Origin of the sequence: Bacillus sp. AP8, from assembly GCF_000321185.1 — a bacterium.
In the GTDB taxonomy this organism is placed as follows: domain Bacteria; phylum Bacillota; class Bacilli; order Bacillales; family DSM-1321; genus Bacillus_AD; species Bacillus_AD massilioanorexius.
Genome location: NZ_CAPG01000006.1, coordinates 1 through 45,169 on the forward strand (window position 1 = coordinate 1; position 45,169 = coordinate 45,169).

Annotated in this window: 36 protein-coding genes; 24 read left to right on the top strand and 12 right to left on the bottom strand. The window is 33.6% G+C overall.

Features of this window, described 5'->3' with window-relative positions; all coding sequences use genetic code 11:
* On the top strand, window positions 1-261 hold a 261-nt coding region (locus BN349_RS00955), incomplete at its 5' end, for an IS3 family transposase (RefSeq protein ID WP_019240393.1).
* Between the two features lie 230 nt (window positions 262-491).
* Here the strand turns inward: BN349_RS00955 and BN349_RS00960 are convergent.
* Window positions 492-1,883, bottom strand: a complete 1,392-nt coding sequence (locus BN349_RS00960) for a hypothetical protein (protein ID WP_019240394.1) — start codon at window positions 1,881-1,883, stop codon at window positions 492-494.
* A 264-nt stretch (window positions 1,884-2,147) separates the two neighbouring features.
* Window positions 2,148-2,663: an antibiotic biosynthesis monooxygenase family protein gene (locus tag BN349_RS00965; RefSeq protein ID WP_019240395.1), complete on the bottom strand. Its 516-nt coding sequence runs from the start codon at window positions 2,661-2,663 to the stop codon at window positions 2,148-2,150.
* Window positions 2,664-3,080: 417 nt separating this feature from the next.
* Between BN349_RS00965 and hemE the strand changes: the two genes are divergently transcribed.
* The 6 genes from hemE (at window position 3,081) to BN349_RS00995 (ending at window position 11,020) form a co-directional block, all read left to right on the top strand.
* Window positions 3,081-4,124: a uroporphyrinogen decarboxylase gene (gene hemE, locus BN349_RS00970; RefSeq protein ID WP_019240396.1), complete on the top strand. Its 1,044-nt coding sequence runs from the start codon at window positions 3,081-3,083 to the stop codon at window positions 4,122-4,124.
* A gap of 68 nt (window positions 4,125-4,192) precedes the next feature.
* Window positions 4,193-5,122 (top strand): ferrochelatase, encoded by a 930-nt coding sequence (gene hemH / locus BN349_RS00975; protein ID WP_019240397.1) that lies wholly within the window; start codon window positions 4,193-4,195, stop codon window positions 5,120-5,122.
* Window positions 5,123-5,298: 176 nt separating this feature from the next.
* The gene (gene hemY / locus BN349_RS00980) at window positions 5,299-6,759 is read left to right on the top strand and encodes a protoporphyrinogen oxidase (RefSeq protein ID WP_019240398.1); all 1,461 of its coding nucleotides are present in this window, start codon (window positions 5,299-5,301) and stop codon (window positions 6,757-6,759) included.
* 573 nt (window positions 6,760-7,332) lie between these two features.
* Window positions 7,333-7,908: a TetR/AcrR family transcriptional regulator gene (locus BN349_RS00985; protein WP_019240399.1), complete on the top strand. Its 576-nt coding sequence runs from the start codon at window positions 7,333-7,335 to the stop codon at window positions 7,906-7,908.
* 69 nt (window positions 7,909-7,977) lie between these two features.
* Entirely contained in the window at window positions 7,978-10,233 is a 2,256-nt protein-coding gene (locus BN349_RS00990; RefSeq protein ID WP_019240400.1) for a YhgE/Pip domain-containing protein, read from the top strand.
* 160 nt (window positions 10,234-10,393) lie between these two features.
* Entirely contained in the window at window positions 10,394-11,020 is a 627-nt protein-coding gene (locus tag BN349_RS00995; RefSeq protein ID WP_019240401.1) for an FMN-dependent NADH-azoreductase, read from the top strand.
* Window positions 11,021-11,334: 314 nt separating this feature from the next.
* Here the strand turns inward: BN349_RS00995 and yhfH are convergent, their stop codons facing one another.
* Window positions 11,335-11,460 carry a protein YhfH gene (gene yhfH / locus BN349_RS25180; RefSeq protein ID WP_019240402.1) on the bottom strand — a complete coding sequence of 42 codons (126 nt, stop codon included), beginning with the start codon at window positions 11,458-11,460 and terminating at the stop codon, window positions 11,335-11,337.
* 562 nt (window positions 11,461-12,022) lie between these two features.
* Here yhfH and BN349_RS01005 point away from each other — a divergent pair.
* From BN349_RS01005 to BN349_RS01030, 5 genes are all read left to right on the top strand, one after another.
* Window positions 12,023-13,012 carry a lipoate--protein ligase gene (locus BN349_RS01005; protein ID WP_019240403.1) on the top strand — a complete coding sequence of 330 codons (990 nt, stop codon included), beginning with the start codon at window positions 12,023-12,025 and terminating at the stop codon, window positions 13,010-13,012.
* A 325-nt stretch (window positions 13,013-13,337) separates the two neighbouring features.
* Window positions 13,338-14,888, top strand: a complete 1,551-nt coding sequence (locus tag BN349_RS01015) for a fatty acid--CoA ligase family protein (protein WP_019240405.1) — start codon at window positions 13,338-13,340, stop codon at window positions 14,886-14,888.
* A 219-nt stretch (window positions 14,889-15,107) separates the two neighbouring features.
* A complete protein-coding gene (locus tag BN349_RS01020; RefSeq protein WP_019240406.1) occupies window positions 15,108-16,109 on the top strand; it encodes an ABC transporter substrate-binding protein in 1,002 nt (333 codons plus the stop codon).
* A 573-nt stretch (window positions 16,110-16,682) separates the two neighbouring features.
* On the top strand, window positions 16,683-17,714 hold the full coding sequence (locus tag BN349_RS01025; protein WP_019240407.1) for an ABC transporter permease: 1,032 nt from the start codon (window positions 16,683-16,685) through the stop codon (window positions 17,712-17,714).
* Window positions 17,689-18,483 (top strand): ABC transporter ATP-binding protein, encoded by a 795-nt coding sequence (locus tag BN349_RS01030; RefSeq protein WP_019240408.1) that lies wholly within the window; start codon window positions 17,689-17,691, stop codon window positions 18,481-18,483. Before BN349_RS01025 ends, BN349_RS01030 begins: the two co-directional genes overlap by 26 nt.
* Window positions 18,484-18,612: 129 nt before the next feature.
* Here BN349_RS01030 and BN349_RS01035 read toward each other — a convergent pair whose 3' ends face one another.
* Window positions 18,613-19,197: an SCO family protein gene (locus tag BN349_RS01035; protein WP_019240409.1), complete on the bottom strand. Its 585-nt coding sequence runs from the start codon at window positions 19,195-19,197 to the stop codon at window positions 18,613-18,615.
* Between the two features lie 223 nt (window positions 19,198-19,420).
* Here BN349_RS01035 and BN349_RS01040 point away from each other — a divergent pair, with 223 nt between their 5' ends.
* Window positions 19,421-20,695 (top strand): M48 family metallopeptidase, encoded by a 1,275-nt coding sequence (locus BN349_RS01040; RefSeq protein WP_019240410.1) that lies wholly within the window; start codon window positions 19,421-19,423, stop codon window positions 20,693-20,695.
* A gap of 84 nt (window positions 20,696-20,779) precedes the next feature.
* Here BN349_RS01040 and BN349_RS01045 read toward each other — a convergent pair whose 3' ends face one another.
* Window positions 20,780-21,019: an IDEAL domain-containing protein gene (locus BN349_RS01045; protein ID WP_019240411.1), complete on the bottom strand. Its 240-nt coding sequence runs from the start codon at window positions 21,017-21,019 to the stop codon at window positions 20,780-20,782.
* A 291-nt stretch (window positions 21,020-21,310) separates the two neighbouring features.
* Between BN349_RS01045 and BN349_RS23015 the strand changes: the two genes are divergently transcribed.
* From BN349_RS23015 to addA, 5 genes are all read left to right on the top strand, one after another.
* A complete protein-coding gene (locus tag BN349_RS23015; RefSeq protein WP_019240412.1) occupies window positions 21,311-21,883 on the top strand; it encodes a competence protein ComK in 573 nt (190 codons plus the stop codon).
* 939 nt (window positions 21,884-22,822) lie between these two features.
* The gene (locus BN349_RS01055) at window positions 22,823-23,467 is read left to right on the top strand and encodes a TVP38/TMEM64 family protein (protein ID WP_019240413.1); all 645 of its coding nucleotides are present in this window, start codon (window positions 22,823-22,825) and stop codon (window positions 23,465-23,467) included.
* A gap of 1 nt (window position 23,468) precedes the next feature.
* A complete protein-coding gene (lepB, locus tag BN349_RS01060; protein ID WP_019240414.1) occupies window positions 23,469-24,023 on the top strand; it encodes a signal peptidase I in 555 nt (184 codons plus the stop codon).
* 419 nt (window positions 24,024-24,442) lie between these two features.
* Window positions 24,443-27,946 (top strand): helicase-exonuclease AddAB subunit AddB, encoded by a 3,504-nt coding sequence (gene addB / locus BN349_RS01065; protein WP_019240415.1) that lies wholly within the window; start codon window positions 24,443-24,445, stop codon window positions 27,944-27,946.
* Window positions 27,939-31,673, top strand: coding sequence for a helicase-exonuclease AddAB subunit AddA (gene addA / locus BN349_RS01070; protein ID WP_019240416.1), 3,735 nt, complete (start codon window positions 27,939-27,941; stop codon window positions 31,671-31,673). Before addB ends, addA begins: the two co-directional genes overlap by 8 nt.
* Before the next feature lie 236 nt (window positions 31,674-31,909).
* Here the strand turns inward: addA and BN349_RS01075 are convergent, their stop codons facing one another.
* The 6 genes from BN349_RS01075 to BN349_RS01100 all read right to left on the bottom strand — a co-directional run bounded on the left by BN349_RS01075 (window position 31,910) and on the right by BN349_RS01100 (window position 33,895).
* On the bottom strand, window positions 31,910-32,128 hold the full coding sequence (locus BN349_RS01075) for a spore germination protein (protein WP_019240417.1): 219 nt from the start codon (window positions 32,126-32,128) through the stop codon (window positions 31,910-31,912).
* 57 nt (window positions 32,129-32,185) lie between these two features.
* A complete protein-coding gene (locus BN349_RS01080; protein ID WP_019240418.1) occupies window positions 32,186-32,581 on the bottom strand; it encodes a spore germination protein GerPE in 396 nt (131 codons plus the stop codon).
* Between the two features lie 6 nt (window positions 32,582-32,587).
* A complete protein-coding gene (locus tag BN349_RS01085) occupies window positions 32,588-32,767 on the bottom strand; it encodes a hypothetical protein (RefSeq protein WP_019240419.1) in 180 nt (59 codons plus the stop codon).
* A gap of 2 nt (window positions 32,768-32,769) precedes the next feature.
* Entirely contained in the window at window positions 32,770-33,375 is a 606-nt protein-coding gene (gene gerPC, locus BN349_RS01090; RefSeq protein WP_019240420.1) for a spore germination protein GerPC, read from the bottom strand.
* A 79-nt stretch (window positions 33,376-33,454) separates the two neighbouring features.
* The gene (locus BN349_RS01095) at window positions 33,455-33,649 is read right to left on the bottom strand and encodes a spore germination protein GerPB (protein ID WP_019240421.1); all 195 of its coding nucleotides are present in this window, start codon (window positions 33,647-33,649) and stop codon (window positions 33,455-33,457) included.
* A gap of 24 nt (window positions 33,650-33,673) precedes the next feature.
* The gene (locus BN349_RS01100; RefSeq protein WP_019240422.1) at window positions 33,674-33,895 is read right to left on the bottom strand and encodes a spore germination protein; all 222 of its coding nucleotides are present in this window, start codon (window positions 33,893-33,895) and stop codon (window positions 33,674-33,676) included.
* A gap of 197 nt (window positions 33,896-34,092) precedes the next feature.
* On the opposite strand from BN349_RS01100, the gene BN349_RS01105 reads away from it, so the two are divergent.
* The 5 genes from BN349_RS01105 to BN349_RS01125 all read left to right on the top strand — a co-directional run bounded on the left by BN349_RS01105 (window position 34,093) and on the right by BN349_RS01125 (window position 41,785).
* Window positions 34,093-35,685, top strand: a complete 1,593-nt coding sequence (locus BN349_RS01105) for a long-chain-fatty-acid--CoA ligase (protein ID WP_019240423.1) — start codon at window positions 34,093-34,095, stop codon at window positions 35,683-35,685.
* Between the two features lie 148 nt (window positions 35,686-35,833).
* Window positions 35,834-37,021 (top strand): DUF418 domain-containing protein, encoded by a 1,188-nt coding sequence (locus BN349_RS01110; RefSeq protein ID WP_019240424.1) that lies wholly within the window; start codon window positions 35,834-35,836, stop codon window positions 37,019-37,021.
* Window positions 37,022-37,269: 248 nt separating this feature from the next.
* A complete protein-coding gene (locus tag BN349_RS01115; protein WP_019240425.1) occupies window positions 37,270-38,178 on the top strand; it encodes a fumarylacetoacetate hydrolase family protein in 909 nt (302 codons plus the stop codon).
* Window positions 38,179-38,276: 98 nt separating this feature from the next.
* Window positions 38,277-38,633: a YisL family protein gene (locus tag BN349_RS01120; protein WP_019240426.1), complete on the top strand. Its 357-nt coding sequence runs from the start codon at window positions 38,277-38,279 to the stop codon at window positions 38,631-38,633.
* Window positions 38,634-38,866: 233 nt separating this feature from the next.
* Complete coding sequence (locus tag BN349_RS01125) at window positions 38,867-41,785, top strand: EAL domain-containing protein (protein ID WP_019240427.1); 2,919 nt, start codon at window positions 38,867-38,869, stop codon at window positions 41,783-41,785.
* 395 nt (window positions 41,786-42,180) lie between these two features.
* Here the strand turns inward: BN349_RS01125 and BN349_RS01130 are convergent, their stop codons facing one another.
* Window positions 42,181-42,750, bottom strand: a complete 570-nt coding sequence (locus tag BN349_RS01130) for a DUF2777 domain-containing protein (RefSeq protein WP_019240428.1) — start codon at window positions 42,748-42,750, stop codon at window positions 42,181-42,183.
* Between the two features lie 322 nt (window positions 42,751-43,072).
* Between BN349_RS01130 and asnB the strand changes: the two genes are divergently transcribed.
* Window positions 43,073-44,920, top strand: coding sequence for an asparagine synthase (glutamine-hydrolyzing) (asnB, locus tag BN349_RS01135; protein ID WP_019240429.1), 1,848 nt, complete (start codon window positions 43,073-43,075; stop codon window positions 44,918-44,920).
* The last annotated feature ends 249 nt before the right edge of the window (window positions 44,921-45,169 follow it).

The window sequence follows — 45,169 nt, forward strand, 5'->3', positions numbered from 1 at the left end:
TGGATTCAAACATTAAAGCAGAATCATATTTTTCAGAGTATGTATAGAAAAGCAACCTGTGCAGATAATGCGACAATGGAAAATTTCTTTGGGATTTTAAAACAAGAAATGTATTATGGAGAAGAATTAGTATCGTACGATGAGTTAAAACGAAAAATCGAAGCGTATATCGATTACTATAACGACAAACGCATTAAGCAGAAATTGGCTGGTTTAAGTCCCGTACAATACCGAACTCAAACCAGCCAATCAGCTGCGTAATAAAAACTCTAACTTTAAGGGGTCACTACCAACCGTTTGGTTTGTCACCTCTTTTTTCTTTGAATAACAGACAATTAGTAGTAAATATAGTCGGAGTTTAATTCTCCACCAGGATGCTTGCTTTCCACCGGAAGGGACAGGTGACCCTCCTCGGCACATTGTGCCTTTGGGATCTCACACCTTGCACTCTCATTGATCTATTAATAAATAACGATTTTCTAGATAATAGCTTAAATTAAAAACATCGCAACAATAGTTGTGACAATTAATCCAATTAGTACAGGTAATAGATTTCTTCGAGCTAACTCAAATGGACTTACATTACAAATCGCTGCGACAGGTATTAATGCCCAAGGAATAATTGTGCCTCCACCAACCCATATGGCCGAAATTTGACCCAGTGCTGTCAATGTATCCGTACCTGTTGAAAGTGAATTAGAAAATAAATTGGCAATTGAACCAGTCAGTGATATACCAGAAAATCCTGATCCATCTAGACCTGTAATGGCACCTACAATCGTTAATGTAATGGCAGCAATCTCTTTTGTTAATGGAACAGTAGCAGCTAAAGCTACACCTAAATCATTAACAATACCATGAGATGATTTAGGAAGAAATTCTCCAATCATTTTAATGAAACCTGAGTCACCTAAATAGAAAAAGGCTGCGATAGGGATAACAGGACCAAATACTTTAAAACCAAATTGGAATCCATCAATTAAATAATTAGTTGTTTTTTCTAGACCTTTATTTTTATAAGAGAACATGGTTAATAGTATGAGGATGAAAATGGCTGTTCCGCCAACTAGAGCAGTGGCATCTCCTCCTTGCAGCTTTAGGAAATACATAGCCACAATGTCTAAAGCGAAGAGGATTGGAATGAAAAGAGCAAGCCATTTTTTTTGATTGTTAGACAGTAGATTTCGAATTGGGGAGGCTATTTTTTCATACGAATGACTGTGATCAACTATTAGTTTTTTATTTTTTATATCACGTTTTAAAAACCAAAAAGCAGTTAGGGTTGTTACTGCACCCATGGCAATAACAAGAGGAATACTAGCAGAAATAACGGCATTGGTAGAAATTCCAGCTGCGTCACCTGTTAGCTTGGGAGCAGCTTGAATGACGAAGTCCCCTGATAAGGCAATGCCATGACCGAATAAATTCATGGCTATTGCAACTCCAAGTGCGGGTAATCCAATACGAATAGCAGCTGGAAGTAAAACAGCACCTAATAATGCAACTGCTGGAGAAGGCCAAAAAAACCAAGAAGTAATCATCATAACGATCCCTATCGTCCAAAAGGCCAGGGTAGGGGTTTTCATCAACTTCGTAAAGGGAGAAATCATGACGTCATTTATCCCTGTATCAGTTAAAACCTTACTCATTGAAACGATGATAGAAATAATGAGTATCGTAGGGAGTAATTCGGTAATAGCAAAAGTAAAACTATTGAAAACGCCACTTATGGAGCTTGGAAGACTTTTTGTTGCGACTAGAGCTATGGTGAAAATCCCAACGATACATATCAAGGAAGTATCTCTTTTCATAATCATTAGTGTTATTATACCGACAATAAAAGCTACGTAAATCCAGTGAATGAGTGTAAGTTCTACTCCCATATATAAACCTCCTTCTTCATATGAATAGGCATATGCCTGAATACTTATTACAGAATATGAAGGAGAAGGTTTTTGGTGAGATATGAAATCTTTTAAATGATTTGCTCTTTTGTTATTAATTATGATTTACAACCATAAACGAAAATAGCGAGACTCTTTTGTGGGAAGTAGGAGTCTCGCCAATTTCTGCAACATTCTTAATAAGAGTGAATGTTGTTTATTATTGGTTTTAAGAAATAATAAAAAGAATGATAAGGGGTGTTCTTATTCTTCATCGAAGGTTGGAACGTAATATTTTGAAACAAATGATTCACCAGTAAATAGTTTTTGTGGGTTAGCTATAATGGACTGATTCTCTTGTTTACTATGTGCGTCAAAAAAAGATGAAGATTTTTTCCAATTATTGAATGAATTCTCACTATCCCATTGCGTTAGGATAATATACGTTTCAGATTTAATGGGTCTTAATACACGGAATGCGATAAAGCCAGGCTGTTTTTCAATTTCACCTACACGATTTTTAAACATATGTTCAAATGTAGGGCGACCTTCTTCTGTAACAGGTACGTTATTCATAACAATAAAGCCTTCTTGTATTAAATTTCCAACTGTAATGACAATATCAAATTTTCTCGGCTCTTTAAAAAGAGTCTTTTTTTCTGCTTCTTGGATTAGTTTTGTTGAACTACCATTATGTAATAATATTAGATGCTGATCTTTATGTTTTAACTTCATATTTTTTAAAAAGTCAAAAGTACCAGATGTCATAAACAGCTTCATAAAATAATCACTCCTAGAAAAAATTTTAAATTTTCATAATGCTTGAATGAAACGCAAAAGGAAAAATGCTGAAATGTTTGAAAAACGTCAATTTTTCAACAAATGTTGTCGAAATCTATACAAGTATATTTTAAAAAGATATAGTGAATTTATATGTCAATCATTATGGAATTTTGATATTAAGTGGAAAGAAAACGTTAACATATTAGAATATTTTATCCTTGTTTCATTAGCTCTAACCTATATTTTATTGGAAATCTCTCCTTATATTTTATAATACTGAATAATCCATTTAGAGCCAACAATTTAGATATTCAGAAACTCTATGATAAAATGGCATCAATCGACTGATTTCTTAATATTGAATAATAACAATTTATGATGAACAGCACTACTCATTTGAAAGGTGGATATTAGATGTCAAAGCTTTTTAATGATACTTTTTTAAAGGCAGCAAGAGGGGAGCAAACAGATTATGTACCAGTATGGTATATGAGGCAAGCTGGAAGATCACAACCAGAGTATCGAAAAATTAAAGAAAAATACTCTTTATTTGAAATTACTCATCAGCCAGAGTTATGTGCTTATGTTACTAGACTTCCTGTAGAACAATATGGTGTAGATGCAGCTATTTTATATAAAGATATCATGTCACCACTACCAGCAATTGGTGTTGATGTAGAAATTAAATCAGGAATCGGTCCAGTTATATCAAATCCAATTAAGTCGTTGGCTGACGTTGAAAAATTAGGAACGATTACACCTGAAGAGGATGTTCCTTATGTACTTGAAACAATTAAGCTTTTAACTCAAGAACAATTATCCGTTCCGTTAATCGGGTTTGCAGGTGCTCCATTTACATTAGCCTCATACATGATCGAAGGTGGCCCTTCAAAGAATTATAACAAAACAAAGGCATTTATGTATTCAGAACCAAAGGCTTGGTTTGCTTTAATGGACAAGTTAGCAGATATGACTGTTATTTATCTTAAAGCTCAAATAAAGGCAGGAGCTAAAGCAATTCAAATTTTTGATTCATGGGTAGGTGCTTTAAATAGAGCGGATTACCAAGTGTTTATAAAACCAGTTATGCATCGTATCTTATCTAGTTTAAAGGAAGAGAATGTTCCGTTAATTATGTTTGGGGTTGGCGCAAGTCATCTAGCATTAGAGTGGCATGACCTTCCACTAGATGTTGTTGGACTTGACTGGAGATTACCAATTAGCGAAGCTCGAGAAATGGGGATAACTAAGACCGTTCAAGGAAACCTAGATCCAGCAATTTTATTGTCTTCATGGGATGTTATCGAGGAGAGAGCAAAAGCAATAATTGATCAAGGTATGGAACAACCAGGGTACATTTTTAACCTTGGACATGGAGTGTTCCCTGAAGTAAATCCAGATACACTTAAAAGATTAACAGATTTTATTCATAATTATTCAGCATCAAAGAATTCTTGATGTTTTGATATTCTTATATTTTCATTATTTGATAATGGTAAAGTAATAAACAAAGGTGGACTTATTATATGAAAAAGAAAATGGGATTATTAGTTATGGCTTACGGTACGCCATATAAAGAAGAAGATATAGAAAGATATTACACTCATATTCGACATGGAAGAAAGCCTTCACCTGAAATGCTTCAAGATTTAAAAGAGCGTTATGTTGCAATAGGGGGTATTTCACCACTTGCTGCTATAACAGAGCAACAAGCAAAATCATTGGAAAATCAATTGAATTCACTTCAAGATGAAATTGAATTCAAATCATATATCGGTTTAAAGCATATTGAACCATTTATTGAAGATGCTGTAACGCAAATGAAGGAAGATGGAATTGAAGAAGCGGTAAGTATTGTTCTTGCACCTCATTTTTCTACTTTTAGTGTGAAATCATATAATGGACGAGCAATTGAACAATCTGAAAAAATTGGTGGACCAGCTATAACCTGTGTAGAAAGCTGGTATGATGAACCGAAGTTTATCCAATATTGGGTAGATCGTATGCGCGAAACAGTTGCGAAGATGCCAGAAGAAGAAAAGAATCATTATGTATTAATTGTTTCGGCTCATAGCTTACCAGAGAAAATCGTTCAAATGAATGATCCATACCCTGAGCAAATACGAGAAACAGCTGAGCTAATCGCTAAGGCAGCTGAAGTCAAAAACCTAGCGCTTGGATGGCAAAGTGCTGGTAATACACCTGAACCTTGGTTAGGACCAGATGTTCAAGATTTAACGAAAGATTTATTTGAAAATCATGGATATAAAGCATTCGTCTATATTCCTGTTGGTTTTGTAGCAGAACATTTAGAAGTGCTTTACGATAATGATTATGAATGTAAGGTAATTACGGATGAATTAAATGTTTCATACTATCGTCCAGCAATGCCTAACTCTCATCCAGATTTTATTGATGCGATGGCGACAGTTGTATTAAACAAATTAAATAATTGATCTATTAATCGGTAAGGTATAACTATACCAAGCACTGATTTTCGTTCAATAATCGAGTTCTTACTGGCGCTTGATCTTCCTTTGATTATGTTTTAAGTTGGTTATACTTTGACAGGGGAGTGATAGCGCCAGTTTTTATTACTAGAAATAGACTACTGTTAAAAGAAGGAGATCCAATGGCTAATACAAACAAGCAAAAAGTAGTAATTATTGGGGGAGGAATTACCGGATTAACAGCGGCTTACTATTTACAAAAAGAGGCACGGGATGAGGATTTGCCTCTTGAAGTAACTTTAATAGAAGCTGCACCATGTCTAGGGGGAAAAGTACAAACTGTTTTAAAAGATGGTTTTGTTATTGAAAAGGGGCCAGATTCATTTCTAGAAAGAAAAACAAGTGCAGCTAGATTAGCTAAAGAGGTAGGCATGGAGGACCAATTGGTTAATAATACAGCTGGTAAATCGTATGTTCTTGCTAGAGAAAAGCTTCACCCGATGCCTGGTGGGTCAATAATGGGAATTCCAACTGAAATAGGTCCATTCATTACTACGGGCTTGTTTTCACCTATTGGTAAGCTTCGTGCGGCAGCCGATTTTATCCTTCCGAGATCGAAGGAAGAAGGAGATCAAGCATTAGGCGGATTTTTTAGAAGACGCATGGGGAATGAAGTAGTAGAAAACTTAATAGAACCTTTATTATCGGGTATTTATGCAGGTGATATTGATCAATTAAGCTTAATGTCTACTTTTCCACAATTCTATCAAGTAGAACGTAAATATCGGAGTCTCATAGTTGGTATGAAATTGGGTACGCCTCCACGTCCAAAACAGAAAAACATCGAAACTGGAAAGTCGTCTAAAAAAGGAATGTTTCTTACATTTAAGAATGGTTTGTACTCTTTTATTCAAGCTATTGAGTCTTCATTAGAAGAAGGTACAGTTTATAAAAATATCAAAGTGAATAAAGTCGTAAAAGATAATAAGGTATATCGTTTACTATTAAATAATAATGAATGTATGACGGCTGATGCCGTAATCGTAACGGTACCACATCAAAAGGCGCAGAGTATGTTCTCTGATTATCCTTTTATGAACATTTTTAAAGATATGTCTTCTACAAGTGTTGCTAATGTTGCTATAGCCTTTGATGAGAGTGCTATCGAAAAAGACATAGATGGCACAGGATTTGTAGTTTCAAGAAACAGTGATTACTCTATCACTGCTTGTACATGGACTCATAAAAAGTGGCCACATACAACACCAAAAGGAAAAGCGTTATTACGATGTTATGTCGGACGTCCTGGAAATGAGACGATTGTAGATTTACCAGATGAAGAAATTATTAAGATTGTACTAGAAGACTTAAGTAAAACAATGAATATAACACATACACCAGATTTCTCTGTAGTCTCGCGATGGAAAGACTCAATGCCACAATATACAGTTGGTCACAAAGAAAGAATTGATGCCGTGAATGATGCAGTAAAATCTAATTTACCAGGTGTCTTTTTGTCAGGTGCTTCTTTTAATGGTTTAGGTCTACCTGATTGTATTGATCAGGGGGAAGTTGCTGTTCAAAATGTGTTGCAATTTTTGGAAGATAAAAGAGCGAGACAAATAGAAGTGGTACAAGTATAAGATTTCAATATAGTAGTTATCCCTTAATAGAGGCATCTCAGAGCTGATTATTAATCACTTTTGAGATGCCTCTCATGTTTATCATAAAGAGATATTTTATAAATACGTTTAATGCTCAGACTCGACTATGCAAAGTTTCACTGTATCTCAGTCGAAGAGCTCTAGTCTATACGTCTTTAAATGGCGTTTACGCTTTTCATGTGAAATAAAGATAACAAAATATGTTCATGAGAAATGGTGATGGTTTTTTAAAGTATGAATAGGGAATAAGAAGGTATATGGGTTTTGCTTGCTGAATTTAGTTTTAACTACGTAAAAATAGCCTTGTTAGAGCGAATTATTTTAATGAATAATGGGTAAAATTTCTTTGATATAAGTAAGAGAATTGAAATTTTGAAGTGAATGAGGCTCAGGGAAAAAGGGAAAATTTTTAAAAAAAATACGAAAAGATTGCATTGCAAAATGTATTGTGTTATATTCTTTTTTGTACTAAATGACTAATTTGGTCATTTAGTCAAAATGTTAGCTATAGCAATCAGATTGTGAATGTCTTGAAGTAAAAGAGGTGATAAGATGTCTGTGGATCGAAAGCAACAAATTGTTGAAGCAGCTACAAAGTCGTTTACACTATTTGGATATAAAGCAACAACAATGGATCAAGTTGCCAGATTGGCAAATGTAGGTAAAGGAACTATCTACAACTTTTTTACTAATAAGGAACAGCTTTTTCAAGAAATTGTTCATTCTCTAATTCTTGAAATGAAAATGGTAGCTGAAGAAAGTATTATACCAACGAAATCATTTCATGAAAATGTTCATACAGCTTTATTTGCTATTTTGGAGTATCGAACGAAACATCAATTTATGATGAAGCTTCTTGAAGAGGAGAAAGAAATTGGTACACCTGCAGTTGCTCAAATGGTAAATGAAATAGAAAGAGCAATTGTTTCGTACATAAAAGAGAAAGTAGATATGGCGATGAATAAAGGAGAAATTACCGTTTCAAATTCAGAGCTATCTGCATTTCTTATTTTTAAAATGTACAGTGCCTTAATATTTGATTGGGAAAAAAATCATGAACCATTAGAGAAAGAGGAAATTGCAAAGCTTTTACAGCTTTTCATTTTAAAAGGATTATCAACTGACTGATAATCCTCATTATATACAATTAGATGACCAAATGAATAAAGTGGTCATGTGTTCATGGAGGGGGAAGCTATGAAAGGAAAATCATTTTTAGGGGAATTGAGAGCAATAGGTAAGGATAAACATCTATTGATTCCTATTATTGCAGTCATGCTCATTCCAATTTTATATGCTGGAATGTTCCTATGGGCATTTTGGGATCCGTATGCAAAACTAGAGGATTTACCTGTTGCTGTTGTAAATAGTGACAATGGTGCTTCCTTTGAAGGTGAAGAGCTATACCTCGGTAATGAATTGGTGAAAAATTTAAAAGAGAATAAACAATTTAATTTTCACTTTGTAGATAAAAAGGAAGGCTATAAAGGATTAGATGATCAAGACTACTATATGCTAGTAGAAATTCCTAAAAACTTTTCAAGTAACGCTACAACAATTCTTGATGAAACACCAAAAAAATTAGAAATGAAATATGTGCCTAATGAAGGGTATAACTTTTTATCAGCTCAAATTGGTGAAACAGCAATAGAGAAAATTAAGTCGGCAGTTTCTGAGCAAATTACAAAAACATATTCAGAAACTATTTTTGAAAAAATTCAAACAATGGCAGATGGCTTTAAAAGTGCAAGTAATAGTGCGAATGAACTATATGATGGTTTAACTAAAGTAAATGACGGTACTACAACTATTAAAGACAATCTGGCAACATTAGCTGCTAAACAAATTGAATTTAAAAGTGGCGTTGATACTGTCTATGATGGAGTAGCAAAATTAAGTAGCGGTTCACAGGAACTAACTACTGGACTCGGTTTACTTAGCCAAGCACAAGGACAGCTTCAAAGTGGTTCAACAGAAGTTAAAGCTGGTTTAGATAAAGTTGCGGCAGGTAGTGAAAAGTTAAATGCTGGTATCAATACGGCATATTCTAAAATGGGCGATTTAGCTAATGGTACAGCTCAATTAAAAGATGGTGCTGGTCAGTTACAAGCTGGATTATCTCAATTGAATAGTAATGCATCAGAATTGACTAATGGTGCCGCAGAGATTTCAAAAGGAGCCACTGCATTAAATAGTGGTTTAGCAACTCTACAATCGAAATTAGAGCCATATATGGCAGCTTTACCAGAACAAGCTCAACAGCAGCTTTCTGCTGTTCTAGCAGAGCTTACTAAAGGTAGTCAGAATCTTGCTGCAGGTGGTAAGGAATTAGCTAATAAGACTTCAACCCTTCCACAAGCAGCTAAGGAATTATATGCTGGGTCACAACGTTTATCAACTGGACTTGATTCTGCAAATCAAGGGGCATCAGCTTTACAGCAAGGTTTAGGACAATTGAGTTCAGCAGGTGGCGAGCTTAAAAATGGCTTAGGTCAATTACAAGCTGGACAAAATAAAGTTGTGGCTGGTATGGAACAGTTTGGTAGCAAGCTAGGTGATGCAACAAAAGGATCACAAACACTAAATCAAGGCTTACAAACACTATCAGGTGGTGTTACACAGCTAGCTGATGGTTCTGGACAATTAGCAGATGGAGCTTCTAAGCTTTCTTCTGGTGCGAAAGAACTTTCTGAAGGTACTGTAACCGCTAAGGATGGTTCGAAAGAATTTAAAACGGCTTTAAATGAAGCTGCAGATGAAAGCTCAAGTGTAAAAGCAGATGATCAAACATTTGATATGATGGCACAACCTCTAGAAGTTGAGAAAAAAGCTGTTAATCATGTTCCAAACTATGGTACTGGTTTTGCTCCATATTTCTTATCACTTGGTTTATTCGTTGGAGCATTACTTCTTTCAATCGTGTATCCATTAGTTGAGCCAGCTATTAAACCGAAAAATGCTTTTTCTTGGTATTTTAGTAAATTAGGAGTATTAGTAGGTGTAGGAATTATTCAAGCGCTAATTGCTTCAGCCATTCTATTAGTTGGTTTGAAAATTGAAGTGCAAAGTGTTCCATTGTTTATACTGTTTAGCATTATAACAAGCTTAACCTTTATAACGCTTGTACAGTTCTTTGTAACATGTTTTGCAAACCCTGGACGATTTGTTGCGATTATCATTTTAATTTTGCAACTTACAACAAGTGCTGGAACATTCCCATTAGAATTGATTCCAAGACCATTACAATGGTTCAATGCATTTTTACCAATGACTTATACAGTACAAGGATTTAAAGCAGCTATCACAAGCGGAAATATCCACACATTATGGATGAACGTAGGTATTCTTGCTATTTTCGTATTGCTGTTTATGGCTGGAACATTATATTATTTCATGTTCAAATATAAAAGAACGTATCATAATATGAATTCAAAAGAAGCAGCATCTGTATAAGCTATGACTTAAAAAGCTGTGATGAAAACTTTCATCACAGCTTTTTTTAGTATGGTGTGCAAATAAAATAGGACTAACTAAAGATGTATATAGGGTTATAATTATATTAAAATAATAATTGGGGAAATCATGGATTAAAACATCAATGGAGGGATGAAATATGTCAAATGTACTTTTCATAAAAGCAAATGATCGCCCAGCAGAACAATCTGTAAGCATATCAATGTATGAATTATTCTTGAATACATACAAAAAAGCAAACCCAATAGATACGATTGATGAATTAGATTTATTTCAAGTAAACCCACCGTATTATGGAAATTCAGCAATTGAAGGAATAAACAAAAGACAAAAAGGGCTGGAATTGACAGAGGGGGAAAAAACGGCTGTACAATTCGTAGATCAATTTTTGAATCAGTTTTTAGAAGCAGAAAAGATTGTCTTTGCTTTCCCGTTATGGAATGGAACTGTACCCTCTCCTCTTATTTCATATCTATCATACATTACGTTAGCAGGAAAAACCTTTACATATACGTCTAAAGGACCAATTGGATTAGCGGGAAATAAACGAGTAGTTCTACTTCATGCTCGTGGAGGAGATTATTCAAACAAAGCTTTTGCTGATCAAGAAATAGCCATCCGATATACGAAAACATTATTAGGTATGATTGGGGTTACTGATATTACAACAGTTGTCATTGAAGGACATAATCAATATAAAGATAGAGCAAAAGAAATTATAGCTGATGGCTTGAATTCAGTTGTAGACGTAGCGAACACTTTTTAAATTGCACAAGAGTTAAATATTTAACAGAGAATATCTATTGCAAGATAGTCGAAACATCTGATTTCTTTCAAAAAGTTTATTTGCATTAGTATAGTAGAAAGTTAGGTTCATATAAAAAGGCTGATATAAAAAAAAGAAACCAGACATCATAGGACTGTCTGGTTTTAAAATCGAGAGATATTCTATGAATATCTCTTTTTCTTGTATGTACGAGTTAGGGGTGTACATACAAAAGCAAAGAGGGAGTATGAGTCAGAAAACTGACATCACAAATATGGAAGCAAAATACTTACATGTATTTTGACTAGCCCAATTTAGTAAGAATTACATTGATCGCATTTGTTGCCGTAGCATTCATGCTGTTCTTCAATTTTATTTCCACATTCAGTACATTTCTTTGGTGGTAAATTCTTGAAGAATTCAACGCTGCTTTGTAGCATATTCATTACCTCCTGAGTTCTGATTGTTCAGAAATTAATAGTTCAAGTTATGACAGTAACTTTTAGTGTAATTGTATTGTATTATAACAGATGGTGAAATGTCAACAAATGTTTTATAACAATTTTAAAAATAATTAATATGCCCATACTCTAATATAGAACAGCAAATGCATTAAGAATGAGTTCTGTAATAGAAAACTGTTGATTTTATAATAGAAATGAATGCGTTATAATCTTTGAGACTTTTGAGAGAGAAGTGCTAACGAAAGCATGGCAATCATAGTCTACGTTGAAGTAAATTACTCTAAATAGTTTAGGAATATTTGTTATTATCATTTTTTAGGTTGTTTTTTAAAAGATTATTATTTATAAGTAAGTTCAGTGAAAAGAATTATCAAAAAAGTCGATGGATAGCAATTGCGAAGAAGAAAAGATAAAAACGAGAATACAAAGATTCTGTAACATTTTTCTTATAAGCGAAGTGATTGAGATGTAGTGAATGGTTTGATTATAATGAAGCTAGAGCTTTTTAGTTGATCATAGAAAAAATGGAGGATATACGATGCTTTTTATAGATAATAAAGGAATAACTGATCCGCAAATTAATTTAGCTATCGAAGAGTATGCACTTAAGAATTTAAATATTGATGAATCCTATCTATTGTTTTACATAAATGCCCCGTCCATTATCATTGGTAAAAATCAAAATACAATTGAAGAAATTAACACTGAGTATGTTGAAGGACAAGGAATCAAAGTCGTACGAAGACTATCCGGTGGAGGAGCAGTGTATCATGATTTAGGAAATTTAAATTTTAGCTTTATAACAAAGGATGACGGCGATAGTTTTCATAACTTCCAAAAGTTCACTGAACCTGTAGTAAAAGCATTACGCAAAATGGGTGTAAATGCTGAATTAAGTGGGAGAAATGATTTACTTGTAGAAGGTAGAAAAATATCGGGTAATGCTCAATTTTCAACAAAAGGGAAAATGTTTAGTCACGGTACTTTATTATTTAATTCAGAAATGGATCATGTTGTTTCAGCATTAAAAGTGAGAAAAGATAAAATTGAATCTAAAGGGATTAAATCGGTTCGAAGTCGTGTTGCAAATATTACAGAGTTTTTAGATAAAAAAATGACGATTGAAGAGTTTAGAGAAGAGCTCTTGAAAAACATATTTGAAGGATCTGAGGAAATACCTGAATATGTTTTGACTGAAGAAGATTGGAGAAACATCTATAAATTGTCAGAAGAACGATATCAAAACTGGGATTGGAATTACGGAAAATCACCTAACTTTAACGTACAACATTCAAATAGATTTCCTGTTGGACTTATCGAGTTTCGTTTAGAGGTTAAAAAAGGTAAGATTGAAGAATGTAAAATATTTGGTGATTTCTTTGGAGTTGGTGATGTATCAGATATTGAAGCATTACTTAAAGGTGTTCAATATGAAAAATCTGCAATCGAATCGGCTCTAAACGATGTAAATGTAAAACATTATTTTGGAAATGTAACATTAGATGAAATTGTTCGCTTGATATATTGATAACAAAATATATAGATAAAATGTTTAACACGATAAGAATTAGCTAACTCAAATGCGTAATTAGCATATTTTGAGTTAGTTTTTTTCTTTCTATATATTAAATGTTATAATTAGTAATTTTTTATATTGATGGATAAAATTTCTTGCACTATAATAATAAGAGAGGGGAATGAGTGACCGTTCATTCATTTGTTTTTTCGTTTATTTCATTGTATATCTTTTTTGGGGGATAACTGGCATGAAAGGCATGGTTAAAGAAGATGGAATTTACAATTTAATTTACGATTTTGATATGTGACGGTTTTTCTAAAAAGGGAGGAATATTATGAATTTATCGTCTCAGCTTCACGAAACCGCTTTAGTTAATGGAGAAAGAATCGCTTATCATTTTCTTGATCAACAAAAAACGTATGCTGAATTAGATGCAGCAGTAACAATGTTTGCTTGTGGATTGTCAAAGCTTGGGGTTCAAAAGGGAGATCATGTAGCATTAATTACAGGTAATTCCCCTCATTTTTTAATTGGGTTTTATGGCGCTTTGCGTGCTGGAGCAAAAGTAATTCCTATTAACCCGATTTATACTGCAGATGAAATTAGTTATATTCTAATTAATGGAGATGTAAAAGCTGTTATTACACTCGATTTACTTCTTCCGCTAGTAGAGGGCTTACATAAGCATCTAGCTAAAGTAGAGAAGTTTATTATTTGTGAAACAGGTGAATACAAAGGGGAAAGTGATCTTTCAAAATTGGAAGTTTACTCAAAACTTATCGGTTTCAACAATGTTATCGGCTTAGGTCAGGATGTGTTTGATGAGCCAGCTATTGATGAAGAAGAAGTAGCTGTTATTCTTTATACATCTGGTACAACAGGTAAACCTAAAGGTGCTATGCTGACACATAAGAATTTGTATAGCAATGCTAGAGATGTGGGTGAATACCTAAAGATTTCAAGTGATGACCGTGTTATTACTACATTACCTATGTTCCATGTATTCTGTATGACCGTATGTATGAACGCACCTCTAACAAAAGGTGGAACTTTATTAATCGTTCCAAAATTCAGCCCTAAAGAAGTTTATCGAATTTCAAAGGAACATCAAGCAACTATCTTTGCTGGTGTACCTACTATGTTTAATTTTATTCTACAAGCAGATGGAAATCCAGATGACTTTAAAACATTACGTTTAAGTATTGCTGGTGGATCATCCATGCCAGTAGCATTATTAAAAAATTTCGAGCAGAAGTTTAACGTTATCGTCTCGGAAGGATATGGATTATCCGAAGCGTCACCAGTAACGAGCTTCAATCCTCTAGATCGACCACGTAAACCAGGATCTATCGGAACTTCCATTTTAAATGTACGAAATAAAGTCGTAAACGAAATGGGAGAAGATGTACCAGTAGGAGAAGTTGGTGAACTAGTCGTACAAGGACCTAATGTAATGAAGGGTTATTATAAAATGCCTGAAGAAACAGCAGCTACCATTAAAGATGGCTGGCTATACACAGGTGATTTAGCTAGAATGGATGAGGATGGCTATTTTTACATTGTTGATCGAAAAAAAGATATTATAATTGTTGGCGGTTACAATGTTTATCCTCGTGAAGTAGAGGAAGTATTATTTGCACATCCAGGTATTGTAGAGGCAGCTGTAGTTGGAGTACCTGATCCTAATCAAGGTGAAGCGGTACATGCATATATAGTGAAAAAAGACCCTGATTTAACTGTTGAGGATGTCAATGCTTACTGCCAAGAACATCTTGCTAGGTATAAAATTCCAACTGTAATTGAATTTTTAGAAGATCTACCTAAGAATACAACAGGTAAGATTCTTCGTCGTGCTTTAAAAGAAATCGTAACGAGTCAAGGTTAACATGATAATAAAAACGACCTTCTTTTTAGGGGTCGTTTTTTTAGAGATTTAAAAGAATACTTTGTATTCAATTTGTTTTAAAAATTCTAAAAAATTAAAATATATCTGTTGCTATTTTACTAGAAGTGTTTATAATTTAATTTAACACACAAAAGCGAGAAAGCTAAAAAGCGTAAATGCACTAAATATCGTTATAGACATTCAAGGAGGATTTTAAGCATGAAAAAGAAACTAGCTTTTGGATTAACTGCAGGCTTACTTTCAGCATTATTGCTTGCTGGCTGTGGTAATAGTAAGAGCGATGAAGGTAAAGAGAATGGTAGTTCGGATAAAGAAAAAACATATAAAATTGGTTTTACACAATTTGTTCAGCATCCATCTCTTGATGAGGCAAGTAAAGGATTTAAGCAAGCATTAGAAGATAAAGGGATTAAAGTAGAGTATGATGATCAAAACGCTCAAGGTGATCAAAATAATACATTAACAATTGCGAATAATTTTGTTTCATCTAATGTGGATTTAATTTTTGCTAATGCGACTCCTAGTGCTGCGGCTGCTTTAAATGCTACAAAAGATATTCCAATCGTATTTACTTCAGTAACAGACCCTGTTGGAGCAAAACTAGTTAGCTCAATGGAAAAACCAGGTGGGAATGTAACAGGTACTTCTGATGGAAATCCAGATGCCATTCCAAGCACTATTAAATTTATGGCAGAACAACTAGGTGTGAAAAAAGTAGGTACTGTATATAACGCTGGAGAGCAAAATTCAGTTGTTCAAGTGAAACAAATGAAAGAAGAAGCAGAAAAAGCGGGTTTAAAACTTGAAGAAAAAGCAGTTTCTACTTCAGCAGAAGTGAAACAAGCAGCTGAATCTTTAGTCGGTAAAGTAGATGCGATTTATATCATTACAGATAATACAGTTGTATCAGCCCTAGAATCTGTTGTAATGGTTGCAAATGAAAAGGATATTCCTTTATTCGTAGGAGAGCTTGATTCAGTTAAACGTGGTGGATTTGCAGCTTATGGATTTAATTACTCTGATATTGGATACCAAGCGGGTGAAATGGCTGCGAAAATTTTAAAAGATGGTAAGAAACCTTCTGAAATTCCAGCTGAATATCCTAAAACATTGAAACTCGTAATCAATGAAAAAGCAGCAAAAGAAATGGGTATTGAATTAAAAGAAGAATGGTTAAAAGATGCTGAAGTAATCAAGTAATGCTTTGATTCAATGAATATTTTTTGACTATTTCAAAAATATCCTGTTATATTGGGACGCAGATTTGTCATAGATTACTATCAAATTTTTAATCTTGACGGAATCGGTTAAACAATAGGAGCGAGTTCTGCTTGAGCTAAACAGTATTCTAGATTCATTAAGATATGCTTTCTGTATAACAAAGGCTGACTAAAAAGAGATTTACTTTTCTAGCAAAATGAAAAAGTAACTCCAAATAAGTCAGCCTTAAACCTTTTATATTAGGAAATAGACATTCGTTTAGTTTAAAATAGCGCTTTAATTGATTGTAAAGTCTGTTTTTTAAAAGATTGTTGCTTTTCAATACGTTCGATTAATAAAAACCAGTGGATAAAAGGACGGTTGAATGAAATGTAAAGTGCAAGACTTCCACGAAAAGTGAACATCATAGAGCAAAATTCAACTATATTTACTCCTTGTTAAAAGGCAACAATGTTTGTAAAAACAGCCATAAAAAAAGTACTGTTTGGAAATGCATTTCCTTACACCTATGATTGTTTCAATTTATACATCATTTTAGAGAGGAAGAGATATATGCCTGGAGCAATTTTTAGTTCGGTTGAAGCAGGAATGATATATGCCATTATGGCACTAGGCGTTTATTTATCATTTAGAATATTAGATTTTCCAGATTTGACGGTTGATGGAAGTTTCGTTACTGGATCAGCTACAGCCGCTATTTTAATAGTAAATGGATATCATCCATTAATCGCTACACTCGCTGCGTTGGTAGCAGGATTTTTAGCAGGAGTAGTGACTGGTCTTCTTCATACAAAAGGAAATATTAATCCATTATTATCAGGAATTTTAATGATGATAGCCTTATACTCTATTAATTTGAGAATTATGGGTAAATCTAATGTTCCGTTATTAACAGAAGATACACTTATGACAAAAATTCGTGATGGATGGTCATCGCTAGGCTTGAATGATGTTGCTAGTAGCATTCTTGGATCTGTTGGATTAGAAGGGGCAATACCTGCTGGATGGGGTATTTTACTAGTAATGTTAGTTGTAACATTTGTTCTTAAGTTTATTATTGATGCTTTCTTAAAAACAGAAATAGGCCTTGCACTTCGTGCTACAGGTGATAATGAAAGCATGATTCATAGTTTTTCCGCTAATACAAGTAGTATGAAAGTATTAGGATTAGGTATTTCAAATGGTTTAGTTGCTTTATCAGGGGGATTAATCGCTCAATACAATGGTTTTAGTGATATTGGAATGGGTATTGGTATGATCGTTATTGGTCTAGCCTCTGTAATTATTGGTGAAGCTGTTTTTGGAGCTAAAACCATCGTTAGAGCAACATTTGCAGTAATCGGTGGAGCTGTCATTTATCGAATTGTAGTTTCGCTTGCAATGCAGGTTGAATTCCTTGATACGGGAGATGTAAAGCTGATTACAGCTATTATAGTTATCATTGCCCTTATTCTTCCTAAAGTAATTGAAAAACAAAAAGCAAGGGGTCGAAAACAACGCAGATTACAAGAATTACAGCTTAATAATGAAACAGCTGTATTTAATGGAGGTGACCAAGTTGCTTCAGCTAAAACAGATTTATAAAGTATTTAATGAAGGAACGCCAGATGAAAAAATGGCTCTTACAAATATCAATTTGGAATTAGCAAAAGGTGATTTTGTTACAATTATAGGTAGTAATGGCGCTGGGAAATCAACATTAATGAATATGGTTTCCGGTAAATTATTTCCTGATATCGGCAGTATTTCAATTGATGGAAAAAATGTCACGGGCTTATCCGAACATAAACGTGCTATCGATATAGGCCGAGTATTCCAGGACCCCATGGCGGGAACAGCTCCTACGATGACGATTGAAGAAAATATGGCTATTGCCTATTCTCGTAATAAAAAACGCGGTCTTCGATTTGGTGTAACAAAGAAGCGCAAAGATTTCTTTAAAGAAAAATTAGAAACACTTCATCTTGGATTAGAAAATCGATTAAATGCTAAGGTTGGTTTACTATCAGGTGGAGAGCGTCAAGCGCTTTCACTGTTAATGGCAACTTTTACTGAGCCAAAAATTCTTTTATTAGATGAACATACAGCGGCTCTTGATCCCTCAAGAGCTGAATTAATTACTCAATTAACGAAATCTATTGTAGAAGAGTATCACTTAACAACATTGATGGTTACTCATAATATGCAGCAAGCTCTTGATTTAGGAAATCGCCTTATTATGATGGATAAGGGTCAAATCATTTTTACAAGCAACGAAAAAGAAAAACAAAATCTTACTATTGAAAAATTATTAAACGAATTCCAAAGAATTCGTGGAGAGCAAATGAACAACGATAGAGCAATGCTAGTGTAATAAGAAAAAACGTCACCGGTCCTTTTAATGTATTTTCAAAACAGGTAACATTTAAGCAAAGGGGCAGTCTCAAAAATGATTAGAATCATTTTGAGACTGCCCCTTTATACGTTATGCTTTTAAGAGTATTTAAATTTGTTTCATTATTTTTTTGTAAACTTTCTCTTGATCAAAATCTTTTTCGCCCATCCCAAAAACTTCTATTACTTTGTTTTTCTCATCTAGCAAATAGGTTGCGCTAGAATGAATGAACTGACCTGTACCAGGATCGCGAAACAAGAATTCGAAGCTATCGGTTAATTTTTTTATATCTTCTTTTTTCCCACTAAGTAGATACCATCCTTTTGTTTTCTCGATATCAAAGGTTTTGGAGTAATGGGTAAGAACTTCTGGAGTATCTCTTTTAGGATCAAATGATACTGTTAGAAATTCGACTTTTTTACCGAATACGCCATCTTTGGTTAGTTGATCACGTAATTGCTTCATTTGATAGGTAGTGTTTGGGCAAACATCTGGGCATTGTGTATACATGAATTCAACCAATCTAATTTTAGGAGATAGATTTTGAAATGTATATGGTTCACCCTTTGGTGTATGTAAAACAACATCTTCGGGAAAAGCCATTTTTGACTGCTTGTATCCGGTAAAATAATAAATGCCGGACCCGATTCCAATTATTAATAATGTGAAAAAAGTAATATAAAGCTTTTTCATTTCTCCACCCCGATTCCAATCTATACGTTGCTACATGATATATTAATCATACAACACATCCTATTGGTAAAGAGTGATAAAATAGGTAAAACATTGAAATTTATATGAATTTTTCCGGTTTGGTAGTAGGAAAAAAGAAAAGCGAATCTTGCTATTAGGTTCTAATTTTTCTGTTTAGTACTACAATAATAAGGAGGCTTGTATACAGTGGGGAGGAAAATATATGATTAAATCCGTAAGAACGTCTATTGGAATATATATATGCACGATTATATTGGTATATTTATATATATTTCACTTATCTGATACCTCAATTCCTTTAGACTATCAGAATACAAGTGCCGATTCAGCTACATTTATGAATGAAAAGCAGCTTTTATTAAGTGAACAATTTTCTCAGATTAAAAATTTCTTGTACTTTATCGAGACGCCATTTGAATGGTTATTTTACTTTTTAATTTTAGCAGTCGGTCTTTCTGATAAAATGATGAAATCGTCCCTAGCTATATCTTCTAAATCTATAATTCAAAAGCTTATTTACTTTTTTTATTTGTCCTTACTTTCTTTTGTAGCTTTTTTTCCTTTTAATTATGTAAGCTATTATTTGTCTGAAAAATATGGACTAGCAACGCAGTCATTTTCACTTTGGATGAAGGATGAACTGATCGATTTTTGGGTGAATTTTGGAATTATGTTTTTGGTTGTTTTAGTGTTTTATTATTTTGTTAATAAAAGTGTGAAACGATGGTGGCTGTATCTTTGGGTATTATCCATTCCTTTTATGTTGTTCTTTATGTTTGTTAAGCCAGTTGTTATTGATCCACTTTATAATGACTTTTATCCGTTAAAGAATAAAGAGCTTGAAGCGAAAATATTAGCTCTTGCTGAGGAAGCGAATATTCCTGCAGAACATGTATTTGAAGTAAATATGGCATCTAAAACAAATACGATGAATGCTTATGTTACAGGGATTGGTTCTAATTCTCGTATTGTTTTATGGGATACAACCTTAAATAAGTTAGATGACGATGAAATATTGTTTATTATGGCTCACGAGATGGCACATTACGTAGAAAAACATATCTATATCGGAATTGCTTTATATGCATTATTTGGTTTCGTAGGATTGTGGTTAACAGCTAAATTAATGGAGTTTGTAATGAAAAGGTGGGGTACACATCTTCATATAACTTCTATGAATAGTCTATCTTCGCTTCCTTTATTTTTATGTGTTTTATCTTTATTAACATTTCTCTCTAGTCCGTTAGATAATAGTATTTCTCGTTACCAAGAAAGCCGTGCTGATCACTATGCGATAAAAATGACTGAAGATCAAGATGCTGCTGTGAATACTTTTCAAGAACTAGCTAAATCATCATTAAGCCAAGTCAATCCACCGTGGTTAGTGAAGATTTTTCGCTATGGCCATCCAACGATGTTAGAAAGAATTTCAACTCTAGATAACTACAAAAGTGAACATAAGAAAGTGGATAAGTAACAGGTATTGTTAACATGCTTGATTAAACAGTTAAATACAAAGAAAAAAGGCAATCTCAAAAGGTGAGATTGCCTTTTTCATGTATTAAGTTCCGAATTGCTTAGTAAGTGCAATTAAATCTTTACTATACTGGTAAAAAAGTTTTTCATTTCTTTGATCTAGAGCTTCATCAATTTTCAAAAGCAATTTTTCTTTCTCACTTTTCAGAAGAGCTTCTTGAAGGATCATATCGACGTAGAGTTCAGACATATAAGTTTCTTTTCCTAAATGCTTGTGCATTGCTGAGGATTTCATCTTTTCTGTGTATGATTGTTCATGATTCATGAAGCATCACCCCTAAGACCTTTTTATAACTATACAGAATTTTCAGATAAAAATCAACTATAAAAATTAGAAAATTAAAATTAAATTTTTTAAACCTTCTTAGTAGGCGATGTTGATTATTATTGTTGATTATTATTTATAAGAAGTGAAGGAGCAAAATAGCGAGATGAATGAGGAAGAAGCTATATAGAGGTTTTCTTATTTATGAATTTTTAGTGAAAAAATCCTACTAAAGTCCAATTTATGGTATTTTATATGTGGTGGTAAAAATTGTAATGAAAGGGTGGTTATGTGAGGCAAGCAGAAGAAACCGTAAAGATCATTTCAAATGAGGAAATGAAGCATTGGATGGAGAGTGCAGTTTTGGTTGAAGATTATGAGATTAACCCGAACACATTGTATGTTAGACCAATTGTGTTTAAAGGAGAGTTCTATTCTTTTGTACTTGAATCAGATGGAGGAGAATATATTACTCCATGTAAACCCATTGATGTGGTGAAAAGAAGCTGCGAATTTTTTGGTTATGATTATGAAGGGCAGAGAAAAGGGACAAAGTCATTAACCGGATATACTCATAAAGCTCCCATCGAAATTGAAAGAGCATTTTCAATCTTTGTTTTTCCTACAACCTCTCCAGAAAGAGATCATTGTATGTGGATTTCACATGCTCATGTAGACAGTTTTGCGAAAAATAATCCAAGAGAGACGATTGTCACCTTTAGAAATAAGCGTAAGCTTAGATTATCTGTTTCTTATGGTACATTTGAGACCCAATTAGCCCGTACAGCCATATTAAAAACAAAAAAAGATCGTGTTATCTTAGAAACGGGCAGAAAATATCAATTATCCTCTAATAGTGAATGACAGCAGCTATTACTCCATAAAAGAATAACATCTTAATTACCTCGTCGTTTTTCTCCTCAAAAAATGTATAATTTCTGATGAATGGGAAAAAGAAGAAATTTGAATAGGATCGTGGATGAAAAAAGTTACTATCAATTAGCAGATAGATGGCTTATACAATCAAACCACGGTCTTTTTTTCTGGATTCAATTAACTTCTTAGGTTGTTGATGTTCAATGTAAATATGAAAGCTGAAGGCGTTCAAAAAGAAAAATAGGATGGATACCCTTTTACATTTTATTCTTGAATAAAACACAAAGAGTAAAATAAGACAAAACATATGACAAAGCCATAACAACCACTTCTTTTGGAAAGTAAGGAAGCACTCAGATAAAACGTGTCGATAATATTAAGTGCAGGAGACTTTGAATAAAAAATCACTTTTTAGATAGCTCTTCACTACAGAATAATAATTCATTTAATGTATACGGTAATACCAAATAAGATTCTACGATTGTTTTACTCATAGAAGATGCTTCAATCACGATAATTGACACTACCAGCTTAACTTCAATAAACTAATTAATTAAAAAGGATAGGTTTTATTGTTAATAATGGCTCTAATCCATTTGGAAGGGTATAGCTAAGTCGCCTATTCTTTGAGGTCTAGTCTTTCTTACTTCACTTTCAGGATTCTTATGGATTTCTGCTCATTATTTTTATTAGAGATTCACAGAAAACGGTGATTGATTAGAACGTAAGCAAGAATACTACATCTACATGAAAGAAGTTTTAGTTTCTATATAAATGTTTCTTCTTTTTATAAAATAATTTATGTATTATTAAAGATAGAAATACTTTTTAGTTGTAGGATTTATGTATGGCTATTTAAGTAGGTTTTATAGGATATTCGTACCAATCGACTTAGAAGGAAATTCAGCTGATATTAAGGAGCTTCTTATGGATCTAGATAGTTTGAAAGAATTAATCACACAAGATAATATTTTAAAACTAATTGAGAGTTATAAAGCTTTTGGACCAATTCCAGGTATTTTACTTCCTTTTGTTGAAGCTTTTTTACCTTTTCTACCATTGTTTGTTTTTGTAATAGCTAATACAAATGCTTTCGGTTTATGGATTGGTTTTCTTTTAACATGGATTGGGTCGTCATTGGGGGCTATCATGGTGTTTCTGGTCGTTAGAAAGTATGGCCATACGAAAATCCTTTCTTTTATAAAACGAAATAAGCAAGTAACGAAATTAACGAAATGGTTAGATGTTCATGGGTTTGGACCGATGTTTATTATGCTTTGCTTTCCATTTACTCCTTCTGCAGTAGTTAATATAGTAGCTGGTTTGTCTCGAATTAGTCGCGTGCAATATACATTTGCAGTGCTCGCAGGTAAATTAGTTATGATTTTCACTATAAGCTTTGTTGGACATGACTTACAAGCACTACTTACGAAGCCAATGAGAACAGCTATTGTGTTAGTTGTTATTTTTATTCTTTGGTATGTTGGAAGAAGAATAGAAGTAAGCTTAAATAGAGACATTGAATCTAAAGTGAAAAAAAGACAGAGAGAAAAGGAAAGCGTGGAGGAATAGAGTGTCTGAAAGTAAGAAAAACATACTCGCTGAATGGCTGAAGGCTGGAGTATTGGGCATCATTCTTATTTTATTTATTCGAACTTTTATTTTTTCGAGTTATGATGTAGATGGTATATCTATGCAACCTACACTTCAAGATGGAGATAAATTGATTGTAAATAAATTAAGCTATGAGTTCAGTAGTTTCTCTCGTTTTGATGTGATTGTCTTTCATCACTCAAGTGATGAAGATTTCGTAAAGAGAGTAATTGGACTTCCAGGGGATTCTATTCAATATGAGGATGATCAACTAATAGTGAACGGCAAAAAGATTGAGGAACCATTTTTACCAAAAAAGCATCATCTTTTATTAGGACAAAAAGAAACGGGAGATTTTAGTTTGAAAGAAATTACTGGCAAAGATCGGGTTCCGGATAATTGTTTATTCGTTATGGGAGATAATCGTTTAGGTAGTTTCGATAGTAGACATTTTGGATTTGTTTCAATGGATCAAGTTGTGGGAAAAGTAAACGTACGCTATTGGCCCTTAGATGAATTTTATATAGAACTATAACGAGGTTAACGGGCGATTAGATTCGATCTGTTTACCTCGTTACTTTATGTAAGAGAGGAATGGTTATTTAGCTAGACCAATTTATAAAAGGTGTTTTAAATAAGTTAGCTGAACAAGATCTTTTTAAGAGGGATTTGATTGAAGCGTAAGGGAGAAACTCTTGTGAGAGGACTCCACAGGTGCTTACGTCGTGGAGGTTCACAGACAGTTTCGTAGAAAGAGATCATCGTGAAGGGGATTCTAATTGATACTTATACTTTTGTTATTAAGTAACAAAGATTGTGAACAGGAATGCGTGTTTACAAATAATAATATATAACACTTGATCGTCTGTATATCATAAGTAACTCGAATGAAAAGGCGTTTCAAGAAATAAGATAACATCTAAAGACAATAAATGGGTAGAGGGAGCTGTAATTGTGTCATTACAATTTATTATGGGTCGTGCTGGTACGGGTAAGACATCTTGGATTATGAATGAAATTAAAAGTAAATTAATTGAAAATCCAGGAAGAAACCCTATTATTTATTTAGTTCCAGACCAAATGACCTTTCTTTCAGAATATAAAATTGCAAGTGATGAAGAACTTCAAGGAATGATTTCTGCACAAGTTTTTAGTTTTACACGATTAGCATGGAGAGTTTTACAAGAGACAGGTGGAATGAGTAGGACTCATCTGACTAGTACTGGTATTAATATGATGATTACGAAAATCATAGAAGAAAAGAAAGATGAATTAAAGTTGTTCCAACGTTCTGCAAGCAAAACAGGATTTGTGAGTAGTATGGAAGAGATGTTAATCGAGTTCAAACGATTTTGTATATCACCTGAGCAATTGAAGGAAACAATTCATGAAAAAATAACTCAAGAAGATGAGCATAGTTTTAAAGATAAGCTACATGATTTAGAAATCATTTACTCTGAATTCGAAAGAGCTCTATTCGGAAAGTACATCGATTCAGAAGATTATTTGACTCTTTTAGCAGAAAAAATCTCGGACTCTTCTTATCTTAAGGAAGCTGAAATTTATATAGATGGTTTTTTTAGCTTAACACCACAAGAATTATTAGTTGTTCAAGAGTTATTACAAAATTGTAAAAAAGTGACGATATCTTTGACTTTAGATCAATCGTTCCGCCAAGGACCACCTCATGAATTTTATTTGTTCGGTATGTCAGCAAGGCTATATCATACTATATACCAATTAGCTATCCAATCTCAGATCGAGATTAATGAGGATATTATTTTAAAGGAAGTTTGGAGGTTTCAAGATAATACGAGTCTGGCTCATTTGGAAAATAATTTTAATATTAGACCAGCAATTGAATATAAAGGTGATAGTGATGTAACGGTTATTACTGCATCAAATCGACGCTCTGAAATAGAAGCGGTTGCACGTGAGATAGCCTATTTAGTTAGAACGAAAGAATGTAGATGGAAAGATATTGCACTTCTTGTTCGAAATGGCCAAGCTTATCATGATTTAATCGTTACCATTTTTCAAGATTATCAAATACCTAACTTTATTGATGGCAAAGAAACGATGCTACATCATCCTCTTATAGAGTTGATTCGTTCTAGTTTAGAAATTATTCATACAAATTGGCGTTACGAGCCTGTATTTCGAGCGATTAAAACAGAATTATTATATCCTTTAGGAGCAAATAAAACAGCTTTACGTGTACAGGTAGATCAGCTTGAGAATTATGTTTTATCCCGTGGTATTAAAGGGGATGCATGGACGAAAAAAGATCGTTGGAAATATAGAAGATTTAGAGGACTTGAATTAGAAGAAAAAGGACAAACAGATCAAGAAAAGGCCATTGAGAATGAATTAAATGATTTGAAGGTATTGTTTTCTGAGCCTCTCAATCGTTTGAATAAACGCTGCCAAAAGGCTAAAACAGGGTTAGATTATTGTAAAGCCATTTTCTTATATTTAGAGGAAATTGCAGCTCCTGAAAAACTTGAACAGCTACAAATAAAGGCGGAAGAAAAAGGAGATGTTTTGACTTCTAGACATCACGATCAAGCTTGGAAGTCAGTTGTTGATTTATTAGATCAATTTGTAGAAACCATGGGCGGTACGACATTAACTACTAAACAATTTGCGACAATTATTGATTCAGGTTTACAAGCAATGAACTTCTCTCAAGTGCCTCCTGCAATTGACCAGGTATTAGTGGCTAACCTTGATTTGTCTCGTTTAACCGATATTAAAGCAGCATTTGTCATTGGATTAAATGAAGGTGTACTACCAATGAAGGCTAATGAAGAGGGGATATTATCAGATTCTGATCGTCAAACCTTAAATAAGTTAGGGATGGAGGTAGCACCTAATTCAACCGTTCGTTTACTTGATGAAGAATTTGTCGCTTATAAAGCATTTACAACTGCTTCAGAAAAGCTTTATGTTAGCTATCCATTAGGAGATGAAGAAGGTGGTTCTTTATTACCATCTCCTTATATAAAGCGTATTAGAGAAGTGATAGCAAATGTAAATGAAAAATATGCACTAAATGAACCTAGTGTAGAAACGGAAGAAGAGCAACTGCTGTATATGGTAAATAAAGATGTGGCACTTTCTTATTTAACATCAATGTTACAGATGAAAAAAAGAGGATATCACGTTGATAATATTTGGTTCAGTTTATACAACGATTTATTAGATTCAAAAAAATATCAGGTACAACATGTCTTAAGCAGTATATTCTATGAGAATATCGCTCGAAAACTATCTAGTGATACATCTAAACAATTGTATGGGACACATATGAAAGCAAGCGTATCTAGAATGGAAAAGTATAATAGCTGTGCTTTTTCTCATTTTGCATCACACGGTCTTAAGCTAAAAGAGCGACAGATTTATCGTCTGGAAGCCCCAGATATCGGAGAGCTGTTTCATGGTGCTTTAAAGATTATTTCAGATAAACTTCAGCAGCAAAATATATCTTGGTCTGCTTTAACAAAGGCAGAATGTCAGAGATTAGCTAATATTGCTGTTGAACAACTAGCACCAAGACTACAAAATCAAATTTTATTAAGCACAAATCGTCATCATTATATAAAAAGAAAGTTAGAAAATGTTATTAGTAGAGCATCAATGGTATTAAGTGAACAAGCGAAACATAGTGGTTTTGCTCCTATTAAATTAGAGCTTGGATTCGGATTTGGTGATGAAGGCGGGCTACCTCCTCTCACTTTTACATTGGCTAATGGCGTGAAAATGGAGCTGGTTGGTAGAATTGACCGCGTAGATAAAGCGGTGCATGGTAAGGAAGTGTTTGTAAGAATTATTGATTATAAATCTAGCACAAAAGACGTGAATTTAGATGAAGTGTATTATGGATTAGCTCTACAAATGTTAACGTACCTTGATGTTATAGTATCTTATGCTAGTCAATTAGTAGGGACAAATGCACATCCGGCAGGGATGCTTTATTTCCATGTTCATAATCCGATTATTAAGGCGAATGAAATGATGGATTTTGATAAGATTGAAAAAGAAATTTTTAAGCAATTTAAGATGAAAGGCTTACTGTTAGAAAATCAAGATGTCCTTCAGCTTATGGATGATCATTTAATTATTGGGGAAAGTAGTAAATCTGATATTATTTCTGCTTCATTCTTGAAAAATGGTAACATTGGTAAAACATCTAAGGTGGCAAGTGAAGAAGACTTCAAGTTATTGAGGACTCATGTTCATACAATCTACGAAAAAGCAGGAAATGAAATAATGGATGGACACACTATTATAAATCCATATAAATTAAAAGATCGTATACCTTGTACGTTCTGTTCATACAAAAGTGTCTGTATGTTTGATAGTGCATTGGAGGAGAATCAGTATCGTGTATTACAGCCTAAGAAAGCTAATGAAGTAATGAGTAGTATTATTGGAAAAGAGGAGTGTTATGAGTAAAACAACTATACCGCAAATGCCAGCTGATTTAACATGGACGAGTGATCAATGGAAAGCTATTTGGGCTAGTAATCAAGATATTCTAGTAGCCGCTGCCGCTGGTTCTGGTAAGACAGCCGTATTAGTTAATCGAATTATTTATAAGCTCCTATCAGAGCAAACGAATGTGGATGAGTTATTGGTCGTTACTTTTACCAATGCTTCTGCTGCAGAAATGCGACATCGAATAGCAGATGCACTAGAAAAAGCAATTAAGGAAAATCCGACATCTCAGCATTTAAGACGACAGTTAAGTCTCATTAATCGTGCTTCAATTAGCACACTACATTCTTTTTGCTTAGAAGTGATTCGAAAATATTATTATGAAATTGATATCGATCCTGGTTTTCGTATTGCAGATTCAACAGAAGCTGAATTATTAAAGGATGAAATGTTAGATGAGCTTTTGGAGGAGCAGTATGCCATTGAAGAGAATGAAGGATTCTTTCGACTAGTAGATGCATTTAGTAGTGATCGTAATGATATTGAATTACAAAATATTGTACGAGCTTTATATAGCTTTTCTAGTTCGCATCCATATCCTGAGCAATGGCTAGACGAAATGATTTCTATGTATGATATCAATGAGGATACCACTATTGATTCTTTATTATTTGTAAAAGAATTGAAATTTTATATTGAATTACAGCTTTCACAAGCAAAAGATTTTATAGGTGAAGCTTTACAATTAACAAAAGCTCCTGGTGGTCCAGCAACTAGAGCAGAAACATTTCTTTTAGATTTAGCTTTAATTGAAAAACTAGAAGCAGCAAGTTCTGAGACGTGGGAAACAATGTATGAAGCTATGAACTCTGTGAAGTTTTCAACATTAAAAAAAGCGAGTAAAGATGTAGATGAAGAGTTAGACAAACGTTGCAAGAAGCTCAGAGATTCAGCAAAAAAGATTGTACAAGGGTTACAGGAAGAACTTTTTGCAAGAAAACCAGCTAGCTATTTGAAAGATATGGTTGAAATCAAAGAATATGTTGAAATGCTTGTACAGTTAGTTAAACAATTTAGAGAGAAATACGCTGTAGAAAAGAAAGAAAAAGGAATTGTAGATTTTTCGGATTTAGAGCATTATTGTTTAGATATTTTAACGATAAAAGAAGAGGATGGCACGATACGTCCGTCTTTAGTAGCTGATAAATATCGTAATCAATTCCAAGAGGTTTTAGTTGATGAATATCAGGATACGAATTTAGTACAAGAAACGATCTTGAAACTAATTAGCTATGATAGTGAAGCTGATGGCAATATGTTTATGGTTGGTGACGTAAAACAATCCATCTATCGCTTCCGACTGGCTGAACCAAATTTATTTCTTGGAAAGTATGTTCGATTTAGACATGATGGTGAAAAGGGCGGCTTAAGAATCGATTTAAACCAAAATTTTCGTAGTAGAAAAGAAGTATTAGATGGAACCAACTATATATTTAAGCAAATAATGGGGGTAAATGTTGGTGAAATTGAATATGATGAGGATGCTGAATTAAAAAAAGGAGCTCCTTATCCTGAAGAGGAAAGCTATCCAATTGAAGTTCAATTTATTGATCAAAGTAATGATTTTGCTGCAAATCTTGAAGATGAAGGAGATTCTTTTGAGGGGGAAGATCTTGAAAAAGTTCAACTTGAAGCAAGGTTATTAGCTAAATCAATAAAAGAAATGATTTCTAGTAAAAAGGTTATTACTGATTTAAAAACAGGTGTAAAGCGTGCGATTACTTATCGGGATATCGTCATTCTGATGCGCTCTATGACATGGACACCAGAAATTATGGAGGAATTCAAACAGCAAGGTATTCCTGTTTATGGAAATCTGTCTTCTGGTTATTTTGAAGCTACAGAGGTAGCTATTATGATGAATTTATTAAAGGTCATTGATAACCCATTACAAGATATTCCTCTAGCCTCTGTACTACGATCACCAATTGTCGGGCTTAATGAGGAACAATTAGCGCAAATCCGTATTAGTCATTCTTCAGTCTCTTTCTTTGAAGCTTTACAAAGCTATTGGGAAGAAGGAGAGACGGAAGACAATCGCTTATACTATCACAAGCTAGATCAATTTGTTCAATCATTAGAAAACTGGCGAGAACTTTCTAGGCAAAAGTCACTGTCGGATTTAATTTGGCAATTGTATCGAGACACGAAGTTTTATGATTATGTTGGTGGAATGCCTGGAGGTAAGCAGCGTCAAGCAAATTTAAGAGCATTATTCGATCGAGCTCGTCAATACGAAGATAGCTCCTTCAGAGGCCTATTTCGCTTCCTACGATTTATTGAAAGAATGCAGGATCGCGGAGATGATCTTGGAGCAGCTAGAGCGTTGAGTGAGCAAGAAGACGTTGTTAGAATTATGACGATTCACTCAAGTAAAGGTTTGGAATTTCCAGTTGTATTTATTGCAGGTCTTTCAAGGCAGTTTAACATGATGGATTTAAAGAAAAATTATTTACTCGATAAGGAATATGGTTTTGCTTGTAAATATACGAATCCAGAGCTACGTATAACCTACCCATCACTACCTCAAATTGCCTTTAAAAAGAAGAAACAACTTGAAATGATTGCAGAGGAAATGAGGGTCTTATATGTAGCACTCACAAGAGCAAAAGAAAAGCTCATTTTGATTGGTACATTAAAGGATGCAGAAAAATCCATTGAAAAATGGAAAAATGTACAGGGGTATGAGGATTGGTTGTTAAAAGATTATATCCGAGCAAATGCTAAAAGCTATAGTGATTGGATTGGTCCTGCTTTAGTTCGTCATGAGCAAATGAAAGAAATATTTGCAATGGGTTCAAATCATTCAACAGATATTACTTCCCATTCATCGTGTTGGAAAATGAATATCATAGATACTTCTGAGTTACAACAAGAAGTAAATGTCGAGGAACAAATAGATCAAAGTATTATTGAATCCATTAAAGCATTAGATCCAATTGATGTAGAGTCATCCTATTCAGAGCAAATAAAGCTACAGTTGAATTGGACATATAATCACCATGCTGCAACCACTCATTTATCAAAACAAACGGTAACAGAATTAAAACGACAAGTCGAAATCAGTGAGAGAGAGAATTCTTTACAGTTAATCCCTCAAAGGAAAAAAATCTATAGTCGTCCAGCCTTTATGCAGGAAGAGTCCATATCATCAGCTGAAAAAGGAACGATTACACACTTAGTGATGCAGCAAATTGATGTGAGAAAACCAGTTACGGTGGAAGTATTAGAAGGTTTGAAGCTTGATTTAGTTCAAAAAGAATTTCTTACTGTAACGCAGCTTGAAGCTATTAATAACGATGAAATTCTCCGCTTCTTTGAGAGTGATATAGCTCAAAGAATGCAAAAAGCTCATACTTTACATCGAGAGGTTCCATTCAGTATGGCTATACCAGCAAGTGAAGCATATAGTGATTGGAATGGCCCAGAAGAAACCGTTTTGGTACAAGGGGTTATTGACTGTTTATTCGAAGATGAGCAAGGATTCGTTTTGCTTGATTACAAAACAGATCGTATTACAGAACGCTTTACAAATGGTTATCAAGAAGCACAACCTATTCTAAAAAATCGTTATAAAGTGCAAATAAATCTCTATACAAAAGCTGTAGAAAGTATTCTAAAAGTAGAATTAAAGGAAAAATATCTATACTTCTTTGATGACGGTGGACATCTAATGGAGATGTAAGAGTCCTAAAAGAGGAACTGGTTTTACATCAAATTTTTGATGGACATAGAAAAGGGCTTACAAAGGTCGTAGCAGCTTTTTTTAGAAGTAAGTATACGTTTGAAAAAAGCATTGTTAAAATACTAGATAATGTAAAGTTCATAGGGGTCATCTAAAAAGGGATGAAAAATCTCTTTTTAGATGGCCCCTTTTGTATTTTATAAATAGGCTAGTATGACAAGCTATTTCTATACTTTTTAATTATTCCCCACAATAGGTTGGTCAATTAAATTGGTATCAAGTGTATTGTTCACACTTATTCCGTTATTCGTAATAATAAATAAGCCTGTATTTGTTGTTCCTGATCCCGTTACTTGTTTACTAGATGACTTAGGAGAATAAACTAAGGCATCACCAAATTGAATGGAACCACCGGTAATGCTTCCCACTTGAATGGGTCCTACAATTGCAGGCATGCTTTCATTCTCCTTTCATAGTTATCTTAAAATTTGTTCGATATTTATAATCTCTGTTTAAATTTTTTTGTTACTTTCATGAGATGACAAATCCAAATGTCGTATATTATCTACCTGTGAAATCATTCTTACATGGTCACTGTTTCCGACGGCTAGAATAGATGCTGCAGAGACAACGCCAATATCAATCCAATCGACAAAAATTTTATTCTTTTTATTAAAAGTAGTAGTTGTAAAATTTTCAAATATAGTTGGAAAAGGGGGAATAGGAGAAAAATTGGCAAGATCTGTTATTTCCTGTTCTTTCTTTTGAGTGAAAATGTGTGCTTCATGCTGTTCTGCTAAAATAATCGTTTGCCCATTAATATATTTTGTATCGCCAATTTGCAAATTGGATGAAAAAAGGATACTGGTTACTTCGATAAAATTTACTTGTGACGTCCGAGATAACATAACTTATTATCCTTTTGGAGCAAGTGGTACTAGTGGTCCTAGAATAAGCGATTCTGGTGGCGTATCAAAAGAAGAAGCTAGTTGAATGGTTTGTGAATCACCAACTAATAGAAGCGATGAACTGGAAATACTAAGTATGTCAATCTTCCCAACACAAAGATTTTCATTTGTTACATGATAATTCATAATTACATTCCTTCCGTATTTTGATTTAGATTGGATAAAAAGGATCGAATGGCCTGCTCAATGTCAGTTTTGATTTGTTCTGCGATTCGTTCTTTATAAGCATCATGTCTTTCGAGTGATTCATTGTAAGGGAATTGTTTGAAATAGTATTGAATCCGATTATGAAGTTGTTTGTATAAATCCTCTTTTATAAATTCGTCGTATTGTCCTTCGAATTTAACACCCATTTCACTTTCAACTCGAGATATAATGTCTGCTAAATTTTGATCGATAAATTTGATAACATCTTCTGAAATTTCTTTAGATAACTTAGTTCTTGTTTGTGTGGTAAAAGGTATTGGGTAAGGTTGGTCTGAAACTGTAAAATCACCGAGCTCCTGAACTTCGGCAGGATTTAGACCGATATTTAAAGTCCCATCTAACTTTTCTATTTTTAACTGATCAAATTTATACTCTATTTTTTCAATATTCACAGGAGCTTTGGCTTCAAACTCTTTCAGTTTATTATTTATAGCAATGAGTTCAGCTTCAAGTGCTGCAATTCTTCTTTCTTGGTTTTCAAGATATTTTTTCATCTCCATAGCATATGTGTAAAAGTCATTATTCATAATACATTCACCTTCGTTCAAAGTAGGATAATAAATAGTTTATGTTACAAGTCGATTTAGGTGAATGCCTATAGATATATTAAGAAGTTTTTGATTGAACTACTAGCGGCCCACCTATAGGTTTAGGAGCAATTTCAGTATATTCTCCTGTATTAGCTAGTGTTGACAGAGATTTAATAATACCGGCACTTCCAATTTGGAAGACAGAAGAGTTGCTAATACTGGTAATTTTAATACATTGAATGTGAACACTTTGGTTTACATAGAAATTCATTGTCTTCCTCCTTCATTTGAAATATTATACATTAAATAAAATTGGTTGATCTGTTCCATCATTGTCATAAACAATTAAGTGACTATTGCCATTATATACAGATAGATTTTCACCCGTATTAAATGAGCCTGCTCCGGCAAAAGTTTTCGAAGTTGAGATTGGGGAAATTTTAAATACATCACCAACGTGAAAAACACCGCTACCACTAATATTTACAACTTGTATGGCACCTACGATTGCTGGCATGACATCCACCTTACTTAAACTAATTTCTATTATGTTATGAAAGATCAATGGGATTGTGCGTTATTAGCCTATAAATCTTCATTTTACTAGTGGTTGGTCCTTTTAATTGAGTAAAACTTTACATTGTTAAATATTTGAATAATATGCTAAAATATTACTTATATAGTATTTTTTTACATTCGAAGGGTGGGGGATTTATGATTGTACCATTAGTTGTAACAGACTTTTTGGACAGAGCGGTTAAACTTTTTGGGGAAAAAGTAGCCATTTATTCAGAAGACAGAGCCTTTACTTATAATGAACTGAATAACCGTATTAACAAGTTATCACATGGTTTAAAGCAGTTAGGTGTTGAAAAAGGGGATCGAGTTGCTTATTTAGCACCGAATACTATTGAAATGTTAGAAGGATTTTATGGGGTATTTCAGCTAGGAGCAATAATGGTGCCATTAAATACTCGTTTAAAGCCGGATGATTATTTGTTTATTCTTAATCACAGTGAATCAAAAGTGTTATTAGTTGATCAAGATTTATATCCATTAATAGTACCGATAAAAGATAAGTTAGAAACGATTGAGCATATTGTTGTGCATTATAAAGATACTGAAACAAATGAGCTTGATTACGATCAATGGATTGAAGGCTTAACTGGTGAAAGCTTTAATCGGGCAGAAGTTGATGAAAATGATGTTTGTTCATTATTATATACGAGTGGTACAACAGGAAATCCAAAAGGAGTTATGCTAACGCATCGTAATAATTATTTGCATGCTTTTAGTACAATGCATCATTTAAGAGTGAGCGATAGAGATACATATCTTCATATTTTACCAATGTTCCATGTTAATGGGTGGGGAGCACCGTTTTATTACACGTTAAATGGAGCCACTCAGATTTTCTTGAAGAAAGCAACACCTGAAGCAATATTTAAAATGATTGCAAAGCATAAAGTATCTATTATGCATATGGCACCGACTGTATTAAATGGTTTATTACAATACTATGAAGCTGAAATTCCAGTTATTGAACAAGACATACGTGTTGTCTTAGCCGGTTCAGCACCACCGCCTGCATTTGTGACAAGAGTAGAGAGGGAACTTGGTTGGGAATTTATTCAAGTGTATGGAATGACAGAATCAGCTCCATTAAGTCTTGCATCAACGGTACGCTCACATTTATCACATTTACCTATTAGTGATCTATATAAAATGAAAGCGAAAGCAGGACATCCTATGTGTGGAAGTGATGTACGAGTCATTAATGAACAAGGTGAAGAAGTGGAGAAAGATGGTAAACAAATAGGAGAAGTTGTAGTGAGAAGTCATGGTGTCATGAAAGGCTACTGGAAAAATGAAGAAGCAACTTTAGCAACGATTCAAAATGGCTGGTTGCATACGGGAGATATGGGGACAGTCGATGAGTATGGAAATATCGATATCGTTGATCGTAAAAAGGACGTTATTATTTCAGGAGGAGAAAATATATCTTCCATTGAGGTTGAAGGAAATTTATATGATCACCCTGATGTATTAGAAGCAGCTGTAATAGCCGTTCCTCATGAAAAGTGGGGAGAGACACCTCATGCTTATGTTGTACTGAGACCAAATCAAACGGTGACTGAAGCTGACTTAATTGCATTTTCAAGAAATTCGTTAGCACATTTTAAAGCGATTACAAGCGTAACATTTGTGGACGAGCTACCTAAAACAGCATCTGGAAAAATTCAAAAAGTACAATTGCGTAATACGTATTGGGAAGAGCATGGTAAAACAGGTAGATTCGTAAACTAATAGTATATCTATTGGAAAGAGAGTGTCTTATATCGCAGGATATAACCTCTCTTTTTTTATACTTACTGAAAATAACTAGTTAAAAATTATTAATTTTCTAACATTTCGAGTTATAATTGGATAAAGAATAGTAGAATGGAGGAGAGAAGTGAAAAATTCGATGATGCCCATAAAGGAAAATGACCGAATTGTTTCATTAGATATATTAAGAGGAATGGCTATTCTAGGGATTTTCTTAGTGAACATGCCTTCGTTTTTTAGTCCGATACTATATTTAAATCCTAAAACATATTGGACTAATACAAGTGACACTGTTTTATATGCGATTGTTGATATTTTTGCACAGGCAAGTTTTTATCCATTATTTGCTTTTTTATTTGGTTATGGAGCTATGATGATGGCAGAAAGGGCCGCTTTGAAAAATCGATCATTTCCTCTAAATTTCACAAGAAGATTATGGTTCTTATTATTGTTTGGATTAATTCATGCTTTTTTTGTATGGCATGGGGATATTTTAATTACATATGCAATTACTGGACTAGGGTTGTTACTTTTTTATAAACGTAAAGGAAAAACACTAATTATAACAGGTCTATTACTATATGTGATTCCGTTTACCTTATTGGTTTTGTCTTCACTATTATTGGACCAGGAAGAATTAATGAGCATCTTATATAATCCAGAAGCTGTAATACAGTCTGTACATGTGTATAGTGAGGGCAGTTTTATGGAAGTAATGAAGCAACGTTCTACAGATTGGTTATTTGCGAACGATCCAACTGCTATATGGCTATTACTAATAAATATATTGCCCTTAATGTTGATTGGAGCAGGATTCGCTAAATTAAAATGGCTTACAAATATTAAACAATATAAAAAACTTTTAATGTGGTTAATGGTTATTAGTTTTGTAGGTGGAATGCTTCTAAAAATTCAACCCTATATAAATGGATTTAGCTATACGAACATGCTATCACAAGATCAATTTGGTGGACCGTTATTGGCTTTGTTTTATATAACGAGTGTAGCCTTATTATTGGAAAGAAAGAGAGTTAGTCGTTTTATGAAGCCGCTTGCTAATGTCGGTAGAATGTCCATTAGTAATTATCTATTTCAATCTCTATTATGCACCACTCTTTTTTATTCTTATGGTTTTGGACTTTATGGAAAGATTTCTTACACTTTAGGGTTTTGTTTAGTCATTGTTATTTATGCAATGCAAATACTCATAAGCAAATGGTGGATGAAGCGATTTAATTATGGGCCAATTGAATATTTATGGCGCTTTGGTACATATGGACAAAAGCCTGTTTTTAAAAGAGTTAGAAGTAGATAGATTTTATTATTTTTCTAAGTGGCTGTTTTCTAATAGATTGTTGCTTATCAATACGTTTAATGGGTGAATAAAATCAATGGATAACAGGACGGTTGATTGGAGCGAAAGGTGAGACCACACAGGCAGTATGTGGTGTGTAGAATCACCGTGCGTCCCTTGGAAAGAGCAGAATTCAGCCTATACTCATTCTTTGTTAATAGGCAATGAATTTTCGAAAACAGTCTTCTAAATAGAAAGGAAGATTAAGAATGAAATTTGCAACTGTAGAATGGAAGAATGGAAATATTATTGTTTTAGAAAATTCCAAAAATGGAATGTTATTAGATGTGATAAGAGCCGCTAATGTATTTTATAAGTATAATCATACTCTTCCAGAAACAATGCAAGAAATAATTGAAGGTGGAGAAGAAATTATTTCTTGTATTAAAGAGGTGGAGAAATGGGCAGAATCAGAATCTGTTGAAGAATCCTTTTGGTTGGATAAAGAACAGGTGATTTGGAAAGCTCCAATCCCTCGACCATTGAAGAATATATTTTGTGTAGGAAAAAACTATGCTGATCACGCTATTGAGATGGGAAGTATAGCGGATATTCCTAATGATGTTATGCTTTTTACAAAGACACCAACAACTGTAATAGGTCATAATGCAGTAATCCCTAGTCATGCTGATATTACAGAACAAATGGATTATGAGGGAGAGTTAGCCGTTGTAATTGGTAAAAAAGGAAAAGCTATTAAAAAAGAGCAAGCAAATGAATATATATTTGGTTATACAATCATTAATGATGTCACTGCGAGAGATATCCAAGCCCGTCATAAGCAATTCTTTTTAGGTAAAAGCTTAGATGGAACCTGCCCAATGGGGCCATATATTGTTCACAAGTCACAGATTTCTGAACCAGTTGAATTACAGGTGAAGACTGTGGTAAATGGTGAGCTCAGACAAGATGGGAACACAAAACAATTTATATTTTCAATCCCTGAGATTATAGAAGTTATTTCAAAAGGGATGACTTTAGAGCCAGGTGATATTATTGCAACAGGAACACCAGCTGGGGTCGGAAAAGGATTCAATCCGTCAAAGTTTTTGCGAGCAGGCGATGTTATTGAAATTACAATTGAACAAATCGGTACTCTTTGTAACAAAATAGACTAATATTTTACAATATATAGATAGTGATAAGCTAATTAATAGGAATAGAATATTGCTTATGTTATGATGTAGACGAATATTTGTAGAGAGGAGAATTTCTCATGACTCATATGCATATAACAACTTGGGTAATAGCTGTTATTTTATTAATAGTAGCTTCGAATTTACTGAAAAAAGGCGATCAAAAAGCGTATAAAATGACACATATGACATTAAGACTAGTTTACTTATTAATAATATTGACTGGTGGTCTCATATTAATGCAGTTAAGCAATATTAATGGTGAGTATATTGGTAAAGCTGTTTTAGGAATCGTAGTGATTGCCTTAATGGAACTAGTACTAGTTAACATGAAAAAAGGTAAAAGTGTTAAAGGTTTAACAGTTGCATTTGTTATTGTATTTGTTTTAACAGTTGCAATGGGACTTCAATTACCATTAGGATTGAACTTGTTCTAATAGAAAAGAAAAATAAGCTAATTGTTAAGTGTCGCCGGCTTTTACATAGGAAATGGTGTTTTAGCCAGTGTTCATTATGAAAAAATGCCTATGTTTTTATTACAATTTTACAAACTTTCAGGAAAAAACCACTAAAAAATTAGTGGTTTTTTCCTATTTTTTCACATATTACAATTTATTTATGATATTTTAAGAGATGACAAGCGTAGAATTTTTTTGAGTGGTGATAATCATTGGCTAAATCTCTAAATTATCTTTATACAGATGTAGAAAGTTTGAAGCAATTTATTGTACGAGAAGAACTTTCGGAATATCCCAATCTTTTGGTTCAAATCTTTTCAGGGATAAGAGATCAGAAGCTATTGTCTACCCTATTAGTAAATTTAAAAGAGAATCTTCCTCTTGGTGTCATAATCGGGTGTACGGCTAATGGAGAATTAGCTGATGGTCAAATGTACGAGAAGGAAATTGTAATATCTTTTACAATTTTTGAAAATACGGAAATAAAACAGAGAGCTTATAGAAGTAAAGATTTTTTAAACAGTGAAGAATTAGGAAATAGATTAATTAGCCATTTAGGAAGAAATGATGCTAAGGTCATATTTCTTTTGTCGGCCGGCTTAGAACAAAGATTGTCGCAGGTCATGAATGGGATAGTAGAACATGGGCACGATATTGTTATTACTGGTGGTATTGCAAGTCCTATTGATAATCAAAAACCAATGGTTTTCACGGAGAATGAAATGATTGAGGATGGTGTTGTAGCAGCCGTATTATCAAACAACGACTTAATCGTATCGACATATGACGATCAGAAATGGGCTTCAATAGGGAAAATGTTTTCTATAACATGTGCAAATAAGAATATTGTATATACTATCAATGATAAAAAACCTATACATATTTTCGAGAACTATTTAGGGAAGTATTTCACTGAATCTATTAAGAATCACAGTTTAGAATTCCCATTGATTATTGTTAGAAATGGCAAAGAACGGATTGTTTACATTCATAAGCTTCTATCAAATGGCGCAGTTGAACTAAGTGAAAAAGTCTTTGAAGGGGATTCGCTTGCATTTGCTTATGTAAAGCTAGATGAATCTATACAGCAATCTAAGAAGATGATGAAAAAAATGTTGAAAACGCCAATTGAGACCATATTTATTTATCAAGATCTTTCGAAAAAGCACTTATTAAAGAGCTTTGCACAAGAAGAATTACGATTATTATCTAATATAGCAAATCACAGTGGTTTTTTATCTAATAATTTATTTTTTAATAGTATTTCCAAAGATTACCCAAATGCTTTTAAAATAGCTTCAATGATTTCTATGTCTGAAAATACCGTTGTTCATGAACGTAAAGTGAATACATTACGTTATAACATGACCGCTGAAATGAGAGCTTTTATGGTTCTGTCCCAATTAATGAAGGAAACGACCAAGGAAATAAAATTTCTACAGAAGGAATTGGTGAATTCAGATCAGTATTTTACTTCCTTTTTTGAATATAATACAGATTTCGTCTATTTAGCAGACGTTAAAGGAAAGATAACAAGAGTTAATAAAAGTTTTATGGAACTAACTTCGGATGCTCAAACAAATATTATGGGGCGGTCTGTGTTAGATATTCTCAAGATAGAAGATATATCGAAAGCAAGAATGTATTTCAGGAGAGCTGTGAAAGGAAAGTATCAGCAGTATAAGATTGATATACAATCGAATAGCGGTGAAATACAATATTTTCAGATTAAGAATATACCTATTATCATAAATAATGAGGTAGTGGCTGTTTATGGAATAGGTCGTAATATAAGTGATCAAAAACGAATTGAGGATCAACTAGTCGAACTTTCTTATTACGATGCACAAACAGGCTTACCTAATCGATCAAGATTCACAGAATTATTAAAAGAACATTTGAGCCGTTCACACAAGAAAAAAAGAGAATTAGCTGTTGTTTTTATTGACGTGGACCGTTTTAAAATGATTAATGATAGCTTAGGACATGAAGCTGGAGATGAAATTTTAAGAGAACTGGCTAAAAGAATAAAAAATAACGCTCCTTTAGGTACATATGTGGGAAGATTTGCTGGTGATAAATTCGCCTTAATCATAACGAAAAACGTGTGTGTAGAACAAATTCAGAAGATTGTTACAAACATAAAATCCACATTAGAAAAAACGCTTGTTTACAAAAATCAAGAATTTTACATCACTTCAAGTTCAGGTGTTTCTATGTTTCCTGAAGATGGAACAGATTCAGAAAGATTATTAAAAAATGCAGATCTTGCAATGAATCGTGCCAAGTCTCAGGGAGGAAATCAAATAAAGTTCTTTTGTAATGAAATGAATAATGAAGCTATACAAAGATTAGAGCTAGAAAGCAGCCTGCGAAAGGCGATGCATAATCAAGAATTTTATTTATGCTATCAACCATTAGTTGATTTGAAATCTGGTGAAGTATACGGAAGTGAATCATTAATTCGATGGCAGCATCCAACCAAAGGGCTAATTTCACCTGGAGAGTTTATCCCCTTAGCAGAAGAAACGGGGCTTATTGAAGAAATTGGTACATGGGTGTTATATACAGCTTGTAGGCAAAATAAAGAGTGGCAAGAGCAGGGCTTGGGGGATTTAGTCATTTCGGTAAACGTATCGGCCCATCAATTTCAACAGCCATCTTTTTTAGAAAAAGTAACAAATGCATTAAATGAAACAGGATTGGAAGCAAAATATCTACACTTAGAATTAACAGAAAGCGTTATGATTAGCGATTTAAGTTATAGTATTTCAATAATCGATGAATTGCATCTTCTAGGTGTTAAAGTATCTATTGATGATTTTGGTACAGGATACTCTTCATTAAGCTATTTGAAAAGTATGCCCATTGATTATTTGAAAATTGACCGCTCTTTTATTAATAACTTAAAGGAAAACACGTCTGAGATTGCAATCGTTAAAGCAATTATTATGATGGGATATGGTCTATCAATGAAAGTTATAGCAGAAGGTGTAGAAACGGAAGAGCAAATTGAATTATTAAAAGAAATGGATTGCCATTATGCTCAAGGATTTTATATTAATAAACCACTAACAATTGAAGCTTTTGAAAGAAGGCTTTTAGATCAAAAGATTGTAAATGAACAATGATCGACTACGTATAAAGAGAAGGGAGTCCAAATAAATGATGGACACCTTTTTAAATTCCATATTACTCTTAATATCAAGCAAAGAGCACAAAACGTAAAGAAGTAGACAATATAAAGATAAGGCCTCTGAAAAGTGATAAAAATCCCTTTTCATACAGCCTTATCTTTTATTTAGTCTTTTTTCTAAAAGTTTTTTGTTTTCAAAGTTAAGAAAATGGTTGGTTGAAAGTGTGTGTAAGGTGGGAGACTCCTACTGAAGCAGCTGAACAAGATGAGTCTCCACAGGGCTTTGTGACAGGGAGGCTTACCGGACGTCCATTGGAATGCGAGCATCCTGGAGTGTCATTTCATTTATACACACTACTCGTTAAATCCAATAATAAAAGGACCTTTATATTAGGAAATAGGATTTAATTTTTCAATGACAATCCGTTTTCCTGTGTTTTGAGTAAATTCAAAACGATCATGTTCTTTCTTAGAATATACAAAATGATGTTGAACAGAACAAACACATATCCCATTGTCAAAGGTAAAAAAATTGACGCCGCTACAATTCTTTTTGTCACGTAAAAAGGCAAGCTGATTGTAGCCATAAATACAATCGTAAATAGAGAATGAAAGCGAATTTAATGTCATAATAAATTGGAAGAAAGAATCATCATTTAGCTCTTCTAATAATCGCTCAAATGCATATTGTAAGTTTTTTTTAATTCTCACAGGTTCTTGGTGGATTAAGAAGATGGACTCTTTTTTTATTGTAACCGTACCAGTGTCGGATAAAAATCCTTTTCTCCACCTATTTCCTCGATAAATTTCTATTTCACTATTCACATACTCTTCTAATGGATATGCTTCATCATTTTCATCATTAAAGAATACCCATTGATCATTAATATATTCAACAATACCTGATGTAAAAGCTCTAGATTGGTGTCTAATTAATTCAGTTCTTTGCTGATTATTCATTTTATACCCTCCGGATGCAAAAATATCATGCTCTCATAGATAAACAACTATTTATTTTAGTTTTTAAGTATGATAAAGGCTTTCAGCGTTGGCCTACAATGTGAAAATGTAATCGCTAAGATTGGATTATTTTCTATTGTAATGAATGTAAAAAATTTCAAATGGGACATTAACACATCTTTCCCTTTTGCATAGGCTATTACACGTAATAAGAATATAAAGCTCGAAAAAATTTTAGCTGAAATCGTGCAGCACAACATCGGTGAACATATATGTGAACCAGTGATAGGTAACAGATACAACTTTGGAAAGGGTGATTGTTATGTGTGGAATCACTGGTTGGGTAGATTTTTCACGTAATTTAATGAATGAAAAAGAAACTGTCGTGACGATGGCAGATAAATTAAGTCTTCGAGGACCAGATGAGAGCGATGTGTGGAGTAACCTACATGCTTGTTTTGCTCATAAAAGATTAACAGTTGTTGATCCAGAGGGTGGCAAGCAGCCAATGACTATAGAGAACTCTCATGGTCGTTTTACCATTTGCTATAATGGTGAGCTGTACAATACAGAAGATTTAAGAAAAGACCTGTTATTAAAAGGATATTCGTTTAAAGGTCATTCTGACACTGAAGTTTTACTTACTTCTTATATAGAATGGAAAGAAAGGGCTGTAGACTATCTTAATGGCATTTTTGCATTTGCCGTTTGGGACCATAATGAACAAATATTGTTTCTAGCTAGGGATCGCTTAGGGGTAAAGCCTTTATACTATCGTGAAGAAGGTAAGGGTTTATTATTTGCATCAGAAATAAAAGCTATATTAGCATTTCCTACAGTAAAAACAGAAATTGACCGAGAGGGTTTATCTGAATTGTTTGGTTTGGGTCCTTCTCATACACCTGGCAAAGGTATATTTAAAGGAATTAAAGAGTTGCGCCCGGCACATGCACTGAAGTTATCAAGAGAAGGGTTAAAAATTTGGAGATATTGGGATGTTAAAAGTGAAAAGCATCACGATGGTCTAGAAGAAACAGCTGAGAAGGTACGTTTTTTTGTAAAAGATGCGATTGAAAGACAACTAGTTTCTGACGTTCCTCTTTGTACGTTACTTTCTGGAGGTGTTGATTCTAGTGTGATTACAGCCATTGCGGCTTTAGCTTATAAAAAAGAAGGAAAGCCTAATCTTCATACGTATTCTATCGATTATGAGGACAATGATGTGTATTATAAAAGTAATGCCTTTCAACCGAGTGCAGATGGCCCGTGGATTGAAATGGTATCTCAGGATCATCAAACCATTCACCATCGTTGTATTATTTCACAAGAAGAATTAGTGGATGGTTTACGGCAAGCTGTTTTGGCAAAGGACCTACCTGGAATGGCGGATATTGATTCGTCTCTCTTATGGTTTTGTAGGGAGATAAAGAAGAATTTTGTTGTTAGCTTGTCTGGTGAATGCGCCGATGAGATTTTTGGTGGTTATCCATGGTTTCATTCCAACGATTTAAATTTGGATAGCTTTCCTTGGATTCGTTCCGTTAAAGAACGTTCTTTCTTTTTAAAGGATTATTGGAATGAAAAATTAAAAGTAGAAGAATATGTTCGAGAACGCTATAAGGAAACGTTAAATGAAACTCCGCTGTTAGAAGGAGAAACACATATAGAAAAGCAAAGAAGACAGTTGTTTTATAGTAATATGCATTGGTTTATGACCAATTTATTAGAGCGTAAGGATCGTATGAGTATGGCTGCTAGTTTAGAAGTACGCGTACCATTTGCTGATCATAGACTAGTAGAATATGTTTGGAACATACCGTGGGAAATGAAAATGACAGGAAACAGAGAGAAAGGCATATTACGTAAAGCGATGGAAGGCATATTACCTGATGAGGTACTATATAGAAAGAAAAGTCCATACCCTAAAACACATCATCCAATATATACAGAGAAGGTAACCAGTTTATTAAAAATAGTTGTTGATAATCGAGGGAGTGCTCTTCATGAGTTTTTTAAAAAAGATCAATTAGAACAGTTAATTGCCTCAGAAGGAAAATCCTTTACTACCCCATGGTTCGGTCAATTGATGAGTGGGCCGCAATTATTAGCCCATTTAGTACAAATGGAAATCTGGTTTCAAGAATATAATATTAATTATGTTGAATCCTAGTAAAAATGTAGTGAAAAAGGCTAAATTTGAGAGATTGTTCTAAAAGCGATTTTTCTTTTTAAGAAATGTAAAATAAACGAACAAAGCAAGTGTTTTCAAAAGGCGCTGTATGAAAATATTGTTGCTAACGACTAAACAAGAGAGACATTTTAACTGTCTCTCTTGTTCCGCTAACGCACCCGTTCGTATTATAAGGTTAGCCAATGTTATATTGGTTGACCTTTTTGTTTAGTTTCTAGAATATGGATA

Excerpts from the sequence above, each read along its gene's own strand:
- hemH (WP_019240397.1), top strand. The coding sequence starts at position 4,193 with ATGAAAAAGAAAATGGGATTATTAGTTATGGCTTACGGTACGCCATAT.
- BN349_RS01035 (WP_019240409.1), bottom strand. The coding sequence starts at position 19,197 with ATGAAAAAGCTTTATATTACTTTTTTCACATTATTAATAATTGGAATC.
- asnB (WP_019240429.1), top strand. The coding sequence starts at position 43,073 with ATGTGTGGAATCACTGGTTGGGTAGATTTTTCACGTAATTTAATGAAT.
- BN349_RS00960 (WP_019240394.1), bottom strand. The coding sequence starts at position 1,883 with ATGGGAGTAGAACTTACACTCATTCACTGGATTTACGTAGCTTTTATT.
- yhfH (WP_019240402.1), bottom strand. The coding sequence starts at position 11,460 with ATGCTACAAAGCAGCGTTGAATTCTTCAAGAATTTACCACCAAAGAAA.
- BN349_RS00965 (WP_019240395.1), bottom strand. The coding sequence starts at position 2,663 with ATGAAGCTGTTTATGACATCTGGTACTTTTGACTTTTTAAAAAATATG.
- BN349_RS01025 (WP_019240407.1), top strand. The coding sequence starts at position 16,683 with ATGCCTGGAGCAATTTTTAGTTCGGTTGAAGCAGGAATGATATATGCC.
- BN349_RS00985 (WP_019240399.1), top strand. The coding sequence starts at position 7,333 with ATGTCTGTGGATCGAAAGCAACAAATTGTTGAAGCAGCTACAAAGTCG.
- BN349_RS01020 (WP_019240406.1), top strand. The coding sequence starts at position 15,108 with ATGAAAAAGAAACTAGCTTTTGGATTAACTGCAGGCTTACTTTCAGCA.
- BN349_RS01045 (WP_019240411.1), bottom strand. The coding sequence starts at position 21,019 with ATGAATCATGAACAATCATACACAGAAAAGATGAAATCCTCAGCAATG.
- BN349_RS01130 (WP_019240428.1), bottom strand. The coding sequence starts at position 42,750 with ATGAATAATCAGCAAAGAACTGAATTAATTAGACACCAATCTAGAGCT.
- BN349_RS01080 (WP_019240418.1), bottom strand. The coding sequence starts at position 32,581 with ATGTTATCTCGGACGTCACAAGTAAATTTTATCGAAGTAACCAGTATC.
- BN349_RS01105 (WP_019240423.1), top strand. The coding sequence starts at position 34,093 with ATGATTGTACCATTAGTTGTAACAGACTTTTTGGACAGAGCGGTTAAA.
- BN349_RS01115 (WP_019240425.1), top strand. The coding sequence starts at position 37,270 with ATGAAATTTGCAACTGTAGAATGGAAGAATGGAAATATTATTGTTTTA.
- BN349_RS01085 (WP_019240419.1), bottom strand. The coding sequence starts at position 32,767 with ATGAATTATCATGTAACAAATGAAAATCTTTGTGTTGGGAAGATTGAC.
- BN349_RS01095 (WP_019240421.1), bottom strand. The coding sequence starts at position 33,649 with ATGAATTTCTATGTAAACCAAAGTGTTCACATTCAATGTATTAAAATT.
- hemE (WP_019240396.1), top strand. The coding sequence starts at position 3,081 with ATGTCAAAGCTTTTTAATGATACTTTTTTAAAGGCAGCAAGAGGGGAG.
- BN349_RS01100 (WP_019240422.1), bottom strand. The coding sequence starts at position 33,895 with ATGCCAGCAATCGTAGGTGCCATACAAGTTGTAAATATTAGTGGTAGC.
- BN349_RS01055 (WP_019240413.1), top strand. The coding sequence starts at position 22,823 with ATGGATCTAGATAGTTTGAAAGAATTAATCACACAAGATAATATTTTA.
- BN349_RS01120 (WP_019240426.1), top strand. The coding sequence starts at position 38,277 with ATGACTCATATGCATATAACAACTTGGGTAATAGCTGTTATTTTATTA.
- BN349_RS01040 (WP_019240410.1), top strand. The coding sequence starts at position 19,421 with ATGATTAAATCCGTAAGAACGTCTATTGGAATATATATATGCACGATT.
- hemY (WP_019240398.1), top strand. The coding sequence starts at position 5,299 with ATGGCTAATACAAACAAGCAAAAAGTAGTAATTATTGGGGGAGGAATT.
- BN349_RS01005 (WP_019240403.1), top strand. The coding sequence starts at position 12,023 with ATGCTTTTTATAGATAATAAAGGAATAACTGATCCGCAAATTAATTTA.
- BN349_RS00990 (WP_019240400.1), top strand. The coding sequence starts at position 7,978 with ATGAAAGGAAAATCATTTTTAGGGGAATTGAGAGCAATAGGTAAGGAT.
- gerPC (WP_019240420.1), bottom strand. The coding sequence starts at position 33,375 with ATGAATAATGACTTTTACACATATGCTATGGAGATGAAAAAATATCTT.
- BN349_RS01015 (WP_019240405.1), top strand. The coding sequence starts at position 13,338 with ATGAATTTATCGTCTCAGCTTCACGAAACCGCTTTAGTTAATGGAGAA.
- BN349_RS00995 (WP_019240401.1), top strand. The coding sequence starts at position 10,394 with ATGTCAAATGTACTTTTCATAAAAGCAAATGATCGCCCAGCAGAACAA.
- BN349_RS01075 (WP_019240417.1), bottom strand. The coding sequence starts at position 32,128 with ATGCCTGCAATTGTAGGACCCATTCAAGTGGGAAGCATTACCGGTGGT.
- addA (WP_019240416.1), top strand. The coding sequence starts at position 27,939 with ATGAGTAAAACAACTATACCGCAAATGCCAGCTGATTTAACATGGACG.